The 57,671-nt window shown below is 33.4% G+C and carries 50 protein-coding genes, 1 other RNA gene and 1 riboswitch (2 of these 52 only partly in view); of the genes, 20 read left to right on the forward strand and 31 right to left on the reverse strand.

All coding sequences use genetic code 11. The features are described from left to right. Together dnaN and FHK87_RS23020 are read right to left on the reverse strand one after the other, a co-directional pair. Nucleotides 1-72, reverse strand: the start of a protein-coding gene (gene dnaN, locus FHK87_RS23015; protein ID WP_140597229.1) for a DNA polymerase III subunit beta. The gene continues 1,047 nt to the left of window position 1, outside the view; only the first 72 of its 1,119 coding nucleotides appear in the window; it begins with the start codon at nucleotides 70-72; its stop codon lies beyond the left edge, outside the window. A gap of 295 nt (nucleotides 73-367) precedes the next feature. After that, nucleotides 368-946 carry a DUF1572 family protein gene (locus tag FHK87_RS23020; RefSeq protein ID WP_140597230.1) on the reverse strand — a complete coding sequence of 193 codons (579 nt, stop codon included), beginning with the start codon at nucleotides 944-946 and terminating at the stop codon, nucleotides 368-370. Nucleotides 947-1,109: 163 nt separating this feature from the next. Here FHK87_RS23020 and FHK87_RS23025 point away from each other — a divergent pair, with 163 nt between their 5' ends. Both FHK87_RS23025 and FHK87_RS23030 read left to right on the forward strand, forming a co-directional pair. Then, nucleotides 1,110-3,068, forward strand: coding sequence for a tetratricopeptide repeat-containing sensor histidine kinase (locus FHK87_RS23025; RefSeq protein WP_140597231.1), 1,959 nt, complete (start codon nucleotides 1,110-1,112; stop codon nucleotides 3,066-3,068). A 147-nt stretch (nucleotides 3,069-3,215) separates the two neighbouring features. Next, on the forward strand, nucleotides 3,216-3,569 hold the full coding sequence (locus tag FHK87_RS23030; protein WP_140597232.1) for a hypothetical protein: 354 nt from the start codon (nucleotides 3,216-3,218) through the stop codon (nucleotides 3,567-3,569). A 34-nt stretch (nucleotides 3,570-3,603) separates the two neighbouring features. Here the strand turns inward: FHK87_RS23030 and FHK87_RS23035 are convergent, their stop codons facing one another. Genes FHK87_RS23035 through cobT form a run of 7 tightly spaced genes read right to left on the reverse strand, consistent with a single transcriptional unit; the run spans nucleotide 3,604 to nucleotide 9,288 of the window. Then, nucleotides 3,604-4,635 (reverse strand): FecCD family ABC transporter permease, encoded by a 1,032-nt coding sequence (locus tag FHK87_RS23035; RefSeq protein WP_140597233.1) that lies wholly within the window; start codon nucleotides 4,633-4,635, stop codon nucleotides 3,604-3,606. Then, nucleotides 4,636-5,778: an ABC transporter substrate-binding protein gene (locus FHK87_RS23040; protein WP_226294389.1), complete on the reverse strand. Its 1,143-nt coding sequence runs from the start codon at nucleotides 5,776-5,778 to the stop codon at nucleotides 4,636-4,638. 10 nt (nucleotides 5,779-5,788) lie between these two features. Further along, nucleotides 5,789-6,361 carry an alpha-ribazole phosphatase gene (gene cobC, locus FHK87_RS23045; RefSeq protein WP_140597235.1) on the reverse strand — a complete coding sequence of 191 codons (573 nt, stop codon included), beginning with the start codon at nucleotides 6,359-6,361 and terminating at the stop codon, nucleotides 5,789-5,791. Beyond that, a complete protein-coding gene (locus FHK87_RS23050; RefSeq protein WP_140597236.1) occupies nucleotides 6,346-7,107 on the reverse strand; it encodes an adenosylcobinamide-GDP ribazoletransferase in 762 nt (253 codons plus the stop codon). Before FHK87_RS23050 ends, cobC begins: the two co-directional genes overlap by 16 nt. Nucleotides 7,108-7,141: 34 nt before the next feature. After that, nucleotides 7,142-7,456: a hypothetical protein gene (locus FHK87_RS23055; RefSeq protein ID WP_140597237.1), complete on the reverse strand. Its 315-nt coding sequence runs from the start codon at nucleotides 7,454-7,456 to the stop codon at nucleotides 7,142-7,144. Nucleotides 7,457-7,488: 32 nt separating this feature from the next. After that, entirely contained in the window at nucleotides 7,489-8,217 is a 729-nt protein-coding gene (locus tag FHK87_RS23060) for a phytanoyl-CoA dioxygenase family protein (protein WP_140597238.1), read from the reverse strand. Nucleotides 8,218-8,250: 33 nt separating this feature from the next. Beyond that, the gene (cobT, locus tag FHK87_RS23065) at nucleotides 8,251-9,288 is read right to left on the reverse strand and encodes a nicotinate-nucleotide--dimethylbenzimidazole phosphoribosyltransferase (protein WP_140597239.1); all 1,038 of its coding nucleotides are present in this window, start codon (nucleotides 9,286-9,288) and stop codon (nucleotides 8,251-8,253) included. Nucleotides 9,289-9,617: 329 nt separating this feature from the next. On the opposite strand from cobT, the gene FHK87_RS23070 reads away from it, so the two are divergent. After that, nucleotides 9,618-10,433: a hypothetical protein gene (locus FHK87_RS23070; RefSeq protein ID WP_226294390.1), complete on the forward strand. Its 816-nt coding sequence runs from the start codon at nucleotides 9,618-9,620 to the stop codon at nucleotides 10,431-10,433. A gap of 74 nt (nucleotides 10,434-10,507) precedes the next feature. Here FHK87_RS23070 and FHK87_RS23075 read toward each other — a convergent pair whose 3' ends face one another. The 10 genes from FHK87_RS23075 to FHK87_RS23120 all read right to left on the reverse strand — a co-directional run bounded on the left by FHK87_RS23075 (nucleotide 10,508) and on the right by FHK87_RS23120 (nucleotide 17,103). Continuing rightward, entirely contained in the window at nucleotides 10,508-11,164 is a 657-nt protein-coding gene (locus tag FHK87_RS23075) for a hypothetical protein (RefSeq protein WP_140597241.1), read from the reverse strand. Nucleotides 11,165-11,224: 60 nt separating this feature from the next. Continuing rightward, a complete protein-coding gene (locus FHK87_RS23080; RefSeq protein ID WP_140597242.1) occupies nucleotides 11,225-11,512 on the reverse strand; it encodes a DUF3144 domain-containing protein in 288 nt (95 codons plus the stop codon). 50 nt (nucleotides 11,513-11,562) lie between these two features. Then, a complete protein-coding gene (locus FHK87_RS23085; RefSeq protein WP_140597403.1) occupies nucleotides 11,563-11,916 on the reverse strand; it encodes a superinfection immunity protein in 354 nt (117 codons plus the stop codon). A gap of 97 nt (nucleotides 11,917-12,013) precedes the next feature. Beyond that, nucleotides 12,014-12,946: a hypothetical protein gene (locus tag FHK87_RS23090; protein WP_140597243.1), complete on the reverse strand. Its 933-nt coding sequence runs from the start codon at nucleotides 12,944-12,946 to the stop codon at nucleotides 12,014-12,016. A 63-nt stretch (nucleotides 12,947-13,009) separates the two neighbouring features. Then, a complete protein-coding gene (locus FHK87_RS23095; RefSeq protein WP_140597244.1) occupies nucleotides 13,010-13,492 on the reverse strand; it encodes a hypothetical protein in 483 nt (160 codons plus the stop codon). 61 nt (nucleotides 13,493-13,553) lie between these two features. Continuing rightward, nucleotides 13,554-14,378 carry an alpha/beta fold hydrolase gene (locus FHK87_RS23100; RefSeq protein ID WP_140597245.1) on the reverse strand — a complete coding sequence of 275 codons (825 nt, stop codon included), beginning with the start codon at nucleotides 14,376-14,378 and terminating at the stop codon, nucleotides 13,554-13,556. Nucleotides 14,379-14,516: 138 nt separating this feature from the next. Further along, complete coding sequence (locus FHK87_RS23105; protein ID WP_140597246.1) at nucleotides 14,517-15,524, reverse strand: hypothetical protein; 1,008 nt, start codon at nucleotides 15,522-15,524, stop codon at nucleotides 14,517-14,519. A gap of 11 nt (nucleotides 15,525-15,535) precedes the next feature. Beyond that, nucleotides 15,536-15,922 (reverse strand): DUF7079 family protein, encoded by a 387-nt coding sequence (locus FHK87_RS23110; protein WP_140597247.1) that lies wholly within the window; start codon nucleotides 15,920-15,922, stop codon nucleotides 15,536-15,538. A 254-nt stretch (nucleotides 15,923-16,176) separates the two neighbouring features. After that, nucleotides 16,177-16,380 carry a hypothetical protein gene (locus FHK87_RS23115; protein ID WP_226294391.1) on the reverse strand — a complete coding sequence of 68 codons (204 nt, stop codon included), beginning with the start codon at nucleotides 16,378-16,380 and terminating at the stop codon, nucleotides 16,177-16,179. 219 nt (nucleotides 16,381-16,599) lie between these two features. Continuing rightward, nucleotides 16,600-17,103 carry a bifunctional adenosylcobinamide kinase/adenosylcobinamide-phosphate guanylyltransferase gene (locus tag FHK87_RS23120; protein ID WP_140597249.1) on the reverse strand — a complete coding sequence of 168 codons (504 nt, stop codon included), beginning with the start codon at nucleotides 17,101-17,103 and terminating at the stop codon, nucleotides 16,600-16,602. A gap of 150 nt (nucleotides 17,104-17,253) precedes the next feature. Then, nucleotides 17,254-17,522: riboswitch (cobalamin riboswitch) on the forward strand. A 31-nt stretch (nucleotides 17,523-17,553) separates the two neighbouring features. Here FHK87_RS23120 and FHK87_RS23125 point away from each other — a divergent pair. Beyond that, nucleotides 17,554-19,410: a TonB-dependent receptor plug domain-containing protein gene (locus tag FHK87_RS23125; protein WP_140597250.1), complete on the forward strand. Its 1,857-nt coding sequence runs from the start codon at nucleotides 17,554-17,556 to the stop codon at nucleotides 19,408-19,410. Nucleotides 19,411-19,416: 6 nt separating this feature from the next. Beyond that, the gene (locus FHK87_RS23130; protein WP_140597251.1) at nucleotides 19,417-20,481 is read left to right on the forward strand and encodes a YncE family protein; all 1,065 of its coding nucleotides are present in this window, start codon (nucleotides 19,417-19,419) and stop codon (nucleotides 20,479-20,481) included. Nucleotides 20,482-20,552: 71 nt separating this feature from the next. Here the strand turns inward: FHK87_RS23130 and FHK87_RS23135 are convergent, their stop codons facing one another. After that, nucleotides 20,553-21,998, reverse strand: coding sequence for a S41 family peptidase (locus FHK87_RS23135; RefSeq protein WP_140597252.1), 1,446 nt, complete (start codon nucleotides 21,996-21,998; stop codon nucleotides 20,553-20,555). 221 nt (nucleotides 21,999-22,219) lie between these two features. On the opposite strand from FHK87_RS23135, the gene FHK87_RS23140 reads away from it, so the two are divergent. From FHK87_RS23140 to FHK87_RS23155, 4 genes are all read left to right on the forward strand, one after another. Continuing rightward, nucleotides 22,220-22,729, forward strand: coding sequence for an RNA polymerase sigma factor (locus FHK87_RS23140; RefSeq protein ID WP_140597253.1), 510 nt, complete (start codon nucleotides 22,220-22,222; stop codon nucleotides 22,727-22,729). Continuing rightward, complete coding sequence (locus FHK87_RS23145) at nucleotides 22,716-23,153, forward strand: hypothetical protein (RefSeq protein ID WP_140597254.1); 438 nt, start codon at nucleotides 22,716-22,718, stop codon at nucleotides 23,151-23,153. The genes FHK87_RS23140 and FHK87_RS23145 overlap by 14 nt, the downstream gene beginning before the upstream one ends. A gap of 45 nt (nucleotides 23,154-23,198) precedes the next feature. After that, complete coding sequence (locus FHK87_RS23150) at nucleotides 23,199-23,732, forward strand: DUF4252 domain-containing protein (protein ID WP_140597255.1); 534 nt, start codon at nucleotides 23,199-23,201, stop codon at nucleotides 23,730-23,732. A 139-nt stretch (nucleotides 23,733-23,871) separates the two neighbouring features. Continuing rightward, entirely contained in the window at nucleotides 23,872-24,414 is a 543-nt protein-coding gene (locus FHK87_RS23155; protein ID WP_226294392.1) for a DUF4252 domain-containing protein, read from the forward strand. 98 nt (nucleotides 24,415-24,512) lie between these two features. Here the strand turns inward: FHK87_RS23155 and FHK87_RS26560 are convergent, their stop codons facing one another. The 4 genes from FHK87_RS26560 to FHK87_RS23170 form a co-directional block, all read right to left on the reverse strand. Continuing rightward, nucleotides 24,513-24,644: a hypothetical protein gene (locus FHK87_RS26560; protein ID WP_262711279.1), complete on the reverse strand. Its 132-nt coding sequence runs from the start codon at nucleotides 24,642-24,644 to the stop codon at nucleotides 24,513-24,515. Nucleotides 24,645-24,768: 124 nt separating this feature from the next. After that, nucleotides 24,769-26,112: an adenylosuccinate lyase gene (purB, locus tag FHK87_RS23160; protein ID WP_140597257.1), complete on the reverse strand. Its 1,344-nt coding sequence runs from the start codon at nucleotides 26,110-26,112 to the stop codon at nucleotides 24,769-24,771. 47 nt (nucleotides 26,113-26,159) lie between these two features. Continuing rightward, nucleotides 26,160-26,726: an adenylosuccinate lyase gene (locus FHK87_RS23165; protein WP_140597258.1), complete on the reverse strand. Its 567-nt coding sequence runs from the start codon at nucleotides 26,724-26,726 to the stop codon at nucleotides 26,160-26,162. A 594-nt stretch (nucleotides 26,727-27,320) separates the two neighbouring features. Then, nucleotides 27,321-27,998: an SIR2 family NAD-dependent protein deacylase gene (locus FHK87_RS23170; protein ID WP_140597259.1), complete on the reverse strand. Its 678-nt coding sequence runs from the start codon at nucleotides 27,996-27,998 to the stop codon at nucleotides 27,321-27,323. A 397-nt stretch (nucleotides 27,999-28,395) separates the two neighbouring features. Here FHK87_RS23170 and FHK87_RS23175 point away from each other — a divergent pair, with 397 nt between their 5' ends. The 5 genes from FHK87_RS23175 (at nucleotide 28,396) to FHK87_RS23185 (ending at nucleotide 32,818) form a co-directional block, all read left to right on the forward strand. Next, nucleotides 28,396-29,133, forward strand: coding sequence for a LytR/AlgR family response regulator transcription factor (locus FHK87_RS23175; RefSeq protein ID WP_140597260.1), 738 nt, complete (start codon nucleotides 28,396-28,398; stop codon nucleotides 29,131-29,133). Nucleotides 29,134-29,522: 389 nt separating this feature from the next. Continuing rightward, complete coding sequence (locus FHK87_RS26440; protein WP_226294393.1) at nucleotides 29,523-29,681, forward strand: hypothetical protein; 159 nt, start codon at nucleotides 29,523-29,525, stop codon at nucleotides 29,679-29,681. A 53-nt stretch (nucleotides 29,682-29,734) separates the two neighbouring features. After that, nucleotides 29,735-29,887 carry a hypothetical protein gene (locus FHK87_RS26445; RefSeq protein WP_226294394.1) on the forward strand — a complete coding sequence of 51 codons (153 nt, stop codon included), beginning with the start codon at nucleotides 29,735-29,737 and terminating at the stop codon, nucleotides 29,885-29,887. Between the two features lie 120 nt (nucleotides 29,888-30,007). Next, a complete protein-coding gene (locus tag FHK87_RS23180) occupies nucleotides 30,008-32,062 on the forward strand; it encodes a tetratricopeptide repeat-containing sensor histidine kinase (RefSeq protein WP_140597261.1) in 2,055 nt (684 codons plus the stop codon). 84 nt (nucleotides 32,063-32,146) lie between these two features. Then, nucleotides 32,147-32,818, forward strand: a complete 672-nt coding sequence (locus FHK87_RS23185) for a response regulator (protein WP_140597262.1) — start codon at nucleotides 32,147-32,149, stop codon at nucleotides 32,816-32,818. A gap of 94 nt (nucleotides 32,819-32,912) precedes the next feature. On the opposite strand, the gene FHK87_RS23190 is transcribed toward FHK87_RS23185, so the two are convergent. From FHK87_RS23190 to FHK87_RS23200, 3 genes are all read right to left on the reverse strand, one after another. Then, nucleotides 32,913-34,859: an OmpA family protein gene (locus tag FHK87_RS23190; protein ID WP_140597263.1), complete on the reverse strand. Its 1,947-nt coding sequence runs from the start codon at nucleotides 34,857-34,859 to the stop codon at nucleotides 32,913-32,915. Nucleotides 34,860-34,873: 14 nt separating this feature from the next. Beyond that, entirely contained in the window at nucleotides 34,874-35,791 is a 918-nt protein-coding gene (locus tag FHK87_RS23195; protein ID WP_140597264.1) for a PorP/SprF family type IX secretion system membrane protein, read from the reverse strand. A gap of 68 nt (nucleotides 35,792-35,859) precedes the next feature. Then, on the reverse strand, nucleotides 35,860-48,006 hold the full coding sequence (locus FHK87_RS23200; RefSeq protein ID WP_140597265.1) for a PKD domain-containing protein: 12,147 nt from the start codon (nucleotides 48,004-48,006) through the stop codon (nucleotides 35,860-35,862). A gap of 796 nt (nucleotides 48,007-48,802) precedes the next feature. Here FHK87_RS23200 and FHK87_RS23205 point away from each other — a divergent pair. The 3 genes from FHK87_RS23205 (at nucleotide 48,803) to FHK87_RS23215 (ending at nucleotide 51,676) form a co-directional block, all read left to right on the forward strand. Then, nucleotides 48,803-49,681, forward strand: a complete 879-nt coding sequence (locus FHK87_RS23205; protein WP_140597266.1) for a mechanosensitive ion channel family protein — start codon at nucleotides 48,803-48,805, stop codon at nucleotides 49,679-49,681. Between the two features lie 538 nt (nucleotides 49,682-50,219). Next, nucleotides 50,220-50,519 (forward strand): hypothetical protein, encoded by a 300-nt coding sequence (locus FHK87_RS23210; RefSeq protein ID WP_140597267.1) that lies wholly within the window; start codon nucleotides 50,220-50,222, stop codon nucleotides 50,517-50,519. A gap of 500 nt (nucleotides 50,520-51,019) precedes the next feature. Next, complete coding sequence (locus FHK87_RS23215; protein ID WP_140597268.1) at nucleotides 51,020-51,676, forward strand: TrmH family RNA methyltransferase; 657 nt, start codon at nucleotides 51,020-51,022, stop codon at nucleotides 51,674-51,676. A 15-nt stretch (nucleotides 51,677-51,691) separates the two neighbouring features. On the opposite strand, the gene FHK87_RS23220 is transcribed toward FHK87_RS23215, so the two are convergent. From FHK87_RS23220 to FHK87_RS23230, 3 genes are all read right to left on the reverse strand, one after another. Beyond that, complete coding sequence (locus FHK87_RS23220; RefSeq protein WP_140597269.1) at nucleotides 51,692-52,468, reverse strand: carboxypeptidase-like regulatory domain-containing protein; 777 nt, start codon at nucleotides 52,466-52,468, stop codon at nucleotides 51,692-51,694. 85 nt (nucleotides 52,469-52,553) lie between these two features. After that, on the reverse strand, nucleotides 52,554-54,305 hold the full coding sequence (locus FHK87_RS23225) for a DEAD/DEAH box helicase (protein ID WP_140597270.1): 1,752 nt from the start codon (nucleotides 54,303-54,305) through the stop codon (nucleotides 52,554-52,556). Between the two features lie 219 nt (nucleotides 54,306-54,524). Next, entirely contained in the window at nucleotides 54,525-55,574 is a 1,050-nt protein-coding gene (locus FHK87_RS23230) for a glutaminyl-peptide cyclotransferase (RefSeq protein ID WP_140597271.1), read from the reverse strand. An 88-nt stretch (nucleotides 55,575-55,662) separates the two neighbouring features. On the opposite strand from FHK87_RS23230, the gene ffs reads away from it, so the two are divergent. From ffs to fsa, 3 genes are all read left to right on the forward strand, one after another. Next, an RNA gene (ffs, locus tag FHK87_RS23235) (signal recognition particle sRNA small type) lies at nucleotides 55,663-55,761 on the forward strand. 89 nt (nucleotides 55,762-55,850) lie between these two features. Then, nucleotides 55,851-56,669, forward strand: a complete 819-nt coding sequence (locus tag FHK87_RS23240) for an SDR family oxidoreductase (protein ID WP_140597272.1) — start codon at nucleotides 55,851-55,853, stop codon at nucleotides 56,667-56,669. A 121-nt stretch (nucleotides 56,670-56,790) separates the two neighbouring features. Then, nucleotides 56,791-57,444, forward strand: a complete 654-nt coding sequence (fsa, locus tag FHK87_RS23245) for a fructose-6-phosphate aldolase (protein WP_140597273.1) — start codon at nucleotides 56,791-56,793, stop codon at nucleotides 57,442-57,444. Between the two features lie 60 nt (nucleotides 57,445-57,504). Here fsa and FHK87_RS23250 read toward each other — a convergent pair whose 3' ends face one another. Beyond that, nucleotides 57,505-57,671, reverse strand: the 3' end of a protein-coding gene (locus tag FHK87_RS23250; protein WP_140597274.1) for a thioredoxin-like domain-containing protein. The gene runs 1,285 nt beyond the window's last position; the window shows 167 of its 1,452 coding nt (coding positions 1,286-1,452); its start codon lies off the right edge, out of view; its stop codon occupies nucleotides 57,505-57,507.

The following is a 57,671-nucleotide window of genomic DNA, read 5'->3' on the forward strand; positions in this document are numbered from 1 at the left end:
ACTGTTGCTAATTACCCCTCCTAATACCTGTAATTGTTTAAGTAAGTAAGAGCTGGATACTATAAATTTCATCTGTATTGCTTTATTGTTTTTTTAATTGTTGGCTTCAACAAGCTGAATACACTATTTAAACAGCTATCCGCAAATATAATTGTAATCTATTTGGATTTTGGTATTGGTAAAACCATAGTTATTAACAAACCTAAAAGAGTTATCAAGTAAGATGTTGATGATTTTGCCGTATATGCCTTTTGGCGCAGACCTGTAATGTATCCTTAATTTATAGTATTTTTTTTAATTAATCACTAAAATTTCTCAACATGTCATAGCAATAATATCAAAGTTATGATGTGATATGACTACTTAATTATTGATCATTTTTTGGTTCTATTAATGTATCTGTATAATGCGCTTTGTGCTTTGATTGAGAAAAACGTTTTGCATTATATGCTGTAGATTTTCCTTTTGGTATTGATAAACTTTCCCATCGCTTATCGGCAATCATTTTTCCTATAAATACAATTTGCCCGATATGATAGGAGTAATGTGCTAGTTGTCTATTTATAGCTTCTGTAACGGTATGTTCTACATTACGAATATAAATCGGTTGCTCAAAGTTATCTTTATTGATTGTTTTTAAAGCAGCAAATAAACAATCCCAACCTTCATTCCATTTTTCTAGGAGTTCTTGCTTGGTTTTAATATCATTTTCAAATTCTGTATCACGTTCTCGCCATTCTTTTTCTCCATCAGTAGTCAAAAAATCGATCCATCGAGATCGCATATTACCCCATAAATGTTTTATAATAATTGCAATACTATTGCTATTGTCATTATATTGCCAAAAAAGTTTTCCTTCCGGTACTTGATCTATTGTTTTTTCGCCTAATTGTTTATAATAAGCAAACTGTTTTTGAATTCCTTCTATATATAAAATTGTATTCATAATGATTCTGCTTTATTCTTAAAGATAAGAGTTTTTCAATAATTAACTTGTTAGCGAGGATAGAAGCTTTGTTATAATTTTCTTGTGCTTGTTATCATTTAGATGTAAATTCATTTCTATATTTATGATCATAGTAAAATAAGATTATTCATATCACCTACATATGCCCACATCTACATCTTTATACTCTGTTATTGTATACGTTTTGTTTATGGCGAGTAATGTTGCTTATACACAAAGTAGAATAGAAGATCAACTCATGACTATTAATGATGAGCGTGAACAGCTTAAAAAAGCAGAATCTTATGTATTAGTAGAAGAGCAACGCAAAGAAGCGTTTGAGATTGGGCAAGATGTATTGAAAAAAACACAAAATTTATTGAATAAAGCTAGAGCAAATAATGTTTTGGCCTCTTATCACTACTTTAAATATGATACTGATTCTGCATTCTTCTATGCAAAAAAAGGTGTCGAATTGATTAAAGATAAACAAGATTCATCATCATTAAAATTATTATCATCTTTTTACTTAAGGCTTTCACATGCTTCCAGAGATAAAGGGTTAATCGAAGATAGTAAGAAATGGGCGTTAAAAGGTATTGAGATTGAAGAAAATGGTAATAATTTTGGATATTTGGATAGGCATTTGTCAAATCTAGCAATCATATACAGACTTACAGGTGATGTTCCTAAAGCGTTAGAGATTTTTGAATCTGCTTTAAAATATAAAGAGGTTCCTAACTACTATAGTTCGATTGGTCTTTGCTATTTAGAGTTAAAAAATTATAAACAAGCAATTTTTTATCATAATAAATCACTTGATCTTTATAAAGCAAACAAAAATAACCGAAACCAGGCAGTAGCATTGCTAAATATTGGAGTTGTATATCTTAATATGTATCATGACGATAAAGCGCTTACTTATTTCAATAAGTCTTTGGCAATTGCAAAAGAATATGAATATCCTCTTATTATCTTAAATAACAAAATCAATATTGGTGAGATTTTAAAAGAAAGAAAAGAATTTAGAAAAGCTAAGAAAAATTATAAAGAAATATTATCTATAGCCCAAGCATCAGGGCACTTCAAACAACAATTGTTTGCCTATAAGAAGTTGAAAGAAATAGCTTTAGAAGAAAAACAATATAAAGCAGCCTTAACATATACAGAGCAAAAAAATAAACTAAATGATTCTATTACTACATTACAAAAAAATGAAGAGATTGCTAAGTTAGAAGTAGAATATGAGACTCTGAAAAAAGAGAAAGAAATATCGGTTTTAAAAAAAAATCAAGAGCTCAAAGAACTTGAAATAAAAAAGGAACAGTTACAAAAAAGAACAGTCTTATATGCATTCGTTATTATACTAATCCCTTTGATTGGGTTGTTGTTTTTGTATTATCAAAAATTAAAAAATCAAAATCTGCTCAATAAAAAACAAAAGGAGATTAGTGAACAAAAAATAGATGCATTAATAAGAAATCAAGAATTAAAACTAATCAAAAATTCGATTCAGGTTCAAAATAAAGAAAGAAAACGAATTGCTCAAGAGTTGCATGATAGGATAGGAGGGAACCTGGCTGCTATAAAACTTCAGTTTGAAGCTTCAAAAAATGATTTAGATAATTTAAGCGATGTATATAATCAATTAGATGATACTTATGAGCAGGTAAGGGTACTTTCTCATGAACTTATTCCTAAGAAATTTAACCATAGCAATTTTATACAATTAGTAAAAGAGTATATGCACAATATAGGAAAAGCCAGTAAATTGAATATCAATATCTCTACGTATCAAGAGGACAAGATCAATGAAATGGATGTGCTTTTTCAAAATGAATTGTTTTCTGTATTTCAGGAACTTATTACCAATACGATCAAACATGCCAGTGCAAGTGTTGTTGAAATTCAAATAGAGTTTATTAGAAATAGTATCAATGTTCTTTTTGAAGATAATGGGAAAGGGTTTGATATCTCTACGATGCCGTTAGGTATTGGTTTATCTAATATTAAACATCGAATACAAAAGTTATCCGGTTATATTGATATTAACTCCAATCCTAAAATAGGAACAGTAATCAGTATAGAAATACCGATCCTGAAACATAAAAGTTTAATTTGATATAGATTAAAAGTATTAGGTCACACTAAGAAAAAGTATAACTTTTAAACTTAAATTGATTATTCTATAAATATTTTTTCAATAATTAGGTAGGGTGTATATGATGATAAACGTTTTATAATTAGAATCATACATCACACTTAGAACATGAAAAATTTCACTTTTATCATGGTTGTAATGGGGCTTATTACAACTTCATGTACGAATACCAAAGATATTGTAGAAAACGAATTTTCTGATGATATCGAGGTAGCAGATCATCAAACTGTTTTAGAATATCCTTTAGAAATTACAGATTCTAAAACAACAGAAAAAATCTTGACGATTATTTTAGAATATACCAATGAACCGTTATCGTCGATTGCATTATCAAGAATATTTCTTACGGAAGAGTTTCAGTATAATTGGAAATTTTTGAATGTTAAAACCGGTGAACGATATACAGCTGAAGCGAGTGGTATTTTTGATAATGTAAAAATTTTGAAAACAAAATTGAATTAAATATCTCAATTCATAGTTATACTATTGTTTGCTTTTAGAATAACATTTTGCGTTTGCGTACTAGTAACCATATCACTACCGGAGCGCCAACGAGAGAGGTAATAGCATTAATTGGTAATGTATATTCGCTAGAAGGCAGTTGAGAAATCGTATCACAAATCAGCATAAGAATACTACCGGAGAGTAATACTGCTGGAATAAGTATTTTGTGGTTAGAAGTATGGAATACTTGTCTAGTAAGATGTGGTATGGCCAAACCTATAAAAGCAATAGGTCCTGCAAACGCGGTAATACTGCCCGCTAGTAGCCCTGTTGCCATAATGATAAGAAAACGACTCATTTTCACGTTCATGCCAAGACTACGCGCATAGTTCTCACCCAATAATAGCGTATTTAGAGATTTTATTGCCAAAACAGATAAAAGTATTCCCAAGACATAAATACTAAAAAAGATAAGCAGATCGTACCAAGATAAATTGCCCAAACTACCAAAACCCCAAAAAATATATTGTTGTAATTGTCCTGCAGGAGCAAAGTAAGAGAGCACACTTACAATAGCAGCAGTAATGCTGCCAAACATTAATCCAATAACAAGAATAGCCATAGTATCTCTTACCTTTGCAGATACCCCCATTACCGCTATCAAAACCAGAATACAACCAAGGCTTGCAGCGATAATTGACGCCCATTTTGATCCCAAAAATGGTATAGTGACAGATAGAGATAGCGCACTGCCCATGATTAAAATAGAGACTCCAAGACTTGCTCCAGATGTGATACCTAATACAAAAGGTCCTGCTAAAGGATTTCTAAAAAGAGTCTGCATTAATAATCCTGATGCTCCCAAACCACTACCTACTAATATTGCAGTTATAGCTTTTGGTAAACGATAATCAACTATAATCAATCTCCATGATTCTTTTTCTACAGGGCCACCTACAAGACTACTTAGTGTATCTACCCAGGGGATAATTACCGATCCTAAGCTAATATTTACAATAAAGCAAATACATAACAACAAGGAGATGCCTAAAAAAACTTTTTTATATGAAGTGTTTGGGGCCAATTATTCAAGTTTTTCAAAAAAATAAAAATTATAATCCGGTAAAAGTTCAGGATGCGCGATTTTGATCATATCTTTTAGAATAAGATCGGGACGCATAGGACCTAATTCATAATAAATCAATCCACCTGTAGCTCCTGTTCTTAACGCAGAAGAATATACGGTTTTATTTTTAAATGCTTCAAATAATTCATAACGAGGATTTTGCTCTTTCAATTCTTCTATTGATTTTGCGTTCCCCGCTCCAATCCATAATGTTGCGTGTTGCCCTTTTTCTAATACATTTTCAAAATTAAGAGAAAGGCTTCCTGATGTTTTAGAATCTGCCCATAAATACTTTGTATTTGCATCTTTAAAAAATTGTGCGACATAACTTTTTCCTCCCGGGATGTACCATATGTCTTTAAACATGTTACCGGATAATATTGTAGGTGTTTTTGATACGTTTTGCGCTAATAATGAAGCCGTAGTATATTCTTTTTTAATATCTTGAAAAATACTATCAGCTTTGGCTTCTTTACCAAAAAATGCAGAAATAAATTTAATCCACTCTGCTCGTCCCAGTGGGTGTTGCTCCATCCATGATCCATTCATAGCAACTGGTATTCCTGTTTTTTGAATCAGATCATAGGCTTTGATATCACCTGATGATGAAAACCCTATTACGAGTTCAGGGTCGAGTTCTAGGATGATTTCAGTATTAAGGCTATGTGCTTCTCCTAATTCTTTAATACTGCCATTATCAATCAAAGCCCTTGTTTTTTCTGAAGAAATATAATCTGTATGAGGAAACCCAACAAGTTTATGCTCAAGCCCCAAAGCTTCTAACATAGGAATATCTGTTGTAGATGTAACGATCATCCTATCAATAGGAACCTGTATAAACACAGTATGCGTATCATTTGTACTAAAGGGTTGTGCCGTGCCTTTTGGATGTAAAATATAGCGTAGTTCCTGTTTTGCTTTTGGCCAAGGGGTAGAAACGATAACTTCTTTATATCCTTTTTGACTTTTAATGGTAAGTCCTTTGGCATACTCAATATTTTGTGGAGCCATATACATGACCGTAAGATCAGTTGGCTTGACTTCTTTTTTGCAAGAGATACAAATCAGAAATAAAGAAATTGTGATAATAAGATTGCGCATTACATACATATTATGATTGATTTAGACCAGAGGTGATTTGATATTGATTGTCGATGTATTGTATGGTCACAATGTGTCCATATTGTAACTCTATGGCAAAAGAGTCTTTTAAATCTATTTTTTGAATATATGCCATGATAGCTCGCATCCATCCCGCATGCGTAACAACAACAATCTTTTCTGAAGTTGTAGTATACTGATTAATAGTTGAAAAAAAATCAATAGCCCTTTGTTGAAGCATAAGATAAGATTCCCCTTCTGGAACTTTGATATTTACAAAATCATTCATCCAGGGCTTTAATTCTTTTTCATTAATATCATCCCAAGGACACAGTTCCCATTTTCCAAAATCTAATTCTTTTAACCGATCATCAAAAACAACTTCTTTTTTAAAAGTTTCTGCAAGGCGCTTGCATCTTATTAGAGGACTACTATATACTTTAGAAATTTCTTGTACAGCGAGTTGTTGATGTATATGATCTGCTTCTGTTGCAAAAGAGGCAGTTACCTCCAGATCACTCTGTCCATAGCAAATCCCTTTTTGCACATTAGGAGTAGTATGTCGGATTAGATATATTTCCATAATACTAGTATTGAAAGATAAAAAATAACCTCGCTAAGTTGTTGTACAGCACCGGCACAGTCGCCAGTTTGTCCGCCAATCCATTTTTTAAATTTAGCAGCAAGGAACATTTTTGAGATATACATAGGGATAAGAGCAGCAAAAAACCACGGATTCATGAAAAATACTAATGGGATGATTCCAAAAACAGCACTCATAATGAGCATTGACGTACTCATACTTTTTGCAGCAGGTTTAGCCTTACTGTTGTCAGTATCTCTTACATATGGATGTGTATAAATAAGCGTAGTAGCAATAAATCGGCTTGTACTATGACCTGCGATCATGATAAGTGGTAGGTATGCAGGAGATATCGAGCTTAATGCAGTAAATTTTGTGGCAAGAACCAAAAGAATCCCAACAGTACCATAAGTGCCTAAACGAGAATCCTTCATGATTAAAAGAATTTTTTCTTTGGTCCATCCACCGCCGAAACCATCACAAACATCTGCAAAACCATCTTCATGAAAAGCCCCCGTCGTATAGATTGTAGCACTCATTGACAACAATATTGCAATTTCTATCGGAAAAAGAAATGATAATCCATAAAAAACACCGGCTCCTATGCTACCAACAATAATTCCTACCAAAGGAAAATATTTGGCACTCAATCTTAAATACTCAGGATCATGATTTACCCATTTTGGGCAAGGAATACGTGTAAAAAACATGAGTGCCGTAAAAAAAATATGGATTTCTTTTTTCATCTAGTATGAGATCATTTTTAGTACGATATATGTATTAAGATATTAACCATGATAAGTAGTATTCACAAAGAGGAAGAAAAGAAGTCATCATTACGATTATAGATAAAACAATACCGATAATTGCCACTTTTTGCTTTTGGCGTATTGCCATAAGGCCCACATAAAACCCAACTAAACCTATACACATGGCGGTAATTTTATAAACATTACCAAATGCAGAAAATATCGAGGTATCAATTTCTGGAGTTTCTGATACTGCGGCATATATCTCACAAGTACGTCTATTGAACCAATATATAAAATAGAGCCCGATACTTGATATTATGATAGATAAAATGCTTTTTTTCATAGTGTATTATATGTTTTAGATTATAATTTTTGTTAAATCATAACCTGATTTTTATGATACTCTAGCCAATTTAGAGGTTCACTTAGTCTATGTTTATTAAACTCCAAATGTATCACTCTTCTTCTTTTATTGTTCATGGTTCTATTTGATGCATGTAGAATTAAAGGTTTCATCAACATTACTCCACCTTTTTCCACTTCACATACAAATTCATTTTTGGTGTCCCAATGTTCAGAATCAATGCGAATAATTCCTTGCAAATGAGATTTTGGGATTACTTTTAAAGCCCCGTTATTTTTATCTGTTTTATCTAAATGAATTCGAATTGTGATTGTGTCTTGCAATATTTTGACCGGTGGTTGAACTCCATATTGCCCTTTTTTAAAAGTCCAATTTGAATAGTGTTCTACATCAGCTTTTTGGTCTACCGAAATGCTCAAATCTTGATGATAAGGAACAAACCAGTTAGATCCGTTTGGTTTATCAAAATAAATAGCTTTTGTCAAAAAATACTCAGATTCAGAAAGGTCAGAAATTAACTCAGTTAAACTTTTATTGAACAATAGATCAGTTAATTTAGGGATATTTTTGAGCAGTTGTCTAATGGCAAACAAATCTTTTGTTTTCATAAATGAATTTCCACTTTGTTCATCCTCTTCTATACAAGCTAATATATTATTGATTTCATTATCTGTATATAAATCTGTCAGGATAGAATACCCATTTTCTTCAAGTTCTATTTTATTGCTTATAAATTTCATATTTATTTATAAATAATTAATGATAGTATAGACTTATTCATTTGTAGAAACTCCTGCACTTTCAAAACTGGCCATGGTATTCAAAAAATCAACTGCCGATACCAGTAATGGATAAGCAATTGCAGCACCGGTACCTTCACCAAGCCTTAATCCCATATCGAGTAATGGCTTTTTTCTTAAAAAATGAAGTATTTTTTGATGCCCTTGTTCCCCTGATGTATGTGCAAAAATACAATAGTCTATAGTGTTGGGAGCTATAGCTTGTGCAGCAAGTAATGCAGCGGTAACGATAAAACCATCTATTACTATTGTCATTTTGAGTTCTGCCGCTTTAAGAATGGCTCCTGTGATCATTGCAATCTCAAACCCTCCAAAGGTCGCCAATGCTTCTATTGGGGATGAAACGGTATATTTTGCATACACATCAGCCAAAATATGTTGTTTGGTTTTGATGGCTTGTGTATCTAACCCTGTTCCTGCACCAACACATTCTTTGATAGGAGTACCAGTAAAATATGCCATTAATAATGAAGCCGAAGAGGTGTTGCCTATACCCATTTCGCCAAAACCAATACTATTACACCCTCTATGATACGTTGTTGTAACCAGATCTGCGCCCTTTTGTATTGCAGTTGTACATTGCTTATGTGTCATGGCAGGTGCTTCTTGATAGTTTTGTGTTCCAAATGCAATTTTTGCATTGATTAGACCTTTTATATTGTCAAAATCATGATGTACTCCTGCATCTACGATTTTTAAGGCGATATTATTTTGTTTACAAAATACATTGATCGCAGCGCCTTCATTGAGAAAATTATAGACCATTTGAGCTGTTACCTCCTGTGGATATGGATTTACTTCTCCTTTTTTGGCAATACCATGATCTCCTGCAAAAACAATAATCGTGGGGTTTTTTAGTACAGGTTCTTCAGTGTTTTGAATCATACCTATCTGTAATGCTATTTCTTCTAAAGTTCCTAGTGCCCCAATGGGTTTTGTTTTATGGTTGATTTTATGTGTTAATTTTTCTTTTAGCTCTGTATTAGAAATAGGGTGTATATTAAAATTCATTAGGAGTATAATTTGATCTCTGTTTTTATTGAATATTTATACAAATAATAATGGTATACGTGTATTCTTAACAAATGTATATGAATTTATCGAAGTGTATTGTACTTTTTTATAATTGTTGAATTACAGGTCTGAAGTATAAAAACAATTAATTATTACAGTTATTTTGGATTTATTTATATTCGGGTCAAAGATATATGGGTACTTATTCTTACATAATGATTAACATTAATTTGAAATACACATCATGCAACGATTAAAAATACTCTTATTAATATTGGTAGTATTATTTTCAAATAAATAATTTAATGGTATGAGGTTTTGATCAAATGAAAAAAGTATTAAAAATAGTATGTATCGTAATGATTTCTATAACTTTACTAGTAGTGTTGTTAGGAGCATTAGTGATGTATTTCAAAAATCAGCATAAAAAAGAATTACATGATAAAATGTTAGAAAGGCTAGAAGAATGCAAGTTAATTACACATGTAAAAGAGCAACCAGAGATTGATATTTTTAACTTTCAGGACGCTGAATTAAAAGAAATAAGATTTGAAATACTTAGAAATAATAGATCTATAGAAGACACCATTATTTATGGAACTAAAAATGAAGAACATATAACATCAATAGCTATTCCTTTCAAAACATTTTTAAGGTCAGACACAATTTTATTAACGATAGATAACAAATTACAATACTATATTTCTAATTTTAATTATAGTGTAACTGAGTTATATGGTATGTTTGGCCCTGTTACAATTTCTGATTGTTTTCTTGTTGAATCATATACGATCAACGATAATCAAGATACCAAAGGCATAAGTAAATTTTATGGGATATTAGAGAGTGAAAAAAATATCTCTGTTCAAAGAATTTCAAATAGAAATCATAATTATAAGGACATTGTCGAAAAGTTTGCTATAAACGAAAAACAAACTGATAGTATCGGTAGAATGTTAAGTGGTAAATATAAGAGGGGAGGATCCGGAATTAATTTTGGAATAGAAATAAATCAAAATAATAGTTATTATTTAAGAGGGATTTTTAATGAGAATAAAGAAATTGAAATCGTAAAGATCAATACTGAAAGTGGAGAATTTACAAAAGCAATTAAAAATTACCCTATCGACAATGAATACTAAGCACTTTACAGAAAAAGTAAATATAAAAAGAAGAGATCATAAATAACGGTTATATAATTTGGGTGATAACAACATTACAAGTGAATCTTATGCTTGTATTTGGGAGTAGTAATTTGCATATGTTGATCTTCTCTATTTTGCAAAATGATACGAATTTTTTTTTTGTAGTAGAATGTTTCATTTTCTCTTTTGTAGATCTCTTGCTCTTGATTTTCGCAATTTTCATACTCTTTTTTGACTATGATTTTGCCAATAGATAAGTTATAATCAACTTCTTTCCAATATTCACATATTTTTCCTGAGAGACTTCTATACCCAATAAGGTAGAATTCGTCGTCTTGATAACGATACTTATCTGTATGTGCCCATTTCCAACTGCTTCCTCCACTTTGGCTTATGTGTAATACACCATCTTTGATATGAATATCTTCAAAAGGGTCACCCATTGGTCCCCCTTCTAGGCTACCATATAATGCCTGAGTAGATTTTTTCCAAAGTTTCCACTGTTGATCAATATTTTTATAAATGATAAGTTCTCGGGGAATATTTTCATGTATCTCAGTTTGTTCTTTAGTATTGTAAGCAACCACCAATTCTTGGTTATCATCATTATCTAGATCTCCTAATACAGAAACCATGATAGCGTAATGCTGTGGAACAGGAACTTCCTGTGCATATCCTAATGAAATGCTACATAAAAATGATGATATTAATATAGTAATTAACTTCATAAATTAAAAAGGTAACCGAAACATTTCAAAATTACTATAAAACTATATAGCAATAATTTGTTACGTTTTTGATTTCATATACTCATCAAAGTTGTTTATATACTCATCAAGATTTTCATTAAGCATTTTTTTATATTCAGTAATAAAATAACTCATAGTTTCTTCTTTAGCTGCTTTCATTTCTTCACTACTAGTCCAACCACAAGCACTCACCCAAGCATTGAATCTTGCTACGCTATACATCATCGAAGCACTTACTTTTCCTTTACTTACAGATTTTAATTGATCGTTTGATAAATAAATATGCTGATCGGCTCGATTATAAAAATCATCATCAACTTCACTCATATTTCTTTCTTTATATTTTTTAAGGAGTTAAATTCATCAGCTTAAAACTTTTATAACAATTGTCTTTTTTGCTGTTCAAACTCTTCTTGCGTAATACTACCACTATCTCTTAAATCTTTTAGCTTTGTGAGCTTATCTATGGTATCGTCTTGTTTTTGTTGTTGTACAACAATTCTTTGTGCCGGTTGATCTTTTGATAAACTCCATACCAGAGATACTACCCATCCAATTAGGCTCCATCCCAGAAAAAAGTTTAAAGCAATGATCGCAATAGTATTACTTTTACCTCTAAAAATCGCTATAATCGAAGGGATAAAGTAACAGATAAAACCTACTACAAAAAGAATGATAACCACAATCCCAAATGGATCATCTTTGATGCTTGATTGAAATAAAAAGTGCATAAAAAGAGTAATTTTTTTAAAAAGCATAGATACTTTTTGATGTTTGTATGATGATTGCTAAAGTAAAATAATTTTTTTTAATGCAAAATGATAAAAATTAATGCCTATTATCACATTTTAAGCGAATTGAAGGTTCTGATTTGGATATAAATTCTATATGAGGACAACCAAAAGAATGCCCTAAAAACCCAAAAATAGTAGCAGGCTTGTTTCTGAACAAAGTACCGGTCCATTGGTAGGCATGAGTGTAGTTGGTTTTTTTGCCTATATTCAAAGGGTTTAAATAAGCACTTTCGTCCTCGGTATATGTTTTATCAAAAAGAATAGTATTTTTTTTAGGATCATAAATCATCAGATGCCGAGCGTAAGTTTGATCGGTTTTTGTAATATCTTGTGCATAATAATGTAAACCATTGATAATAGATTCGTATAATGCTCCTTGATTAAAGGTTATCATAGCTTTATTGGGTAGAAATGAGGTCTTTTCTGTTTTTTTCCAAAGTATTTGTTTGATTCTTCCGGTTATAAACGGATTTTGTTTTCCAACATATACTAGGGTATTAAAAAAGTAGTCTCCAAAATTTTTTAGGGATATTTCCGGGATTTCAAAACCGATCATATAGTCGTACTCTGATATTTCTGTATTGTCTGCATAGACACTAAGATGTGCTGCAACAGTAGTACTTTTTACTTTGCGAGTGAGTAATGTATTGGAAGATAAATTATAAATAAAAATTCTGTCGGTTTCTTCAATTTTCATTCGGTGTAAAAATTGTTTCCTATGTTTTGGTGAGAGTTGATGATAGTTATCATTTTTTGTTTTGCTCCCTCCAAGGTGTTGATCAGCAATAACTAACGAATCGGCACTCTGAGACCAAGGGTATACATCAGTGAGCGAAATAAAACCTATTTTATCGTTTTTATTTTTTTCAAAAGAATAAATATTATAAATAGAAAGACTTTGAGCTTTTACAACGTTGGTTACTACTATCAATACAAAATATAAGATTATAGATATTAACTTTTTCATGTTGTGTTTAGCTCTTTTATTTTAATGGTATGAGGCTTGACAAGAGATATCTTACTTTAACTATTATAATGAAATAGGCAGTGTAGAGTACATGCCTAAGATAATATTTTCTTCTCTAAAAAGTATTTTTATTTCTGTCATAGTGTCAGAAAAATATACCTCAGGCGGTGAAGACAGTTTCCATTTGGTTTTGTCTAATTTTAATGCTTCCCAATGTTGTAAAGGTGCTTTTTCTGATGATTTTTCTAGATTTTTTACCCATGTATCAATAGAATCTTTTTTTATCATTAGTGCTAATGTGATCGTATAATCAGATGGGCCGGGTATTATTCCTGTTTCGTTGTCCTGATACCAAATATGATATTCGGCATCTAGAAGTCCGGAGTCTTTTTTCAGGTATTTTTTGAGGAGGTTAAATTTTTCTTCTTTGTTTTTAGTTTGATAACTAAAAATATCTATTGATTTGTTTTCTTTTTGACAACTACTTAGTAGAATAATTACTGCAAATAAGAAACCTAAATACCCAACATTCTTTGTTTTCATCATATTTTAAGACATTATGTACTCGATAATCAAGAATTTTAATACATTGAGATTTGTCCCAAAGTTATTTACTTTCTTTGAAATGTACTTTTTGATACCCTTTTACAATTTCATCAATAACAAGTTTTTCATCATCTAGCCATACTTTATGTCCGCAATTTTTAGCTAAAACATATTTGTGATTTGGTAATGTACCAAAAGACTTCATGCACTCTTGCCATTTATGGATTTCATGCTGTTTTACCATTGGTAATACTTTTTCTGCGGCAATGAGCGTAACGGGCAACTCTTTTGGCAGATCAATAGTACTCATGTAATCAGCAATTTCTTCTAATTGTAAAAGTACATAATACAATCCTATTTTATGTTTTTTTATCAATGCCCAGTTTTCTTGCGAAATATGATCTACAAAATCTTTTGACCACTCCTTTGTCGTAAAACAAGATAGGGCAGGATCGATATAGACACTACCTTTTACTTTATCCTTATTTCTTACTGTGAACAGTGTAGTATAAAACCCTCCAAAAGAGTGATTAACAATAAAAAGATTTTCGTAGTACCCCAATTGTTTTAGCGCAGACTCAAGGTTTTTGATTTCATCTTTATAATTGATCGTTAATGTATCTATTTCACTTTGCCCTAGACCTGCTCTATCATAAGTGATTAATGTTGCCCCGGTAGCTTTCGATATTTGGGGTAATACATCTTTCCATACCGAACCATCATTACCATTTCCGGATTCAAATAGTATAGGAGGATTCTTCCCCTTGATAATATTAAAATGCAATCGTTGATTACCGGCTGTAATCAGCGTATCTATGGTTTGTGATTTGATATTTTGATTGCAAAGGAATAATATACTTATAGTCAGATATAGTATGTGCTTCATGATATTAGCTTATTAAGTTATTATCATGACGATTAGAACAGTATATTGTTACTCGATAATCAAGATTTTAATGCTTTTAGGGTTGTCTCAAAATTATTTTTTAACCGATGATGACTTGTAAATTTGTCTTTAGGTACTTCAATTTTGATTCTCATACAATGTATCTATTGCTTTAAAAATATCTTTTAGTCCATATTTAAATTGTTCTCTTCTGGAAATAAATTGTATACTGTTGTCTTCAATTAAAAAAGTATCTGTGTTATTGTCTTCGATAGTTTCAGAATCGTATAATTTGGTTTTTAGTTTTCCACAAATTCCGGTTTCGAGATTAATGACGAAGAATTGATCAATAATAGATGGAGCCATATTTTGTTGTATAATAGCATAATGCTCTACAAGTGCTACTTTTTTGATAGAATCCCAGCGTAATTTTTCCGGACCTCCTGTTAGGTCTATATCAGTTACGAATAGCCATTTGTGTAATTGCCCTTTTTTAGCAAGAACCCCATGTGAGGTTTTGTATAAAGTATACCTGGAGTTGTTTTCGATCTCTTGTAAACCATTTTGTTGCTCATTACGATAATGATTATGAGCATAATAGACCAAAAAACCTTTTGGATCTTTAGTGACATTTTCTTTTATAGTTTTGTACAAATGGTATAGTGTATCACCTTTGATTTCGAGATAATAACTTTTAGGAGATTCAAATGCTTCGGTATTCCATTTTGTTTGCGGATTGATTATTTGATCAAAGTAGATGTTGTTACTTAATTTGGTGTTTGTATAAGAACTTTTAATCATCCAATTAAGTGATTCATCAGCTACTTCTTTTTGTTTGGGTAGGATTTGTTTTTTTAAAGCATCTAGAAATGGTTTGTTTTCTTGTTTTGCTAATTTTGGCGGGATAGTAATAATATCTTTGATTTCGCAAAAACATCCATCATTATTAAGTTTGTAAGTTTCATTTGTTTTTCCGTTGGTGATGGCTGCATATCGACCACCAAACATGCTTCCTCCCTCATAAAATGTAGTAAGTGTATCGACAATACCGTCATTATTAAAATCTTCAATACTAGTTTTGAGATCGCGTTGTCCAAAAAAGAAGAAATGAATTAAACAGCATATTATTGTTATTACCCGTTGCATATTGTGATGAATTAGTGATAACCAGACTTAATCTGATCATATATTTGTTCAATTTTTTCCCAATAGTCTTTTTGCATCCATTTGTGGATTTTGAATTGAGCTTTAATATTCAACTCTTGTAATTTGTTTCTATTTTGTAAAGAAGAAAGAATCTCAGTAATTAACCATTCTTCATTAAACCCTGCCCATTCCCCCGCTACACTTAGCAAGTTTGACTGTAAAACAGGAAATACCTCAAACACATTTATCTCTTTTACTTTTTCTAGAGAATAAGGACTATTTATTATGATTTTGGCAATATATCTAAAATCATGTTCTTGAAGCTCGGTATCAAGATAAAATTCTGATAATACGATCCAGATGGGTTTGCGTTCTTTTATATTGATTTCTTCTTTCACAACAAAAAGTTAGACTTATACTACATAGATTTGTTACATTTTAGCTTGATAATCGAGATTTAAATGCTCCGAGGCTTGCCTCAAAGTTGTCAATGTCAACTTAAAAAAGTATTAGATATTTGCACAAATAAAAAATCACTTTACAAACTTATTATTTAATTTGTAAAGTGATCTAAAGTTGTATTACGGTTTATAAAAGTCAAGAAGACTTCATAAAAAAAACGCTTGTAATAATCTATTTTACGATTATTTCTCTAGAAAAACAGACCTCCACAAGCAGGGTGGCTAGGTAGTACACAAAAACCATTACAGCATACATGGTCAGGTATATCAACCGCACAAAAGAATGCATTTGGCCTTGGACAAAGTTCGTCTACATCAAAACCTCCATAGATGTTTTTTTGTGATGACTTTTTTAGCGTTTTAACACCTTTAATTTTTGAAATATTCTTTAGCATCATATTTAATTTATGGTTAACACCTTAAATTTATTAATTAAAGTGCTTTGTTTTGAGTAGTTTAACTAATTGTTAACCAGTAAATCAATATATCCATGGTGTCTTTTTGGGTTATTATACATACTAAATCAAATGCAAATCCTGATCTCCTCCATATCAAATTAAATTCCTTTTTCGTAATTGAAGTTTATGTTTTTGCATGTTCATATAAAAAAATTATCATTTAATTTTTACAGGTATTCCTGATACCATAAGTATAGCTTCATCTGCATGCTTTGCTATATGTTGATTCATCCATCCTTGCAATTCTGTAAATTTTCTTCCGATTTCTGTAGAAGCATGAACTCCCATACCGATTTCATTAGAAATGATTATGAATGTAGCATCTATTTTGATTAATTTTTCAAACTCTTGCTTTGCCATAGATAATGAAGCTTCTATATCACTATCAGTATCTACAAAATAATTGGTAAGCCATAATGTTACACAATCTATAACCACTACTGTTTTTGGAGTAATCACCTTAGCAATTTCTTTCTCTTCTTCGATCAAATTCCAACGTTCATCTCTTTCTTGATGATGCCGCTGTATGCGTTGTCGATGATTTTCATCCCAAATTCTAGAAGTAGCAAGATAATAAGGCGAGGTAGAAAGTTGTAAAGCAAGGTTTTGTGCGTAGCTGCTTTTTCCTGATCGTTCTCCTCCTGTAATATAATATAACATCAGATTAATTCTTTGAAGCCTCAAAAATAAATAATAAAAACAGAAAAAAATGCTACAAATATTATGGTATATGTATTGGATAAGACATAGAAACAATAGATTCCTACATTATTTATGCACATTTAACGTGTGATTTCCATAAAATATAATACATTCGCATCGAATTTTGGTTCTGATGCTTTTTCTGAGTCTAGGATTAAAAGGGAATCAGGTGAAATAAACCTTTTGATAGTAAAAATGATATACCAATAGTTTTTACTCGAATTATTTATCACTCCTGAGCTGTTCCCGCAACTGTAAGCTTTGCCATATATATGGTGATTGTTGTTTATTCTTTTTAAAACCACTGTTTTTTTCAAAAACGGGAAGGTCAACAACAAGACGCAAGCCAGGAGACCTGCCATGATTTATAATAATAATCAATGATTTTCGGGTAAAAAGTCTTGTGATATGAAATATAGAATATTATGTATACTGGTAACGGTAGTTATCTTTACACAACAAAGTTTTACACAAGAAAATATTAATATTTTAGACGAAGTTCTTGTGAGCGATACAAAGCTCAATAAGTTTTCTGAAGGATATAAGCTAAGTAAACTATCGGATTCTGTTATACGACAAAACGATAACAGTCTTACCGGTTTATTACGATATAATTCTACTATTTATTTCAGAGAAAATGGTATTGGAGGTACATCATCTGCATCTTTCAGAGGTACTGGAGCCTCACAAACCGCTGTTATTTGGAACGGGATAAATATTAATTCACAACTCAATGGTCAAACCGATTTTAATACGATAAGTGTCAATAACTATGATAATATACTAATTCGTGGTGGGGGAGGCAGTGTACAATATGGTAGTGGAGCGATTGGTGGTAGTATACATCTGAATAATGATTTTAGGTTTGTGAATCATTTTGAAAATACGATAAGAATAGCACATGGTAGTTTCAATACTAATGAAGCACATTACAAAGTAAAATTTGGAAGAGAAAAAGTATATAGTGATGTAGGAGTAGATTATTTATACTCTGATAATGATTACAAATATCTGGGGACACCTTTTAGAAATGAAAATGGAGATTTACGTAAACTAAATATAAATGCTAATACAGGAGTGTTTATCAACGAAAAAAACCTTTTAAAATTCTATCACAATACATTTATTGGGGATCGCAATTTTTCTGGTTTATTATTGGGCAATTCACTTTCTTCTTCAAACGATAAGTTTAAAGATACAAATAGCAGAAGCTTATTAGAATGGAAAAACTTCACAAAACAATATACTTCTAGGCTTAGTGTAGCTCATTTACATGAGATGTTTAGATTTTTTGATAATAATGAAATCGAAGAGTATTCTTTTGGAAAATCAAATAACCTTATTACAAAATATGATTTTTTATACAAAATCAATGAGGATATACAAGTCAATGCTATTACAGATTATTCGTGGATACAAGGAGAAGGAACAAATTTTATAAATGCAGAGTCTAGAAATATCTTTTCGGGAACATTAATTTTTAAGCATGCTTTATCAAAAAAGTTTAACTACACTTTTAATGTACGACAAGAAGCCACAAATGTATACGATAGTCCTTTACTTTTTGCTTTGGATGGTAAATACAATGTATCTGATAACTATAAAATTAAGTTTAACACGTCAAAAAATTATAGAATCCCTACGTATAACGATTTGTATTGGCTCGGCCCGGGAGGAGAGGGCAATCCTGACCTTGTTCCTGAAACATCAATACAGGGAGAGATCGGACAAGAATTTAGTTTTAAAGATTTTTTACTTTCTGTAACCGCATATTATATCAATACAGAAGATCTGATACGATGGATTCCTGTATCCGGTAGTGTTTGGTCCCCTGTTAATGTAGATGAGGTAAATAGTTATGGTGCAGAGATTAATGCAGAATATTCTACATCATGGAGCAAGAATGCTTTGTCCTTTATTACCAATTATGGGTATACAAAATCTATTAATAAAGAGACAGATAATCAACTTATATACGTGCCTTTGCACAAAGTAACTTCTTCTGTTTCTTTTACACACAAGAGCCTCTCTGCGTACTATCAGTTTTTATACAATGGTTCGGTTTTTATTACAACCGATAATGCTAATGAAATTGATGGTTATGACGTATCTAATGTAGGACTAGCGTATACACATTCTTCAAAGCACATGAATTTTATCATAGATGTAAAAGCTAATAACCTTTTTAATAAAAATTATCAAAATGTAGGTTTTAGGCCAATGCCAAACCGAAATTATCAAATACAATTAACATACAAATTTTAGAAAAACATGAATTTTAAAAAACTTTTATACACAGGTATACTCTTTGGCTTAATTCTTTCGAGTTGTAGTGATGATGATGACTCAATGCAACTACCAAGAGGAGAGTATGACAATGGGATTTTAATCTCTCATGAAGGGTCATTTAGCGGTGTATCCGGGCAAGTATCTTTTGTGTCAAATGATTTTTCTGATACTCAAGATGATATTTACAATACTGTTAATAACGAAACCTTAGGGATTTTTCAGCAATCGATTGGATTTAAAGACGACTTAGCCTTTATTGTGGTTGATAATGCCAACACGATTACTGTAGTTAATCGATTTACATTTGAAAAAGTAGACCAAATCACTACAGGACTGCAAACACCAAGATATATTTCTTTTATTGATGATAAAGGATATGTTACCAATTGGGGAGACACAAGTTCTGCAACAGACGATTTTATAGCGATTATTGATTTATCAGATTATACAGTGAGTACCACGATCCCAGTTTCTGAAGGACCGGAGCAAATGCTTATAAAAGATGGATTGGTTTATGTATCTCACAAAGGAGGATTTGGGTCAAATAATATTGTTTCAGTAATTGATAGTAATAATTCTAATGCAGTAAAAGAAGTAGAAGTAGGGGATAATCCAGACGAATTAGCTTTTGATACTGCAGGAAATATTTGGGTTTTGTGTGGTGGAAAAACTGATTTTAGTGTAACACCATTTGCTAAAACTTCTGGGACATTAGTAAAAATTAATACAAGTGATCAAACTGTTGCCACTACGATTAATTTTACCGGAGAAGAGCAACCAGAACTAATGGCGTATTATGAAGGAAATATCTATTATACTCTTAATAGTAAAGTATATAAAATGGATGAAAGCGCTACAACATTGCCTACAGAGTCTGTTATAGATGGTTCTTTTTATGGAATGTCTATAAGAGACAATAAATTATATGCAGTAGATGCAAAAGACTTTTCGGCAAAAGGAGAACTAAAAATCTTTGATCTGTCAAACAATCAAGAAACCAATTCTTTTGATATGGGGGTTGTTCCTGCCAAAATATATTTTAACTAATTCGATATATTAGATCACAAAAAAACCGTTGATATTTGATCAACGGTTTTTTTATATGCTATTCTGTTTATTTATTCATTGTTGATGTCTCTGTACATTCTCTCATAGTTAATATCAAGCATATTACTATCACCGATATTTTTTAAAGAGCTCTCAAAAATTTTGGTACTAGCAGCTGTTGCCGTACCGGCAATTTGATCGATAGCCGCTTTTAATAACGGTTCGTTTTCATCCCCAATTACTCCAAGATTAGTAAGATCTTCTTGAATAGTAATATTGGGAGCCAAACCATCAAAATAATCAGATACTCCTTCAGAATTTAAAGACCTGAGTACAAGAGGTTGCATCGCATAAGTATGCCCTGCAATTTCAGCACCTTGTCTCCCAAAGTTATTGGTGTCGTATAGTGTAACCGATGCCTGAAACTTACCTCTGGTAGTACCTCCAATTTGTATTACATTGATATATGGACTCAGCCCATTGATTACTAATTCACTTGCAGAAGCAGAACTTCTGGTCGTTAGAATATATACTCTCGATAGATTAAGGCTGTTGATAGGAAGATCATTATCATTTCCGGTAACATTATCAAACCTATTGATACTCCCAAATTGCTCTTGTCTGTCAGCATTCCACTCTTCTGTGGTAAAAATCTCTCCATTAAACTGCCCGGTGATCATACTAGCCAAATCCTTAGCGGTCTCAGTACTGCCCCCTCCATTATATCGCAAATCAAGGATCAAATCTGTAACTCCTGCAGATTTAAGATCTCCAAAGGCAATATTAAGTTCATCATCAAAATCTCCTGTAAATGCATTATACATGATATACCCAACAGGGTTACCGCCTACCATTATTGTTTTTGAAAGAAATACAGGATTCTCTGTATATTCTACCTTAGTCAATGCAACTGATTCTCCGGTAGGCGTAACAGTAGAACCATCAAAAGTAGCGAGTCCTATTGTATAGCTATCAGGAGCTATTAAATCTCTAAAATTTGTAGTTGTTATCTGTGTACCATCTATAGTATTAAAAATATTGCCTCGTTGTATATTTTTTGTTTCAGCATCTGTATCAGGTAACACATAGCGAACATATCCAAATACATTTGCAGAACCATCCGGATATTGCACCAATCCAAATTCCATCCCATTATTTCGAGTAACCCCATCAAAGGCTTGCTCTAATCTAACATAATCGTCAACCAAAAAACTAAAATCGTCTACAGGTTTACCACTGGAAGCATCTACTTCTTTAGTTCTCAAGGCTTCAAAAATCTCTTCTGGAGAATTAAAACTATTAGTAAAGTTTGCAAGTTCCTGATTGGTAGAAAAACGATCATTTGCAAGATTCGGTACGCCGGCTTTATACACATAGAAGGCATTCATGCCTCTCCAGATAAAACTATTAATTTCAGAAGTTCCAGATTCTCTTGGCACATCATCATTGTCATCAAAACATCCTGTACTTAGTCCTCCAACCAATAACAGCAATGTAAAATACTGTATGTATTTCATAATATTCATTTGTTTTAGTGTCTATCAAACAGCAAAAAATAACCTCTATCATCAATCAGTTATTACAATAAAGATTTGTTTTTTGAGATGTATTTTTCTGTCTTATGCAATAAAAGTAGTTACTTTATTAATAATTTTAAAAAAAGATTGTAACAAATTATAGAGGTAGTCGTCTCCAAGATATAAAGCTAACATAGTTTTATGCATTAATCAATCAAAAAATGAAAGAAGGAGCATTTATAACGCTTACTAATACGTTCAAAGACAAACTGTTTCGATTAGCAAAACGGTTGTTGGTTAGTAATGAAGAGGCAGAAGATGCTACACAAGAAATCTTGTTGAAACTTTGGAGGAACAAAAGTAAAATGGGAGAATATAAAAATGTAGAAGCCTTTGCCATGACGATGACCAAAAACTATTGTTATGATAAGTTAAAAGCTAAAGAAACCGGAAATCTTAAAATTGTTCATAGTAATTATCAAGATGATAAGCCATCTTTGCAACGACAATTAGAAGCAAAAGATAGTTTGGATTGGGTAGGTAAAATCATGAACAGTTTGCCTGAGCAACAAAGAGCAATTATTCAATTAAGGGATATAGAACAATATACAAATCCCGAAATTGCAGACATGCTAGGACTCAATGAAACAACAGTAAGAGTAGCCTTATCAAGAGGTAGAAAAAAAATTAGAGAAGAATTATTAAAGAAACACAATTATGGAGTTGTCTAACATAGAAAAATTACTAGAAAAGTATTTTGAAGGAGAAACGACCATTTCTGAAGAAGAAAAATTAAAGGTTTATTTTACCGGAGAAGATGTGTCGCCTGACCTAGAAAAATACAAGCCTTTGTTTGAATATTTTTCTCAAGAAAGTACTGTTGCTCCTACCAGGAACATCACCTTAAAAAAGAATAGAAAATCCTGGTATTACAGTATTGGTATTGCAGCATCAATTGCTTTGGCCGTTGGATTGTTTTTTACAAAAACAGCTCCTGAGCCAAATCATGATCTCGGCACTTATGATGATCCCGAGATAGCGCTAGAAGAAACCAAAAAAATTCTCAATATGGTTTCACAATATATGAATGAAGGCAAAGAAGGTCTGGTGTACCTCAAAGAATTTGAAAACACTAAAAATAAGTTTATTAAATAAAATTGAAACCTGTAAAACGAACAGAAATATCCTAAACTATAGAATATGAAAAAGTTAGCAATCATTGTACTATTAACTATTGTGCCATATGTATCAAACGCACAAGGTTATTTTGATAAATATGAAGATATGAGTGATGTGACCTCTATGGTCATGACAAGTAAGATGTTTAAATTACTAAGCAAAATTGATTTTGAAAGCTCAGACAAAGAGACACAACAATACCTTAATCTTGTAGAAAATATTAATAATATAAAAGTATTTGTTACAGAAAATAAGGATATAAGTAACAAAATGAGGAGTGATGTAAGCCAATATCTTAAATCAGCCTCTCTAGACGAATTGATGCGTGTAAAGAGTGATGATGGACAGAATATAAAATTTTATTTTAAACCTGGGAAATCAGATGATTATGTAAAAGAACTTTTTATGTATCTAGAAGGTAATGATAGTAAAGAAGGCCCAGAAACCGTTATTTTGACAATTACTGGTAATATAGATCTAAAACAAGTATCAAAGTTGGCAGATGATCTTAATATCCCGGGAGGTAAAGAATTAAAGAAAGTGAAAACACAGTAGACATCAATCAATAACGATCATGCAAATTGAGTACGCTTTTTGGCAGTACAGTATCAAAATGAACTGCCAAAAAGCTTATGATTTTTACAACATCTACAATTTGTATGCTTTTTATAATAATCAATCAAAAACGATAAATATGAAACATATATTCAAACTTTTTAGTGTAATTGTTGCCATTTTTTTGGTGAGTTGTAATAGCGAACCTACCTTACAAGAATACTTTGTAAATCATCAGGATGATAAAGATTTTATCGCAGTAGATATCCCGTCTAGTCTATTGGATAAAGGAAAAATAGATCTTAATGAAGAAGAAACCGCAGCCTTAGAAAGTATTAAAAAGATTAATTTTTTGGCATTACGAATTAATGACAATAATAAGAATAGGTTCGAAGAAGAAAAAACAGTCATAAAAAAAATATTAGACAAAGATCAGTATGAAACCCTGATGAAGTTTGGTTCTAATGGGGTAAAAGCAGTATTAAAATTTCAAGGTGAAGAAGATGATATTGATGAGGTAATTGTTTTTGCTTCTGATCGAGAAGAAGGGTTAGCACTTGTGAGAGTACTGGGAGATAATATGAGACCCGAAAAGATTTTAAAACTTGCAAAATCTGTAGAAGAAGGAAAGATTGATATCGAAGCTTTTAAGGATATTGCAAAAACAATAGATTTTGATTAGTTAATTTGAATACCTTGTTGTAATGTAACAAGGGGTATTTAAAAAGGCTTTACCTGTATCTACACAAGTAAAGCCTTTTTTTATTTTCATTATTGATTTTAGATATTAGCAGTAGTATCAATAATTGCCGTCGTGTCGTTGAAAGCAGTTGTATCATTTTTTACAACTTCTTTACCATTGTTGAGCTTAGAAATTCTCACTTTCTTCAAACTTAATTTACGTTTTTTCATCGTTTTTTGATTTAAAATTAAACTACATGAAAATAGTAAATATGATTGTTAATTTTACTTGTAATATTAAGCCTTTGTGTTAATCTTTTATTATAAATTAAAACGAGCTTTAGTAATACAAAGCTCAAATTCCTGTATAGTTAGAAGGAGATATTTCTTTTAATTCTGATTTGATATCATCAGAAACCTCCAGTGTATCTATAAAATTAGCAATCGAATCTTTATTGATTTTTTCATTGGTTCTAGTCAACCCTTTTAGCGCTTCATAAGGATTAGGATATCCTTCTCTTCTTAATATCGTTTGGATTGCTTCTGCTACTACTGCCCAATTATTTTCGAGATCATCAGAGAATTTTTCTTCATTCAGTAGTAGTTTATTAAGCCCTTTTAGCGTTGCCTGAAAAGCAATAACTGTATGACCAAAAGGAACCCCTACATTTCTAAGAACTGTGCTATCGGTAAGATCGCGCTGTAATCTGCTTACCGGTAATTTTGCAGCCAGGTGCTCAAACAATGCATTGGCGATCCCTAGATTTCCCTCGCTATTTTCAAAATCAATTGGATTTACTTTATGTGGCATAGCAGATGATCCCACTTCACCTTTTTTGATTTTTTGTTTAAAATAGTCCATAGATACATATGTCCATATATCACGATCAAGATCCAGTAGAATAGTGTTGATACGCTTTAATCCATCAAATAAGGCGGCCATATGATCATAGTGCTCTATCTGAGTGGTAGGAAAAGAGTGGTGTAACCCTAGTTTTTCCTGTACGAATTGAGTGCCAAAAGCTTTCCAATCTATAGTAGGATAGGCAACCTTGTGCGCATTGTAATTTCCTGTAGCTCCACCAAATTTTGCGGCGCTAGGGATATCATTTAATAAATCAAATTGAGCTTCTAACCGGGTAACATACACCTGTAGTTCTTTTCCTAGTCGGGTAGGAGATGCAGGTTGCCCATGCGTACGTGCCAGCATTGGTACATCTTTCCACTCATCAACCAGAGCTGTTAATTTATCTTTTAAGGCTAGGTATTGTGGGATATACACATTTCCTATCGCTTCTTTAATGCTTAATGGTATAGCGGTATTGTTGATATCTTGAGAAGTTAACCCAAAATGGATAAACTCTTTATATTCTTGAAGTCCAAGAGCATCAAATTTTTCTTTTATAAAATACTCTACCGCTTTTACGTCATGATTTGTCACTTTTTCAATGTCCTTGATCGCCAAAGCATCTTCGCTAGAAAATGTAGTATAGATTGTTCTAAGGTTCTCAAATAACGAGGCTTCTACATTTTGTAATTGCGGTAGGGGTAATTCGCACAAAGCAATAAAATATTCGATCTCTACCAATACACGGTATTTGATTAAAGCTTCCTCACTAAAATACGAACTAAGCGATTGTGTTTTTGATGCATAACGGCCATCTATAGGAGAGATGGCTTGTAGCGAAAATGTGGACATAATGTTGTGTTTTTTTGAAAGATGCAAAGATAAACGATATGTTTTGATTAAGAATTTTTGGATTGTAATTTTTTCAATATCATTCGAGACCGTGCTTTGTATGCAGCGCTACCAGTGTTGTAATTAAGCTCTAATGTTGTTTTGAGCTCGGGATGTACCCAATCGAATTCTGTACCCAGTAAATATAGTGTTGTCATCGTATACGCCTTTGTAGCAACTTTTTGATCTGTAATTAGCCAGTCAAAACCAATTTCTACCATCTGTTCTCGATGTTCTTTATGTAGCGATTGTTGTACTTCCTTCTTTTTTTGGGTATAAAAAGCAAGGGCAAGATATTCAAATATTTTGGCCATTGGGCGTACAGCAGGATCTTGATATACTTTGGGTACAATAGATATAAAGCTATCTAGATACGGCAGCAATATGTTTAATTTGTTTTTACATACAAACTCAAGCGCCCACGAGGCTCTACAAGAAATTTTTTCATCTACCAATTCGCAAATAGATAATAGCTCCGGCAGTAGCTCCGGGTGATCCAAAAGTAAGTTGGCTACATAAGCTCTCTTTTCTCTAGAATGATCAATAGTATCGATAACATCTTTTATAGCTGTCATGGTTGCGGTTGTTTGGTTATATTTATGAATAGAGAGAAGGTTGAAACTCAAAAATACTTAATAAAAATAAATCAGTAAGCATCTATTATATATTGAACTCGTTTAAACTTTTTGAATTTGCTAAAAAATTGCTCTTTTTAGCCCTGTTTTTGTCTTTTTGACTTTCCGTTTGGTCTTTTTGATTAAAATTTCAACCCAATGAGTAGAAATTTTAACCGATTAGGTTAAAATTTGAGTCTAACACGTTAAAATTTTAAAGGTAGAGGTCAAAATTTGGGTCACGCTTCTTAAAATTTGAGTCTCTATGGTTAAACGTTACGTCTTTTTGACCTTCCGTTTGGTCTTTTTGATCAAAATTTCAACTTGCTGAGTAGAAATTTTAACTGATTAGGTTAAAATTTGAGTCTAACGCGTTAAAATTTTAAAGGTTGAGGTTAAAATTTGGGTCTCTGATAGTTAAACGTTACGTCACCCGAACTCGATTTGGGGTCACACAAGTTGCGTTCGCACTGCCGGTGAGATGCTGTATTAAGTACAGCATAGCGTTATGCTATTTTTTTTAAGTTTAGTAGTTCATTATATATAGTATTACATTCACTGTAATAAATTTTCTACAATTTTGGGTACTCCTGTAGTTGCTTTTTCTGATAACACAGTAAGATTACTTTTGGGTTCAATTGCAGGTTTAGGATCAATAAAATAGATATCAGTATTTGATGACGCATACGATAATAGCCCCGCAGCAGGATATACTTGCATAGAAGTACCAATAATAATTACGATATCAGCTTTTTCGGTAATTGTAATAGCATTATCCATCATAGGTACATCTTCGCCAAACCAAACAATATGTGGGCGTAGTTGTTGGTTGTGCTCACAGAGGTCTCCTATATTTAAGTCATCTTTCCAGTCAAGCACCAGATCTTGATCAAATTGGCTTCTTACCTTTAATAATTCACCATGCAGATGTATGATGTTGCTACTACCGGCACGCTCATGCAAATCGTCAACATTTTGTGTGATGATAGTCACATGGTATTTTTTTTCTAATGTAACCAATGCTTTATGTGCCTCATTGGGTACTACGGTAGATAGCTGGCTTCTCCTTTTGTTATAAAAATCAAGAACCAACTCAGGGTTATTATTCCACCCGATAGGCGAAGCAACCTCCATAATGTCATGGCCTTCCCAAAGCCCATTTGCATCTCTAAAGGTACTAATACCACTCTCTGCACTTACGCCTGCACCGGTAAGAACTACTATATTTTTCATAAATAAACACGATCAATTCGATTATTACACTTAAAACTATCTAAAAAAATCAACCTATCCCTATAAAAAGAATAGATTTTAATGATTGCACAAAAATAAGGAAATGGATTTCTCTATTGTTTAATGTCGAATTTTAACACTAACTACCAGATTTTAAGATTATTTCATAAAAATTATACAAAATCAAGAGATTTTTACGTTTGTCTAATCAAAATATTTATACTGTTGAAAGGCACATATTAGTCGATGATTAACATAATTGTAAGTGTTTGTAAATGAGAATGTTCCGTATTAAAATTACGGTTTTTCCGTAACAAAAAAAAGTGTAAATATGCTATATTGTTGATATCAAATCCCGTATTTAATTAACCGACACTAATATTTAATCTTATATACTATGAAATACCCTTATGTAATTATTGATAATGACGATAAAATTGCTGAAACCATCCAAGTATCTTTAGAAGACAAACCCAATTATATCTGTATTGGCAAAGCCAAAGACGAGCAAGAAGCCTTGGATTTGATTTTATCAAGAAGACCTCGAATTGTTTTTATGGAACCCGAAGTACCGGGGCTATATAACGATAGCATGCAATACTCAATCATTACAGAGTTATCTCGGTATATGAGCAGATTGCCGGAGTTTGTGGTGATGACCAAAACAACACAATATGCCATAGAGGGTATACGTAACAGAGTATTAGATTATATATTGAAGCCTTTTGGCCCGGGGCATATTACCAGAACATTGATGCGGTTTGAAAAAGACTTTGATCAGATAGAAGACAATACACTATGTTTTAGATCTTATGGAGATTACCGATTCGTAAATGTAGACGAGATCCTATATCTCAAGGCAGATAATAATACAACCGATTTTATTATGAGTAATGGCAATACTGTGCAAGCCTTCAAGACTTTGAAGCATTTTCAAAACCTATTGCCCAGACATTTTGTAAGAGTACATAATAGTTATATCATTAATATGCATTATGTATCGAGGATTCATTTTGGAAAAGCAAAATGTGCCATCAAAAATACCAACGATCTCATTCCGTTCTCAAAATCGTACAAAAACAATGTAGAAGAAATTAAAGATACTTTAGCAAAAAGTAGTTTAATCTATATATAGTAAAGGTATTTAACATAAATATAATGTAATAGCCAGCAGATAGAAATATCTGTTGGTTTTTTTGTAATACGGTATTTTGATATTGTTAGTAGTTTTTTTCTTACAAAATGTATCAAAACTAAAAATTCGACCAGTTACCTCTATAAATCGTCCATTTACTTCTAATAGTAGGTAAACTACTAAACACACCTTAATATATTATGCGCCGGGAGAGAATCGAGCTACATTTGTAGTGTACAATTAGAGAAACAAACATATCAAAAACGTGATTTTCTAATGAAGTATTTGTCGCATGCGCAGCGAGAGTCCCAAAATAGATTAAAATATTAAAAATTAATTAAGTACAGCAAAAAGAGTAAGACTAAGTACAACCCTAAAAGAACAATATTATGAAAACTATAAAAACATTATTCGCCATATTATTTTTAAGTACATTTTTTATCGCTTGTGAAGCAGATTCTGTAAATGATGAAGTAGGAATTGAAGAAATAGATACTTTAGGAACTGAAGATGATAGTAAAGAAATCACACCTCCCGGCCAAGACTAATCAGATAATTCTATTTTATTGAAATATAACATTAACTAACAAAAAGCATTATTATGAGAACTATAAAGACGCTATTCATTATTTTATTTTTAAGCACATTTTTTATCGCTTGTGAAACAGACTCCATAGATGATGAATTAAATACAGAATTAAATGATATTAATTCATCGGAAGATGATAGTAAAGAAATTCCAGTACCTAATTAGATATCAGAAAGATTATTCTACATATTCATAAAATTTTAAATTAAATAAAAAAGCTCTAGATATTTAGGGCTTTTTTATTTAATTTAAAATCGATTTCTTAGAAATGGAAAAATAATTAAAATGCTAAAAGTTTCATTAAAATATCTCTGTATTATAATTTTAATGCTTGGTTTTATTATTTCATGTAATAATAAAAAAACAAGGATAGAAGATCAAGACTTAAAATACAATTTAATTGATGAGTTTATAAATAAAGGGAAAAATAGTGAGCTATCAAATGAAGAAAGGGTAGAAAATTTAGAAAAAGCTTATGGTATTTACTCTACCTTAAAAGATAATTCAATGAAAGTCGAAAAAATTCATCAAATATCCTTTGCTTATTATTCTTTAAAAGATTTTGAGAATTATAAAAAATTTAATGAGAAGGCATTAGAACTTTCTAAATCAATTAACGACTCACTTAAAATAGCAGAATCATATGGGTATCTTGGTATATATTACAGGGTATCAGAGCTTGATAATGCTTACAAGAATTTTTATCAGGCAGAAAAAATTTATTCTTCTATCAATCTTAGCAAATATGATAAAAAAGAGATTGCCTTTGAACATGGAAGAATATTAATAGATTTAGCCAGAGTATTACAAAGAACAAAAAACTATAGTGAAAGTGAGAAAGCTACTATTCGTGCGATAGAAAGTTTTAATAAAGCAGAAAACGAAAAATTCTTGTCAATTTGCTATACAAATCTTGGAATTTTGGCCAAATATATGGAGCGTTTTGATGAAGCTATTGATTATCATTTGAAAGCAATAGAATATGATGAAAATACTAAAGATGAAATATTACAAAAAACAATTTCATATAATAATATAGGTACCACTTATAAGTCTCAAAAAAAATATAATAAGGCTAAAGAATATTATAATAAAGCTTTGTTATCTCATACTGAATTTTTAGAAAAAAATCCTAAAAGAAAAGCAAGGCTTATTGATAATCTTGCCTATGTGAATTTTTTATCAAATGATACAACTCAAATACCTGAGCTTTTTTATAAAGCATTAAAAATAAGAGATAGTATTGATGATAAGAATGGAATAGCCACGAATACTTTGCATTTGGCAGAGTATTATCAATCTATAAATAAAGATAGTATTTCTAAAGTTTATGCGGAACAGTCAAAAGGTATTTCTCTAGAGCTTCAAAAAAATGAAGAGTTATTAAGGGTTTATAAATTGCTATCTGAAGTATCAAATAAAAGTGAAGGATTAGAATACGCAAACCAGTATATAAAACTTAACGATAGCTTAGTAAAACAAGAACGCTTGTTTAGAGACAAATTTGCGCGTATTCGATTTGAAACGGATCAAATTGTAGAAGAAAATATACAGATCAGTAAAGAAAATCAGATTTTACTCATTGCTATACTTGGTCTTACTACATTATCTTTACTAGGATATATCATTTTTAGGCAACAACAAAGTAACAAAGAGCTTCTATTTGCGCAAACCCAGCAAGAAGCCAATGAGGAGATCTATCGATTACTACTTAATCAACAAATTAAATTAGAAGAGGGGAGACAGCTAGAACAGCAACGCATGTCTGAGGAGTTGCATGATGGGGTACTAGGGCGATTATTTGGGGTGCGTTTAAGCCTGGATGGGATCAACCAAAGAGCAAACGATGGGTTTACCGATGCCAGAAACAAATACATAGAAGAACTTAAATCTATAGAAAAAGAAATACGATTGATCTCTCATGATCTGGGTGCAGAAACATTACCCTCGGATGTGGCATATATAGATGCAGTAGAGACTTTGATCAAAGATTTGTGTGGAGTACATAAGATAGAATACGAGTTTAATAGTGACGAAAATATTGATTGGGAGTCGATTAACGATCAAAAAAAGGTAAATCTCTTCAGGATTTTGCAAGAGTCTTTGCAGAACATTTTTAAGCATGCCAAAGCAAACATTGTTAAAATTAGTTTTGATTATGTTGATGATAAGATAAATCTTACTATTTTAGATGACGGGATCGGTTTTAAAACAAGTAAGGTGAAAAAAGGAATTGGTTTAAAGAATATAGCATCACGTGTTAGTCAGATGAGTGGAGTAGTTAATTTTTTGAGTACCGAAGATTCGGGAACTACAGTGTCAGTTAGCATACCGCTATAATTTTAATGTTTAAAACAAGATCATGGTAAGAGCAACAACAATAATGCTTTTGTTTTAAACTCTAAACAACAAATTTTTTTTAAGATGAAGAAAAAACTTAAAGTTCTTATGATCGATGATCACCCTATGATTATCGAAGGGTATAAAAATACTCTGCTAGGAGAAAATCAAAAAGAGTATCAAATCAAAATCGATATTGCTTCTAATTGTGATGATGCCTATTCTAGCATTGTCAAATCTTCAGAATCGGTTCCTTATGATATGCTTTTTGTAGATATCAAATTACCACCATCATCAGATGGTAGTATTACTTCTGGAGAGGATTTGGCTAAGCATGCCAAAGAGCTGCTACCTAAAGCTAAGATTATTATCCTTACCATGCATAGAGAGGATCATAGGATTCATAATATTCTCAAAAATATTAACCCTTCAGGTTTTTTAATCAAGAGTGACCTTACATCTAGCGAGTTGCTACTGGCTTTTAATAATATCGTAAAAGGTAAAGCGTATTATAGTTCAACGGTAAATGATCATTTTAGAAAAATGATGACCAATAAATTTTCTCTGGACGAGAAAAACTTAAAGATATTGTATCATTTATCAAGAGGGGTAAAGACCAAGAATTTACCAAACTATGTAAGCTTATCACTTAGTGCGATAGAGAAGAGAAAAAATCAAATCAAAGAGATGTTTTCTATTGCAAAAGCAGATGATCAAAAACTACTGGAAGAGGCTAGAAAAAGAGGTTTTATATAAGTCAAACCCCGAGATCGTATAAGAAATATAAAAGAGGTTGTTTATCATTAAACAACCTCTTTTGTTTGTAATATAGTATGAATTAGCCTTGGTATTACATTTTTATGATAATAAACTCTGATCTACGATTGAGTTGATGGCGCGCTTCAGAACAAGATACTCCATCTGCACATTCGTTGATAAGCCTGGACTCACCATAACCGATTGCACTTTCTATTCGATCAGCTTCTATATTTTGAGATACGATGTACTCTCTGGTAGATTTTGCTCTTCGATCAGAGAGGTCACGATTATATTCTTTACTGGATCTAGAATCGGTATGTGATTCTACCTTGATCACCATATTTGGATATTCATTCATCAACAGTACAATTTTATTGAGTTCTGATGCTGCATCATTTCTGATAAAAGACTTATCCAGGTCAAAATAAATGATTCCTATTTTGATTTTGAGTACACCTCCTTGTTCTACAATCAATTTGTTTACTGTTTCTAGCGCAATAGGAACATTGGTTTCGCCTTCACCTTTTTGAGTTTCAAAAGGAGTGGTGGTAGTATTGTGACCTAGTTTTTCAGCTTTTATTTCATAAGGAGAACCACATTTTGGTTTGTATTTAAACGTGTATTCTCCTTGTTCGTTACTCATGGTTTCTTCTAGTACTTCTCCTCTTCCTGAGATCAATGTTAGCTTTGCCTGAGCAATACTCTGACCTGTAGCAGTATTGGTAACTTGACCCGTGATTTTTTGGTCGCAAATCTCGATAGGGGTTCTCACAAAAGAATAGATATCATCATCTCCTTTACCGGTTTTTCGGTTAGAACACACATACCCTTTGTTGGTCTCTTCGTTTACGATATATCCAAAGTCATCAAGGTTACTATTTAGCGGAGCGCCAAGATTTACAGGAATGGTAAAGTTACCTTCGTTGGTTTTACTTTCAAAAACATCAAGTCCTCCTAATCCCAAATGGCCATCTGATGCAAAGTAAAGTGCTTTGTCTGTAATATAAGGAAACATCTCTCTACCATATGTGTTGATATTGGGGCCTAAGTTTTTGGGTTGAGAATATTTGTTTTCTCCCAAAATATCTACAACAAAAATATCTGTAGCTCCGATTGATCCCGGCATGTCTGATACAAAATATAGTTTCTTCCCATCTTTGCTCACTGTGGGGTGCCCAACAGAATATTCATTGCTATTAAAAGGCAATTCCTGAACGTTTGCCCAAGAGACATTACCATACGTATCCTCTCTTAGTTGTGCTGTGTATAGCTTTAAGTGATTAATACCTTCATCATCTCTCACTAGTTTACCATCATAATTATTTCGAGTAAAGTAAATCGTGTTTTGATCGGGTGAGAATGCTAATGTAGCTTCGTGATAAATGGTATTTAATTCTTTAGAAAACTCTTCAGTAAAAGTGACATCGGTTTGCGTGCCGTTTATTTCACCTATTAGCATATTCAAATATGGTTGCTCGTTCCATCGATATTTTCGGGTGTGATAGGTAGAAGAATCCACCGCCGAAGAGTATACAAGACGATCCTTAAAATACATTGGACCAAAGTCTGATAATGATGTATTGATCTTAAGGTTTTTGAGTGTAAATTGTTCTGGTAGTTCTAGAACATCTTCAATACTAATGCGCTCTTGAGAGTATTTTTGACCTCGTGGATCGTTTTGATTCGCTTTTTGCGAAAACTTTTTCATCCATTTTTTTGCAGATTTGTTATCGCCAATACCTTGTAAGCTATGCGCATATCTAAACAGGTACTCCACTTCTACATCCTCACCATATTCAGAGATCAGAATATCATACCATTTATAGGCACCTTCCATATTGGTATTAAAATAATAGGCATCTCCTGCTTTTTGCAGTACCTCTTTGGAGTTGTCACCTTGTTCTATAGCAGCTTCATATTCTTTGGCGGCTTCTATATACCACATCTTCTCAAAAAAGTTGTCTGCTCTTTTGTATTGTTTTTGTGAGTATCCAAAAAGAGAAAAGGCTAGAAGACTTAGGGTAATTATATTTTTCATATACTATGTCTTTTTTAAAAGAATCTAGGTGATTTTAATCGTTTTTCTTCTGATTTTAGTTCAAATCTGATCATGATCTCATGACTTCCCGTTGTAAACTCTTGTAGTTCTGTAGTAGTGTAGTCATAAGAATAACCAATCAATAATCCTGGTGATACCTGAAAACCTGCCAGCGCACTTACAGAGTCATCCCATCTATATGAAGCCCCAAGTCTAAATCGATCAAAGAACATAAAATTGGCAGAAAGATCTACAATTAAAGGTGCTCCAACAACATGTTTTAGTAAGAATGCCGGTTTGAACTTTGTGTTTTCGCTTAAGTCGAATACCAATCCACCAATCAAAAAGAAGTGTAATCTTTCTGAAGCCACAGATTCCTGAATATCATCATAATGTTGGTCTGTAAAAAAGTTAGGAATAGAGACTCCCAAATAACTTTTTTCGCCATGTAAATATAAACCGGCACCCACAGTAGGGAAGAAGCGGTTATTGATATTTTGCTGAAAAACAGCATCCGGATTTTGAATTCGTCCTTTGGTCCAGTCGATATTGAGCAATCGTGCCCCTCCTTTTACACCAAAAGATAACCGATGCGTTTCTGACGCTCTTATGGTATAAGAGAAGTTAGCATCAAAATAAAATTCATCAGATGGACCGATTTCGTCATTTACGACAGATAATCCTAAACCTACATTTTTGCCCAAAGGACTATCAATAGTTAAGGTTTGCGTTCTGGGAGCACCATCAATACCTACCCATTGCGACCGATGAATCCCTGTTATTGCCAGATGACCTCTAGAACCGGCATAAGCAGAATTTACACTTAGTGTATTATACATATACTGTGTAAATTGAGGATCTTGTTGTGCAAAAGCGCTGTACAATGTCGAAATCATTAAGATCCCTAATATGTTTTTGGTAATTTTATTCATGTTCTGATCTGATTTGGTTAGGAGACAGATGATGCATTCATCTGTCTCCCGCTAAATTTTTATTTACATTATCTGTTTAGGTAAATCCATCCTGCTTTTGGCTCAGAACCGTCACCAAGATTTAAAATATAGTAATACGTTCCTACCGGTAATTTGTCTTCGGTATAAATGACTGCTCTTCCGTTCGATGTACCATCCCAAGAGTTATCATAATTATCTTTTTCATACACAATATTTCCCCATCTATTATAAATCTCGAGTCTATTGTCAGGAAATCTAGAGATACAGTCAATATTAAATGTGTCGTTAACACCATCATTATTTGGTGAGAACTCATTGAATATCGTGAGACATTGTGTTTCTACAAAGGCATCGTCTCTGTTATTAGCAGTATTGATATCAAACTGATCAACATCCAATAAGCCGGCAACGTTTATGTAATCATCAACATCAAGAACACGTACAGTGATATTTAATGTTTCAGTTTCTGAAGTGTTTATGCCAGATAACGTCCATAGACCTCTTACCGGATCATAATCTCCACTAGAAGCATCTGATGATATATATTGATACCCCTGCGGAAGAAGATCTTCAATCACTACATTGGTGGCATTTACAGATGCGTTATCATTTGTAGCAGTGATTGTAAATACAACCTCGTCACCGATAGTAACTCTGGTAGGTGCCACAGATTTTCCTATTGCAATGTCTACAAATTGTGGAGTAACAACAACTCTGCTTTCATCATCATCAGGAAGTCCATCTCCAAGGTCGTCAACATCAATTCCTGTTCTGGTATCACTATCAGGGTCAGCTTGATCTGATCTTGTAATTTCTGCGATATTGATATACTCATCAGTAGTATTAGAAGGTTCGTTTACAGTAGCTAATATGATTAGCGACTCTGTTGTACCATTAAGGATCGTTCCGTTTAATGACCAAATACCTGTACTACTGTCATACAGACCGGCAGTAGAGACAAAAGATTCAAAAGTATACCCGGCAGGTAAACGATCGGTGACTTCAACACCTGTAGCATCACTATCTCCACTATTGGTCACATTAATCGTAAATTCTACAGAATCACCAACTAGCGGAGCTGTATTGCTCACTACTTTTTCTATAGATAGATCCGCAAGTCCTGAAGGTCTAGGGTTTACAGTATCTTGATCATCCTCAGAATCCACATTGTTATCCGGATTAGAATCAGGATCAAAAGTATCTAATGCAATCAACTCGGCAGTATTAGAATAAATTCCCGATGGCAATACAGTTACGGTAATATCTAATGTTTCTGTTGTGCCATTTGCCATGTTTCCTATATCCCAAGATCCAATCGTTTCATCATATGTACCTATAGAAGGCGATGCACTATCAAAGCTATACCCCGAAGCAATAACATCTTCTACCACAATTCCTGTTGCATTACTTGGTCCGTTGTTAATGATAGTAACGGTAAAGGTAATTTGATCACCTACTTCTGGATTAAAACTATCTACCGTTTTGGTTACCTCTATATCAGTAATCACTCTAGGGAATACCTGAACTTCATCCTGATCATCTTCATTAATATCCCCATTACCAGGAGTAGAGTCTGGATCAATTTCATTTACAGCTGTAATTTCTGCTACATTTATGTAACTACCTAAAGTATTTATGGATACGGTGATGTCTATCGTTGTAGTTGCGCCTATACCCAGTGTAGGAATATTCCATAAACCAGAAGCAGGGTTATAAGCACCTCCACTGGTATTAGAGATATGATTGAATCCGCTAGGGATAGGATCAGTCACTATAATTCCTGTTGCAACACTAGGTCCATCATTGGTTACTGTAAGTGTAAATGTGATATTATCGGTTACATCCGGATTTGTATTGCTTACCGTTTTAACTAGAGATAAATCCGCAATAGCAACTGGTGTTGTTCCGATTGTACTAATATTGTTAGCAGTATCAGAATCAAGATTGTCTGATGCTGTAATTTCTGCTGTATTAGAATACGGACCAGTTGGATTAACAGTAGCTGTAATTGTTAATCTTTCAATATCACCATCTACAAGTGTTCTGTTTACGGCCCAAACTCCTGTTACATCATCATAAATACCTGCAGTAGCTTCGTAGGATACAAAAGTATATCCTGTTGGTAATACATCTGTCACTTCAATTCCGCTTGCATTACTAAGTCCAAGGTTTTCTAATAGAATAGTAAAGTCTACATTATCTCCAACTCTTGGCGTTGCATTATCGACTGTTTTGGTTACAGCTAAATCTGAAACACTAACAGGTACAGGCCTTATCGTAACTTGGTCATCTTCGGTATCATCGTTATTTGCTGGAGTAGAATCAATATCATTTTCGGTAGCATCAGTTACTTCAACAACATTCGTATAGTCGCCTGTAGCTAATACATTTGCAGTTATTGTAAGTGTTTGAGTGACACCGTTTGAGAGATTTCCAATTGTCCAAGATCCATTTAAAGGCTCATAAGTTCCTGTTGTTACAGTAGAACTTACATATTGATATCCAGATGCTAGTAAATCAGTCACAACAACATTTGTAGCATTACTAGGCCCATCGTTGGTTACTGTCATTGTAAAGGTAATAGTACCTCCAACATCTGGTGTTAGATCATCTGCTATTTTTGTTACTGACAAATCAATTCTAGGCGTCAATACCGGAGTTACCACTACTTCATCCTGATCATCTTCTGCAAGGATATTGTTGTTTGGTGTAGAGTCTAAATCTAGCACTCCAGAAGCAGTAACTTGCGCAACATTGGTATAATTACCTGTTTCATTTACCAAAACATCTATCAATAACGTTTCTGTATCTCCGCTAGGGATTGTACCAATATTCCATATTCCTGTAGTTTCATCATAAACACCAGCTGTAGAACTGTAGAGTACAAAATCATATCCATTTGGTAAAAGATCAGTCACAGAGACTCCTGTTGCAAGAGCTGGACCATCGTTGGTTACTCGAACTTCAAATGTGATTTCGGTTCCTGTAAATGGTGTAATATCATTATCAACAACTCTTTTAATTAAAGATAAATCTGCGACATCTAAATAATCAATTCGTACTTCTGCTTGATTAGAAGGGTTTCCATCATTATCATCTACGGTATAAAAAATTGGTGTAGGATCAGTTATAAATCCTGGATCAGGATCAAAAGATAATGTTTGTGTTGCAGGATTGTATGTCCAGGTTCCTTCTCCTGTAACAGTAAACTCTGTTACATCACCATCACCATCTGTGATAATACCAGTTGCTCCTGTTGGTGGAATTAAATTTACTCCATTTGGATCTAAGGTACCGTCGGGATCACTATCATTAGTAAGTATTGTAATATCTACAGTATCACCCGGATTATTATTCAAATCCTCATTATCAACTGCAACCGGCGGTTGGATTGCATAGTCAATAGTTATAGTAGCCGGAGCAACGCTTATTTCTAGATTATCGGCATCTATAATATTGTAATCTATAGGAGTTGGATCACCTGTAAATCCTGCTTCAGGTGTAAATGTTATTTGTCCTGTCGTTTCATTGTATAGCCAGTCTCCCTCACCAGGAACTGTAAAACCGATAGTCGAAAAATTAGCACCAATAACAATACTGGTTGCAGAGACAGGAATAACTAAATCCACAAAAACATCAGAAGGCAAAGGAGTGCTTCCATCAGCTAATACATCATTATTAATGATATTAAGTGTTACCGAATTATTAGTTACATTATTAGAACTATTATCATCGTTTGGTACAGGAGGTATAGGTGTATATCCTACAGTTACGGTTGCCAGATTAGATGTATTTCCATCATTATCATCTACGGTATATGTTACCGGAGTCGGGTCACTTGTAAATCCATCTTGTGGATCAAAACTAAGTTGTCCTGTGGTCTCGTTATATGACCATGTTCCTTGTCCTGGTACAGTAAATCCTATTACATTTCCATCAAGATCTGTTACGATCCCTGTTGCTCCTACAGGAGTTGTAAGATTTACAGAAGTAGGATCTATAGTTCCATCAGGATCATTATCATTACCAGTAATAGCTATACTTACGATCGTTCCTGGAGTATTTCCTGTATTGGAATCATCAACAGCTACCGGAGGTTGCTGATAGGTTACTGTGATCAAAGCAGTATCGGTTTGTCCATTGTCCAGATCCGTCATTTCGTATGTAATCGGAGTAGGATTACCGGTAAAAGCAGGTTCCGGATCAAAGGTTACAATTCCTGTAGTAGGATTATATGTCCATTCTCCTTCTCCAATTACATTAATTGTTGTTTGTATCCCTGGAGTTCCTGGATCCAGGTCTATACTTACATCCGAAACATCAGGCGTTGTTCCATCAGCGAGTTCATCATTTGTGAGTATGGCCAGATCGGTATTATTTCCGATAGGTGTTGGAGTTGCATTTGTATCATCATTAGCTACCGGAGGTGTAGGTGTATATCCTACAGTTACGGTTGCCAGATTAGATGTGTTTCCATCATTATCATCTACGGTATATGTTACCGGAGTCGGGTCTCCTGTAAATCCATCTTGTGGGTCAAAACTAAGTTGTCCTGTAGTTTCATCGTATGACCATGTTCCTTCTCCCGGCACAGTAAATCCTATTACATTTCCATCAAGATCTGTTACGATCCCTGTTGCACCTCCAGGAGTTGTAAGGTTTACAGATGTAGGATCTATAGTTCCATCAGGGTCATTATCATTTCCGGTAATAGCTATACTCACGGTCGTTCCTGGAGTGTTTCCTGTATTGGAATCATCAACAGCTACCGGAGGTTGCTGATAGGTTACTGTGATCAAAGCAGTATCGGTTTGTCCATTATCCAGATCCGTCATTTCGTATGTAATCGGAGTCGGGTTCCCTGTAAAAGCAGGTTCCGGATCAAAGGTTACAATTCCTGTAGTAGGATTGTATGTCCAATCTCCTTCACCGGGTACATTAACTGTTGTTTGTATCCCCGGAGTTCCCGGATCGAGGTCTATAGTTACATCGGAAACGTCGGGAGTTGTTCCATCAGCCAGTTCATCATTTGTGAGTATGGCCAGATCGGTATTATCTCCAATAGGTGTTGGTGTTGCGTTTGTATCATCATTGGCTACTGGAGGCGTAGGCGTATATCCTACCGTTACAGTTGCCAGATTAGAAGTGTTTCCATCATTATCATCTACGGTATATGTTACTGGAGTCGGGTCACCTGTAAATCCATCTTGCGGATCAAAACTAAGTTGTCCTGTAGTTTCATCATATGACCATGTTCCTTCGCCTGGTACAGTAAATCCTATTGTATTTCCATCAAGATCTGTTACGATCCCTGTTGCACCTCCAGGAGTTGTAAGGTTTACAGATGTAGGATCTATAGTTCCATCAGGATCATTATCATTACCAGTGATAGCTATACTCACGGTCGTTCCCGGAGTATTTCCTGTATTGGAATCGTCAACAGCTACCGGAGGTTGCTGATAGGTTACTGTGATCAAAGCAGTATCGGTTTGTCCATTATCCAGATCTGTCATTTCGTACGTGATCGGAGTAGGGTTACCGGTAAAAGCAGGTTCCGGATCAAAGGTTACAATTCCTGTAGTAGGATTGTATGTCCAATCTCCTTCACCGGGTACATTAACTGTTGTTTGTATCCCTGGAGTTCCCGGATCGAGGTCTATAGTTACATCCGAAACATCAGGGGTTGTTCCATCAGCGAGTTCATCATTTGTAAGTATTGCCAGATCGGTATTATCTCCAATAGGTGTTGGAGTTGCGTTTGTATCATCATTGGCTACTGGAGGTGTAGGCGTATATCCTACAGTTACGGTTGCCAGATTAGATGTGTTTCCATCATTATCATCTACGGTATATGTTACCGGAGTCGGGTCACCTGTAAATCCATCTTGCGGATCAAAACTAAGTTGTCCTGTAGTTTCATCATATGACCATGTACCTTCTCCCGGTACAGTAAATCCTATTGTATTTCCATCAAGATCTGTTATGACCCCTGTTGCTCCTACAGGAGTTGTAAGGTTTACCGATGTAGGATCTATAGTTCCATCAGGATCATTATCATTACCAGTAATAGCTATACTTACAGTCGTTCCCGGAGTATTTCCTGTATTGGAATCATCAACAGCTACCGGAGGTTGCTGATAGGTTACTGTGATTAAAGCAGTATCGGTTTGTCCATTGTCTAGATCTGTCATTTCGTACGTGATCGGAGTAGGGTTACCGGTAAAAGCGGGTTCTGGATCAAAGGTTACAATTCCTGTAGTAGGATTATACGTCCAATCTCCTTCCCCAGGTACATTAACCGTTGTTTGTATCCCCGGAGTTCCTGGATCTAGGTCTATACTTACATCCGAAACATCAGGCGTTGTTCCATCAGCGAGTTCATCATTTGTAAGTATCGCCAAATCGGTATTATCTCCAATAGGTGTTGGTGTTGCGTTTGTATCATCATTGGCTACTGGAGGTGTAGGCGTATATCCTACAGTTACAGTTGCCAGATTAGATACATTACCGTCGTCATCTCTTACGGTATAAGTAATATCTGTAGGATTACCTGTAAATCCATCTTCAGGAGTAAAACTTAATAATCCTGTAATTCTATTATAACTCCAGGTACCTTCTCCCGGTACATCAAATCCAATAATATTTCCATTAATATCAGTAACTGTATTTAATGCTCCTACGGGCACTGTTAAATTTACTGTATCAGGATCGATGAGTCCATCAGGATCGTTGTCATTAGCAGTTATAGACTGATTTACAGTTGTTCCCGGAGTATTTCCTGTATTGGAATCGTCAACAGCTACCGGAGGTTGCTGATAGGTCACCGTGATCAGAGCAGTATCGGTTTGCCCGTTGTCAAGATCTGTTAATTCGTATGTGATTGGAGTTGGGTTTGTAGTAAAACCACCTTGAGGAGTAAAAGTTACTATTCCTGAAGCAGGATCGTAAACCCAGTTTCCTTCACCAGGAACATTTAATGAGTTTTGAATCCCCGGAGTGGTCAAATCTAAATCCACGTCTACATCCGAAGGATTAGGTGTTGAGCCTTCTGCTAAAAGATCATTATTGATAATGTTGAGAGCAGTAGGATCATTAATAGGAGTAGGGGTTAGATTTGTATCATCATTGGCTACTGGTGGCGTGAATGTGTATTCTATATTCACATTCGCAACATTAGAGGTATTTCCACTATCATCTCTTACAGTATAAGTGATATCTGTAGGATTGCCAGTAAACCCAGGCTCTGGTGAAAAAGTAAGTTCTCCTGTATCATCATCATATGCCCATGTACCTTCACCTGGTACTGTAAATCCTATTACATCACCATCTAGATCTGTTACGATTCCTGTCGCTCCGACCGGAGTATCTAAATCAACGCTTTCTGTGTCTAAAGTACCATCACTATCTGAGTCATTATTTAGAATAAGAACCGCTACAGGGTCTCCAAGAGTATTATTTAACCTTTGATCATCTACAGCAACAGGAGGATCATTTGGAGTAATGGTTACTGTTGCTTCATCTTGATCATCTTCTAAAGGATCATTATTATTGGGAGTTGAATCTGGGTCAAACTCATTGCTGGCTGTAATTTGAGCCGAGTTATTATAGGGTCCTGTTGCATTGACAACAGCATCAAAAGTTAAATTAAGTGTACTCGCACTAGTGATATTCAAACCACTCCATGTAATCGATAAATTTCCTGCATTATATAATCCTGAATTACTTACAGTACCAGGAACCAATGTATATCCGTTAGGTATTATATCAACAACTTCAACACCTGTAGCATTTGATGTGCCACTAGTATTTTCAATAGCGACGGTAAATGTTACTGTCTCACCAACTTTTGCTGCTGAAGGTAATACAGATTTAATAAGTTCTAAATCTATGATAGGTGTAATTTGTATAGTTACTCTATCTCTTCTCGGATCACAACTTCCGTTAGTAACGGTCCATTCAAAGATATAAGTTCCTACTGTAGTACCGGTTACATCAGTAGTAGGGTTTGCATCATCTACAAAATTAGCTGTGGTCGGTCCAGAGACTTGAGTCCATTGCCCTACGGCTGGTGCAGTTGCTGGAGTTGCGTCAAGTGTGACAACTGATAACTCCGGTAGACTTTGATCAGGTCCTGCTTCTGCTACTATAGGATCAGAAACAATAGTAACTTCCATGACATCAGTAGATGTACAACCACCACCGGTAGTTGTCCACGTAAACTCAAAAGTCCCCGGTGATAAATCGATCACTAAACTATTTGGGTTATTAGGAGCCGCAATTGTTGCACCCGGTGGTCCCGAAGTTTGGGTCCATGTACCTGTGCCACTAGTAACGGGTACAGCATCTAGAAAGGTTTGTGTATCATCACAAAGGTTTTGATCAGGTCCTGCATCTGCCGGAGTAGGTGGTGCTCCGGTAAACGTTAAAGTAACTGTATCTGATTGCGGGTTACATGCAGATGTAGGTGAAGGAAATGGACCACCGTTTGAAACTGTCCAGGTAAGCACATAAACGTCATCGATACCATCGTTACCTACATCATCAGGGATATTTGATAAGGTTGTTTGTGGGTTATTAGGACTATCAATCACTACTGCTCCACCAGAAGGATCGTCTCCCGGATTAGCAAAAGACCAAGTTCCTATCCCTACTGTTGGTGTAGTAGCGTTGAGCTGTGCGTCTTGCTGGCAGGCATTTGTTTGGTCAGGTCCAGCTTCAATAGGGGTAGGGGCATCAAATACTTCAATTCTCATGATATCAGCCTCGTCTGTACAATTTGCCACAGAAAAATTCCATTGAAGAATATATAATCCTGGAACACTTAATCCGGTAATAGTTGTATTATTAGCTGCTGGAGTAGTAATATTGGCTACACTACCAGTCGGTTCAGAAACAAAACTCCATTCTGCTGTTAATCCAGGGTCTCCAGGAGGTACATTACCTACCATTGTAGCAGTAGTTGTATCTCCATTACATAATATCTGGTCAGGTCCCGCCGTAGGAGGTGTACTTGGTCCTGAACTTACTACTATAGTTACAGTATCTGTATTGTTACAGGCACTTCCTGATCCGGTATAATCTGTTGCAAATTGAAATTCATACGTATTTCCAGGAACTACTGTTGCGTTGGCAGTATTACTGTTTGATGGAGATTGTGAGATTGTCGAAGCAGGTGCACCATTAGCTACTTGAGTCCAGGTACCTGTGGTTCCTGCAGTAGCTTCTAAAAGTATACTGGTTACTTCACATAATGTTTGATCAGGCCCTGCAGATGCAGGTGCGAACACATCTACAATTATACTATCTGAAGATGATGGACATAAAGGAGAATTAGAAGTAATTGTCCAATCAAAAATATATCTACCTGTAGTTAAACCGGTAACATTAATACTATTACTACTTGGGTCACTTATGTTTGGTGTATTTGGACCAGAAACAACACTCCATACTCCTGATTCTGTAGTAGGATTTGTGAGAGGATCAGCTGTAATAGAAGTATTATTTGCTGCACATATCACTTGGTCTCCACCTTGAATATTTGCGGTTGTAGGAGGAATACCAATTTCTACAGTTACTTGATCTGCAGGTGTAGTTACGGGACAGTCTCCGTAAGCTATAACCCATTCAAAAACATAGGTTCCATCCAAAAGGTTAGAAAAAGTAGCTGTTGGATCATTTGGATCACTTACTGTAAATTGCCCTCCTGATACCAAATTCCATGTTCCTTCACCACCAACTGGGGCAGGGTCTGCATCCATATCAAACGATAATAATACAGGATCTAAACATAAGCTTTTATCTGTTCCTGCACTTACACCTGCATTGATGTCTGAAATAACAACTTCTATACTATCAGATGTTGAGGGACAAGAGTTTGTAGGAGGTGCAGAGTAGCCTATAGTCCATGTAAAAGTATATATACCATCTCCTGGAACCGTAGCAGTTGTATTAGCTTGAGTAGCATCAACAAATGTTACTCCGGCTGATGGTGTGACAGACCATAAGCCTTCTTCTCCTGCAGCAGGAGCATTACCGCTAAGAGGAACGTTGGTAGTACCACTAGCAAGACATTGATCACCTCCTGCCATGGCATTGGTAGGAGATAAATCTGCATTTGTAACAATATCTACAGTATCTGTAGCGGGAGCAAGTGTACATCCTGAATTATCGGTAATATCTAGTGACCAAGTTAAAGTATATGTTGTTGATGGTGCATTGAAGCCTGATGCGATAGCATTAGGATCATTAATATCAGAAAAAGTTATACCAGGAGGCCCTGACCATGTACCTGTTTGGGCATCATTACCGGGGTCTGCTGCTAGTTGTACATCGGCGCCAACACAAATACCAGTTTGGTCGGCTCCTGCATTTACGGGATTATTAGTAGTCGGGGATACTTCTATAGTGGTATCAGATGTAGCAGGAGGTACACAATCAGGACCTGCTGATACTGTATATCTGAATACATATGTACCTGGTATCATATTAGAAATTGGCGTGGTCTGCGCATAAATATCTGCTATTGTAGCTGTATTGGGCCCCGATACTTGTGACCAAACGGATAGCTCCCCATCTTGGATAGGGCTTCCTGCTAAGTTACCATTGATTTGACCACAAACAAAAAATTGATCAGAACCGGCATTAGAGCCACTAGGATTTAAAGATACAGTAATATTTATAGCATCATAAGCTTCATCACAACCTTGAAGATCACCTGTTCTACTTCTTCTAAAATTAACCCTATACGTTCCTGACACATCGAATACATTAATCCTAGTTGGACTATTTCCTGCATTTTGAAAAGGAGTAGGAAATGTAATCGAAGAATCAGCAGGGCCACTTACTATACTGAAATCTGTTCTATTTCCGCTAGTAAAGGTGAAGGGAACATCAAAACTAGTTTGAGCACATGTACCTGTAATATCGTTTCCAGAGTTTACTACAATACTAATCGCACTAGCATTATACCTTACTCTAGCAGTCGCTACAGAGGTACACATCGTTACATTATTAGTTATTGTATATCTAAACTGATAAGAATTTGGATTTGTTAACCCTGTAATTTGTGTAGTACTATTGGTAGGACTCTCTATGGTAACTGAAGGACCGGAAATTTGTTCCCAAAGAACAGTTTCATTAGTAAAATCCGGTGTAGACCCTACCAAAGTTACTTGTGTTGTAGATGCATCACAAAGTCGTATATTATTATCTTGAATGCTTGCATTTGTAACGTCTTGCGTGGCAGCAGGTACTGTAATAGTTACAGTGTCACTGCCAGAAGCACAAGGACCAACAACATCCCAACGAAAAGTATATGTACCCTCGAATAAGCCAGAGACTCCAGTATTAGCATTATTAACATTACCAATAGTAGGTGCTGTCGGACCACTTACAAAAGTCCAGGTTCCTTGTTGACCATTTAAGTTATTACCTCCAAAAGAACCATTTAGATTAGTGCTTTGACTTACGGTATAACAATTGGATAATGTTTGATCAGGTCCAGCACTCACAGGGAGTTCTCCACCATAATTTGTAACTGTAATATCATCAGAAGATGAACAAGAACTAGCACCAGAGCTGCTAATAGTCCAACGCAACGTTGTAGTACCAGCGCTGGTTTCTGGTAAAGTTATAGGTGTTGATGCAGATGTTGGGATCGATATATTGACCCCTGCATTATTAGCACCTACAACAGTCCATTGGCCTGTTTCTCCTGAGCCGGGTGCGTTTCCTGTTATAACAATCGATCCTGAACTGTCTGGACATGAGGCTACGTCTGAGCCTGCATTTGCAATTGTAATAGGATCAACAGTAATAGAAACGGTTTGCGAAGGTGTATCACCATTAAAACATTCTGCTGCGTATTGAAATTCATAAGTATTTCCTGGAATAAAACCGGTAATGATAGGATCATCAATCGTAGGATCACTTATAATTACAGACGGTCCTGCTGTTTGTGTCCATGTCGGTCCACTAGCATACGTATCAGGACTATTACCTTGTAATTGCATCACATCATTTGCACAGATCGTCTGATCTAATCCTGCATTGATTGTACAACTTTGTGCAGTAGCAGAGAGAGTACTCAGAAAAACAAAGAAAGCGAAACAGAGAAAATGAAGTATACTTAATGAACTTCTTTTAGAAAGAAAATAAGATTTATTCTCTTCTTTGGTTAAGTAGAATTGTTTCATAGATTTTGGTTCAAAAACTTTTTAAAACATATTAAAAACAATCTTGTTGGATATAGTAATATTAATCCAATAAGTTTGCTAGAACTATTTAATTGATTTTAGGGGTAATTATTTTTGACTTGTGTGTGGTACTTGTAAAATTCAAATTTAACATTAAATTATGAAAACAAGTTACGGTTATACCGCAAAATATTAACGCGTATAGCTTTTGTTTAAATATTTGATTTATAAGTGTTTATTTTGGTTTTGTGTTTAATTTCCTATAAAGTAATACATGTTTTTGCTTTATTTTTTTTAACAAAAATGTTTAGAAAAGACATAAATACGCCTTTGAGCTATATGAAGATACTTTTAAGCCTTTAAATTTATAATGTTTGAACTCTGAATCTTATTGTTTAAAGTGTATTGTCTAAAATTTAAATTCTACTTTTAAATCATTCATATATCATTTATAAGTTATTTAAATAGTGAAACCATTATGTATTTAGTTTTGTCCTATCATATAATGAATTAAAGAATAATGAAAGTAACTAGTATTGTAAAACAATATTATTTTTTGTAGAGAATAAGGTAGTAGTCATTTTTATTGTTCAATAAATAACTAATTTTTACGTTAACCTATTATAGTTTTATTAATAAAGAGTGAGTGTATAATAGTTCTGCTTTTTATTTTAAGATTTTTTACTTCTAAAATAGAGTAGTAAGTGTAGTTACTATTTTATCATATAATTTACCTATTAACTAGTATTAAGCGCTAGATTTTTAATTTTGTAATACATCCAAATTATAATATATAATGTTACTACTATTTACATTTCAAGAATTAAAGAAGATACCCACAGGGGATTCATTAACATTGCAAGAATATTCAGAAAAGCTTTTTTTATATGTTTTTGAACAAATCAAAGAATTTGGACCTAGACTTATCACTGCAATATTAATATTCATTATAGGTTCTTGGTTAATCAAAAAGGTTGTTAAGGCTATCTCAAGGATTATGACTAAAAGTAAATATGATGAGTCTCTACAAAAATTTTTATTGAATCTTTTGAGTTGGGCTTTCAAAGTACTTTTAATCATTATAGTAATATCGCGTTTGGGAGTTGATGTTACAACTTTTGCTGCAGTAATTGCAGCAGCAGGATTGGCTGTTGGGTTAGCTTTGCAAGGATCATTATCAAATTTTGCCGGTGGTGTACTTATTATAATTTTTAGACCTTATAAAATAGGGGATCTTATAGAAGCTCAGGGAGTTTTGGGTGTAGTTAAAGAGATAGAGATTTTTACGACTAAAATAATTACTCCTCAAAACAAACTTGCTATTGTTCCTAATGGTGCTTTGGCAAATGGCAATATCATTAATTATACTGTAGAAGGTAAAATGAGAGTAGATATCACGATTGGTATTGGGTATAATGAAGATATGAAACAAGCAAAAGAAATATTACTAAAAGAACTGGTTACAAATCCATTGGTGTTAAAAGATCCCCAGCCAAGCGTTAATGTAAGTAACTTGGGTGAAAGTTCTGTTGATCTTGCTGTACGGCCATATTGCCATCCAGACCATTACTGGGATGTATATTTTGAAACATTAGAAAATTGTAAGTTGGCATTAGATAAAGCAGGAATAGAAATCCCATATCCTCATTCTGTTGAAATTCAAAAAGAAGGTTGATTTTGAGAACGTAAAAGTTCAATTTTAACAAAAAATTATAGTTTAAAGATCGATAATTAGCGTTTTTGGAAGATGAAGTGAGTTAGGATAAAATGACTTTTTTAAGGTTGTAATCGTATCAATACGCTAAATAAATAGCTGTTTCTTAAATATTTATACTTGTTTTTTAACTTATGTTTTTTGATGTGAATAAATGTAAAAGCTTGTTTTTTAGTTTTTTATGATTATTCCTTGTTTTTCTCATTTAATAATATGCCTTAAAACCAGCATCTTACAGCAGTACTCAAAAAATTATGGTTTTACCATAATAAATATGTGTTTTACAGGTATATAAGTTTAACAATTTGTATTTATCTTTAGAATGTCTTTATGAAAGAAGTTTAAATGTATAATAATCATGGATTATTTTATGTAAGAACTATAAAGACAAAATTATTGGTTTAAAGCTAATAATTAAACAACCCCACTTTTTGTAAAACTTTGGCGAGCTAACAAAAGTAGGGTTTGAATAACGATTAATTTATTAAAATTAACCACTATGTTTGGAATATTACTTCATAAGTTTGCATCTATTTTCTTAGAAATAACTTATTTAGCTTATTTATCACTTCTTAGAAAACCAACAATTCATTGGCTTTCATTTTTCGGTGTGAAATATAGGAATTTTGTAATTTCTTTACGGGCTTACCGTATGTATTTTAGCATTTTCTTAACAGATTGGTTTGTTTCAGTAAATTTTAATTTAAAAAAATGTAAAGAAGTTCTTGATTTAAATAATAAGAACTTTAAATATATAGGTTTTCACTTTAATGGTGAAAGCTCGAGTTTATATGTTTAGAACTAAAATATTATGAAATAAAAATTTACATTTTGACGATGTGTTTACTTTTAAATCCCCCGTTTTTAGGGGTAATTTCGGGGGTTTTAATTTAATCTTTCAAATGTAAATGTTAGAAAATAATATAAAGATTATACTTTGACAAGGTAATGATGTCAAACTCCTTTTTACTATTAATATTATTGTAGAAAGGTTTACAAAAGAAAACAGCAAATTATAATAATTTGCTGGAAAGAAACATTTTGACGATGTGTTTACTTTTAAATCCCTCGTTATTAGGGGTAATTTCGAGGGATTTTTTTATGACGTAAAGTTATAAAAAAAATGAAAATAGTTAAATGATCATTTAAAATTAAATGTTTTGAATAAAATATACCTTCTAGGTAGACATGCTTACAAGTGTTTATATTAGGTTTAAGTAGATGGGTAGAAAGCTGTTTGAGTATACATCAAACAGCTTTTCTTTTTTTAGTTTTAGTATTCTTTATATTTTCGCTTTTATGATCGATAAAAAGCTATTGAGATATTTAGAATCCTTTCTCACGCCGAGGCGACTAGAACTATACGAAAAAGTTTTAGAGAAACGTACTCGACATTTTACCGTTGCAATAGAAGATGTATATCAATTGCATAACACAAGTGCTGTAATTAGAAGTTGTGATGTCTTTGGTGTTCAAGATCTTCATGTGATAGAAGAAGTTAATCAAAAACGAATCGACAGGGAAATAGCTATGGGAGCTCAAAAATGGGTTGATATACATAGATATAATAGCACAAAAAATTGTATTGATTACTTAAAGAATGATGGATATCAAATTGTTGCAACAACACCTCATGACGATTCTGAAGTTTTGCAAGATTTTGATGTTACTCAAAAAACTGCCTTCTTTTTTGGGAGGGAACAACAAGGCTTAAGTGATGAAGTTTTAGAACAAGCAGACGGTAGACTACATATTCCTATGATGGGATTTACAGAGAGTTTAAATATATCTGTTTCTGCGGCAATTATTCTGCAACACGTTACGTATCAACTATCAAAAAGTAGTATACAATGGCAACTATCTGAGGAGCAAAAGCTGGAAAAACGAATGCAGTGGGCAAAAAAAGCTATAAAGAGCCATGAGCAAATCATTCAAAGGTATTACCAAGAAAATTGAATGATTAGGTTGTATTTATTTTCTGTCTAATACTTTGTATTCTTCATAACATTCACTGATAGCATCAAGAATTTGTAAATCGTTTGCAAATTTTATAAAGTCTGACGAGTAGTTACAATTTCGAAGAATTTCATCAATATCTAATCGGTCTACTTGTAATAGAGCCATTAGCGTTTCTCTATCAAATTTTGTTTCTAATAGATTTCTGATTTCGTCATCTTTTTTCATTTTTCGTAACTTTCTAAGCTCTTTAGATCGTTTACTAAAAATGTTGTACAAAAAGTCTGCGGGGTTAAATATAGCTCCTAATACCTTATTTACTGCCCCTGGTTGCCTACTACCTCCTTCATAACCGCTATTTAGCCCTGAGATACTATATCTGTAATTATTATATACAGGAATTCTTTTGGCGTCAATTTCTAGATACCCCGTTAGTTGAACATCTGCAACTACAACTTCTTCTAGAGCGATACCTAGTTCTGTCATTTTAATTTTAACGTCCCCAAATTTTATCCAATCATTAGTTACTCGTACTTTTAATGGTTTATAGCCAATATAAGTAAAGTATAGTGTATCATTAACCTGAGCTTTGATAGAAAAATCTCCTTCTTTTGTAGTTATGGTTCCTATAACCTGACTTAGGTTTACAATATGAACATTTTCTAATTTCTGATCTGTAGATGCATTAAGAACTTTTCCTGATACAGTAGCATCAGAAGTATTTTGATCCTGTGCATTTGCAATTGATATCCCAATTATAAATAAAAATGTATATAATAATGTTTTCTCCATATATATAGTACGACGTTGAATTTTATTTAAAATAACATAAAAATCGGACCAAAAATCATATTACTATGTTAAAACCATTTTTTGGTTACCTTCTATCACTTCGTTTTCTCCTGTCTCTTCTTTTATTATGACTGTTTTTATGATCAGATGTGTCAGATCTTCTTTTTCCCTTTGGTTTGAAACCTTCACTTCTTCTTTTTCCTTTAAAACCGCCACCGTCTCTTCTTCTTTTTCCGCCTCTACGTCCAGAATCTTTAGATATTTCTACATTAACCTTTCGGCCTTCCATTCTGAAGTCTTCAAAAACACTTAATACTCTATCTGTATAGTCTGATGTGGTATTGAAGAAAGAAAAGCTTTCTTTTACATCTACGCGACTTAAAACATCACTTCCTAATTCTAATACTTCTTTAAGGAAATCCTTTAATGTCATCCAGTCAAAACCATCTCTTTCTCCTACATTGATAAAATATCTGGTACTACCGCTATTATCGTTTCCTCTGCTGTTTTCTGCAATTATATTTAAGTCTTTTGCATTTTGATAATAGTTATGAAATCTTGAAAACTCTACAGAGAAGAATTTTTTAATTAATTCTTCTTTAGAGAATTCTTCAAGTACCTCATTTATAGAAGGCAAATATGTATCTATTTCATGGTTTATTGCTGATTTTCGGATATCATTGGCAAGATGAAATAATTGGATTTGACATATTTCTTCACCATTTGGAATTTCTTTTTTCTCGAACTTCTTTTTGATAATACGTTCTACAGCTTTTATTTTTCGAATTTCACTTTTAGAAACAATTACCATAGAAACACCGCTTTTTCCTGCTCTTCCTGTTCTTCCGCTTCGATGCGTATACGTTTCTATTTCGTCAGGGAGTTGGTAATTGATAACATGAGTTACATCATCTACATCAATACCTCTTGCTGCAACATCTGTGGCCACAAGCATCTGTATTTGCCTGTTTCTGAAACTTTTCATTACCATATCACGTTGATTCTGACTTAAGTCTCCATGTAAGGCCGCAGCATTATAACCATCTTCAATCAGATTTTCTGCTACTTTTTGTGTATCTCTTTTGGTTCTACAAAAAATTACTGAAAATATATCTGGATTGGCATCTGCTAATCTTTTTAATGCTGCATAACGATCTCTGGAATTAACAACATAATACTCGTGCGATACATTTTTGGATCCTGTGTTTTTATGACCAACAGTAATTTCTACAGGATTTTGCATAAAACGTTTTGCGATAGTAGATACCTCTTTTGGCATTGTCGCAGAAAATAACCATGTGTTTTTACTATCAGGAGTATGAGATAAAATAGAATTTATATCTTCATAAAATCCCATATTAAGCATTTCGTCTGCTTCATCAAGAACACAATAACCAATATTATTTATATTGACCATTTTACGATTAATCATGTCTTGCATTCTTCCGGGAGTAGCAACTATAATTTGTGCACCTCTTTTTATTTGTTTAGCTTGATCCGTAATACTTGCTCCTCCATAAATTGCTACAGTATGTAATTCGGGAATGTATTTAGAATAATTTTTTAATTCATTTGTAATCTGCAAACAAAGTTCGCGTGTTGGTGATAAAATAAGTCCTTGAGTGATTTTACTACCAGGATTTATTTTTTCTATAAGAGGAAAACCAAACGCCGCTGTTTTTCCTGTACCTGTTTGTGCTAGCGCAACAATATCAGTATCTTCATTTAGTAGAATCGGAATTGCTTTTTCCTGTACTTCACTCGGGGCTTCAAAACCCATATCATTTACTGCCTTTATAATGGACTCACCAAGGCCCAACGCTTCAAATTTGTTCATATAGCTAAAATAAGGCGCAAAGGTAATGTTTATTATCTGTCTATAACAATAACAAAGTATTTATTATTTTGGTTACATTCAGAAACTTAGTAAAGTACTGTTGTTATAGTTGATAGGTTAAGACCGTTTATTGAATGTTTTTTGTGAGTTTTAATTATAGAATATAGATTTTACTCGATAATCGAGATTTATATGCTCTGAGGTTTGTTTCGATATGCTTTACTTTACAATTTTGATTTCAAAAAGTTTATCCCAATTTTTACCAGTAACAAACAATCTCTTACTTTCTGGCATATATGCAATTCCATTCAATACATCAAGATCCTGATGTTGAGTTACCTTTTTGCGCAATCCGGAAAGATCAATTACAGCCTCTAAAGCTCCGTTTTTTGGATTAATAATAGCAATTCCATCCTTTTGCCAAGTATTGGCATAAATTTTTCCGTCTACCCATTCTAATTCGTTAAATCTTGATTTTACACTTTTGTTGGTAGCAACTTGTATAAAACCTTTTTCTGCTAGTGTCTCTTTATCCAAAATCCATATCTTCTCAGATCCATCACTTTTATAAATATGTGTACCATCATTACAGAGTCCCCAGCCTTCTTTACTTTTATTGTATACAAAGCTTCCTGTTTTTTGTAATGATTTACGATCGTATATAAATCCTTCTTTGGCTGTCCATGTTAACTGTACAATTTTATCATTGATTATTGTAATGCCTTCTGCAAAATATTCTTTTGAAATATCTTTTTTGCTTAAAATTTCACCTGTTTTATAATCTAATTTTCTAAGTGATGATTGTCCTTTGCGTCCAGTACTTTCGTACAGAGTATCGGTATAAAATTCAAGTCCTTGCGTAAATGCTTTTTTATCATGCGGATATTCTGCCAAAATTTTGTAAGAATATAACTCGGGTTTTTTGTTGTTTAAAAGGGTGATTTTTTTGGTAAGTGTATCTATACTTCCATCAAAAAAGACTTTTGCAATAAGAGTTTGTTTTCCTAGCTTTTCAGTATCTAGAATTTCTTTGTATGTAAAATCCCCTGTTGCTTTCTTACTTTGGTCGTTTAAAATATAAGTTACAGAATCGATTTTTTTACCTTTTGGGTTTTTTATGCTTGCATTTATGGTTTCTCCAAGAGTAAATTTAGTCTGATTGTCCTTCAATTCAATAGAAAAATATTTTTTTTTCGCCTCAGAATTACTTCCACAAGAAATCATAAAAGTTGATAATATAATGATGACGAAGTAGTTACATATTTTCATTGCTCTAAATAATTTTTACAGCAAGATATTTATTTTAATTGGGTTTAAAAAATCATTGTTTTATATCATAAAGATTGTATCTTTGCAGCGGCAAGTCCTACACAACTAGCTCCTGTTGAATCCTCCAGGGCGGGAACGCAGCAAAGGTAGATGGTCGTAGCAGTGTGATGTGGGTAGCTTGCCTTTTTTTGTGCCTTTATTTTACCTAATTTCCTTCTTTATATAACTCTTATTTTTTGATCGTAAATCGTTATTCATAATTGTATATTTGCTATCATGAATGAAACTCAAAAAACTATTGTTCTCATAACGGGAGGTTCTTCAGGATTAGGTAAATCCATAGGGGTCTATTTGATAAAGAAGGGGTTTGTTGTATATGGTACCAGCCGTAACCCTGATCGTTTTAAAGATTTTAAAGATTTTACGCTCTTAAAACTAGATGTTGCGGATAATTCTAGTATACAGTCCGCAGTATCTTTTATAGAAGAAAAGCATGGCAGATTAGATATTCTAATCAATAATGCAGGAGCTGGCATTACAGGTCCTATAGAAGAGATACCCGAAGAAGAAATCGTAAGAAATTTTACTACAAATTATTTTGGACCTATTAATGTAACTAAAGCAGTTTTACCATTAATGCGAAAGCAAAAAAAAGGTTTAATTATCAATGTAACTTCTATTGCGGGATATATGGGATTACCTTATAGAGGGATTTATAGCGCTTCTAAAGGAGCTCTCGAAATTACTACAGAAGCTTGGAGAATGGAGCTTAAAGCTTTTAATATAAATATGACTAATGTTGCTCCGGGAGACTTTGCAACAAACATTGCTGCAGGGCGCTACCATGCACCGGTATTAGAAAACTCTCCTTACAAAAAAACATATGGAGATTCTCTTCAATTAATGAATGATCATGTAGATGCTGGGGATAACCCATTACAGATGGCAGAGGCGGTTTATAAAATCATTAAAAGTAAAAATCCTAAAATTCATTACAAAGTAGGAGCATTTATGCAAAAATTTTCTATTGTCTTAAAACGGATTTTGCCAGACAAGGTTTATGAAAAGTTATTAATGAATCATTACAAATTATAAAACGAAATTTATTGAATTCGAAATCTTTTATTTCTAATTCATAAAAGTTCTTATTGATCTACAACGATTATGTTTATATTCGTGCACAATTAGAAATTATAAAAATTTAAACACAACAAACATGAAATTTTTTATTGATACCGCTAATCTTGATCAAATTAAAGAAGCTCAGGATTTAGGTGTTCTTGATGGAGTTACCACTAATCCATCACTGATGGCAAAAGAGGGCATTACTGGAAAAGAAAATATAATCAATCACTATAAAAAAATATGTGAAATTGTTACGGGTGATGTGAGTGCCGAAGTAATTTCAACTGATTATGAAGGAATCATTAAAGAAGGAGAGGAGCTTTCTAAACTTCATGATCAGATTATTGTTAAAGTGCCAATGATAAAAGATGGTGTAAAAGCAATCAAGTATTTTAGTGATAAAGGAATAAAAACAAACTGTACTCTTGTATTTTCTGCCGGACAAGCATTACTAGCAGCAAAAGCAGGTGCTACTTATGTATCTCCTTTTATTGGAAGACTTGATGATATCTCTACCGATGGTCTTAATCTTATTGCAGAAATAAGAATGATTTATGATAATTATGGTTTTGATACTCAAATCCTGGCAGCTTCTGTAAGACATACAATGCATGTAATTGATTGTGCAAAAATTGGTGCAGATGTTATGACAGGACCATTATCTTCAATAGAAGGTTTGTTGAAGCATCCACTAACAGACATAGGATTAGAAAAATTTCTTGCAGATTATAAAAAAGGAAATTAAATCATAACTTCTGTTAAACTAAAAATATGAAAAGCTGTTCTGTTGATAGAATGGCTTTTTTTATTGCTCTGCAATACGAGTTAATTGCGTTGTGTAATATAGAAGTTGCTTTTCAAAAGATGAAGCAAAGAGATCGGCTTTAGAATTGATAATTTTTCCCTCTTGATTAACCAAAATTACTTTGTTTCTATAGTAGATTAAAAGTTCTTCAGATGCATGTTTTGAAT

Origin of the sequence: Aquimarina algicola (assembly GCF_006443095.1) — a bacterium.
Taxonomy (GTDB): domain Bacteria; phylum Bacteroidota; class Bacteroidia; order Flavobacteriales; family Flavobacteriaceae; genus Aquimarina; species Aquimarina algicola.

Bases quoted from the DNA above. Each gene is read 5' to 3' on its own strand.
- FHK87_RS23220 (WP_140597269.1), bottom strand. From the start codon at position 52,468: ATGGAGAAAACATTATTATATACATTTTTATTTATAATTGGGATATCA.
- FHK87_RS23225 (WP_140597270.1), bottom strand. From the start codon at position 54,305: ATGAACAAATTTGAAGCGTTGGGCCTTGGTGAGTCCATTATAAAGGCA.
- FHK87_RS23120 (WP_140597249.1), bottom strand. From the start codon at position 17,103: ATGTTATATTATATTACAGGAGGAGAACGATCAGGAAAAAGCAGCTAC.
- FHK87_RS23215 (WP_140597268.1), top strand. From the start codon at position 51,020: ATGATCGATAAAAAGCTATTGAGATATTTAGAATCCTTTCTCACGCCG.
- FHK87_RS23130 (WP_140597251.1), top strand. From the start codon at position 19,417: ATGAATTTTAAAAAACTTTTATACACAGGTATACTCTTTGGCTTAATT.
- FHK87_RS23140 (WP_140597253.1), top strand. From the start codon at position 22,220: ATGAAAGAAGGAGCATTTATAACGCTTACTAATACGTTCAAAGACAAA.
- FHK87_RS23085 (WP_140597403.1), bottom strand. From the start codon at position 11,916: ATGCACTTTTTATTTCAATCAAGCATCAAAGATGATCCATTTGGGATT.
- FHK87_RS23135 (WP_140597252.1), bottom strand. From the start codon at position 21,998: ATGAAATACATACAGTATTTTACATTGCTGTTATTGGTTGGAGGACTA.
- FHK87_RS23210 (WP_140597267.1), top strand. From the start codon at position 50,220: ATGTTTGGAATATTACTTCATAAGTTTGCATCTATTTTCTTAGAAATA.
- FHK87_RS23205 (WP_140597266.1), top strand. From the start codon at position 48,803: ATGTTACTACTATTTACATTTCAAGAATTAAAGAAGATACCCACAGGG.
- FHK87_RS23080 (WP_140597242.1), bottom strand. From the start codon at position 11,512: ATGAGTGAAGTTGATGATGATTTTTATAATCGAGCCGATCAGCATATT.
- FHK87_RS23090 (WP_140597243.1), bottom strand. From the start codon at position 12,946: ATGAAAAAGTTAATATCTATAATCTTATATTTTGTATTGATAGTAGTA.
- FHK87_RS23115 (WP_226294391.1), bottom strand. From the start codon at position 16,380: ATGCTAAAGAATATTTCAAAAATTAAAGGTGTTAAAACGCTAAAAAAG.
- FHK87_RS26445 (WP_226294394.1), top strand. From the start codon at position 29,735: ATGAGAACTATAAAGACGCTATTCATTATTTTATTTTTAAGCACATTT.
- FHK87_RS23190 (WP_140597263.1), bottom strand. From the start codon at position 34,859: ATGAAAAATATAATTACCCTAAGTCTTCTAGCCTTTTCTCTTTTTGGA.
- FHK87_RS23145 (WP_140597254.1), top strand. From the start codon at position 22,716: ATGGAGTTGTCTAACATAGAAAAATTACTAGAAAAGTATTTTGAAGGA.
- FHK87_RS23075 (WP_140597241.1), bottom strand. From the start codon at position 11,164: ATGAAGTTAATTACTATATTAATATCATCATTTTTATGTAGCATTTCA.
- FHK87_RS23025 (WP_140597231.1), top strand. From the start codon at position 1,110: ATGCCCACATCTACATCTTTATACTCTGTTATTGTATACGTTTTGTTT.
- FHK87_RS23125 (WP_140597250.1), top strand. From the start codon at position 17,554: ATGAAATATAGAATATTATGTATACTGGTAACGGTAGTTATCTTTACA.
- FHK87_RS23230 (WP_140597271.1), bottom strand. From the start codon at position 55,574: ATGAAAATATGTAACTACTTCGTCATCATTATATTATCAACTTTTATG.
- FHK87_RS23050 (WP_140597236.1), bottom strand. From the start codon at position 7,107: ATGAAAAAAGAAATCCATATTTTTTTTACGGCACTCATGTTTTTTACA.
- FHK87_RS23070 (WP_226294390.1), top strand. From the start codon at position 9,618: ATGAAAAAAGTATTAAAAATAGTATGTATCGTAATGATTTCTATAACT.
- FHK87_RS23195 (WP_140597264.1), bottom strand. From the start codon at position 35,791: ATGAATAAAATTACCAAAAACATATTAGGGATCTTAATGATTTCGACA.
- cobT (WP_140597239.1), bottom strand. From the start codon at position 9,288: ATGAATTTTAATATACACCCTATTTCTAATACAGAGCTAAAAGAAAAA.
- FHK87_RS23170 (WP_140597259.1), bottom strand. From the start codon at position 27,998: ATGAAAAATATAGTAGTTCTTACCGGTGCAGGCGTAAGTGCAGAGAGT.
- FHK87_RS23200 (WP_140597265.1), bottom strand. From the start codon at position 48,006: ATGAAACAATTCTACTTAACCAAAGAAGAGAATAAATCTTATTTTCTT.
- FHK87_RS23040 (WP_226294389.1), bottom strand. From the start codon at position 5,778: ATGCGCAATCTTATTATCACAATTTCTTTATTTCTGATTTGTATCTCT.
- FHK87_RS23020 (WP_140597230.1), bottom strand. From the start codon at position 946: ATGAATACAATTTTATATATAGAAGGAATTCAAAAACAGTTTGCTTAT.
- FHK87_RS23150 (WP_140597255.1), top strand. From the start codon at position 23,199: ATGAAAAAGTTAGCAATCATTGTACTATTAACTATTGTGCCATATGTA.
- FHK87_RS23175 (WP_140597260.1), top strand. From the start codon at position 28,396: ATGAAATACCCTTATGTAATTATTGATAATGACGATAAAATTGCTGAA.
- FHK87_RS23185 (WP_140597262.1), top strand. From the start codon at position 32,147: ATGAAGAAAAAACTTAAAGTTCTTATGATCGATGATCACCCTATGATT.
- FHK87_RS23095 (WP_140597244.1), bottom strand. From the start codon at position 13,492: ATGATGAAAACAAAGAATGTTGGGTATTTAGGTTTCTTATTTGCAGTA.
- fsa (WP_140597273.1), top strand. From the start codon at position 56,791: ATGAAATTTTTTATTGATACCGCTAATCTTGATCAAATTAAAGAAGCT.
- FHK87_RS26440 (WP_226294393.1), top strand. From the start codon at position 29,523: ATGAAAACTATAAAAACATTATTCGCCATATTATTTTTAAGTACATTT.
- FHK87_RS23060 (WP_140597238.1), bottom strand. From the start codon at position 8,217: ATGAAATTTATAAGCAATAAAATAGAACTTGAAGAAAATGGGTATTCT.
- purB (WP_140597257.1), bottom strand. From the start codon at position 26,112: ATGTCCACATTTTCGCTACAAGCCATCTCTCCTATAGATGGCCGTTAT.
- FHK87_RS23240 (WP_140597272.1), top strand. From the start codon at position 55,851: ATGAATGAAACTCAAAAAACTATTGTTCTCATAACGGGAGGTTCTTCA.
- FHK87_RS23030 (WP_140597232.1), top strand. From the start codon at position 3,216: ATGAAAAATTTCACTTTTATCATGGTTGTAATGGGGCTTATTACAACT.
- FHK87_RS23165 (WP_140597258.1), bottom strand. From the start codon at position 26,726: ATGACAGCTATAAAAGATGTTATCGATACTATTGATCATTCTAGAGAA.
- cobC (WP_140597235.1), bottom strand. From the start codon at position 6,361: ATGGAAATATATCTAATCCGACATACTACTCCTAATGTGCAAAAAGGG.
- FHK87_RS23055 (WP_140597237.1), bottom strand. From the start codon at position 7,456: ATGAAAAAAAGCATTTTATCTATCATAATATCAAGTATCGGGCTCTAT.
- FHK87_RS23155 (WP_226294392.1), top strand. From the start codon at position 23,872: ATGAAACATATATTCAAACTTTTTAGTGTAATTGTTGCCATTTTTTTG.
- FHK87_RS23100 (WP_140597245.1), bottom strand. From the start codon at position 14,378: ATGAAGCACATACTATATCTGACTATAAGTATATTATTCCTTTGCAAT.
- FHK87_RS26560 (WP_262711279.1), bottom strand. From the start codon at position 24,644: ATGAAAAAACGTAAATTAAGTTTGAAGAAAGTGAGAATTTCTAAGCTC.
- FHK87_RS23105 (WP_140597246.1), bottom strand. From the start codon at position 15,524: ATGCAACGGGTAATAACAATAATATGCTGTTTAATTCATTTCTTCTTT.
- FHK87_RS23180 (WP_140597261.1), top strand. From the start codon at position 30,008: ATGCTAAAAGTTTCATTAAAATATCTCTGTATTATAATTTTAATGCTT.